This is a genomic window from Mycolicibacterium stellerae (assembly GCF_003719305.1).
Classification (GTDB): Bacteria; Actinomycetota; Actinomycetes; order Mycobacteriales; family Mycobacteriaceae; genus Mycobacterium; species Mycobacterium stellerae.
The window spans coordinates 1-45,148 of sequence record NZ_RARC01000043.1 but is presented as its reverse complement, the minus strand read 5'-3'; the positions used below and the strand labels follow the sequence as shown (position 1 = coordinate 45,148).

General features: G+C 65.6%; 37 protein-coding genes and 2 pseudogenes. 23 read left to right on the top strand and 16 right to left on the bottom strand.

Translation table 11 applies throughout. The annotated features are described in order from the left end of the window. Positions 1-119: 119 nt before the first annotated feature. The 7 genes and pseudogenes from D6M19_RS31710 (at position 120) to D6M19_RS31680 (ending at position 11,978) form a co-directional block, all read left to right on the top strand. Positions 120-1,937: a beta-ketoacyl reductase gene (locus tag D6M19_RS31710; RefSeq protein ID WP_327389837.1), complete on the top strand. Its 1,818-nt coding sequence runs from the start codon at positions 120-122 to the stop codon at positions 1,935-1,937. Beyond that, positions 1,934-6,355 carry a type I polyketide synthase gene (locus D6M19_RS31705; protein ID WP_123029267.1) on the top strand — a complete coding sequence of 1,474 codons (4,422 nt, stop codon included), beginning with the start codon at positions 1,934-1,936 and terminating at the stop codon, positions 6,353-6,355. Before D6M19_RS31710 ends, D6M19_RS31705 begins: the two co-directional genes overlap by 4 nt. A 61-nt stretch (positions 6,356-6,416) precedes the next feature. Continuing rightward, positions 6,417-7,367 (top strand): annotated as a pseudogene (locus D6M19_RS31700) (ATP-binding cassette domain-containing protein); the annotation flags it as partial. 752 nt (positions 7,368-8,119) lie between these two features. Then, entirely contained in the window at positions 8,120-8,974 is an 855-nt protein-coding gene (locus D6M19_RS31695; RefSeq protein ID WP_123029266.1) for an ABC transporter permease, read from the top strand. Further along, positions 8,971-9,828: an ABC transporter permease gene (locus tag D6M19_RS31690; protein ID WP_123029265.1), complete on the top strand. Its 858-nt coding sequence runs from the start codon at positions 8,971-8,973 to the stop codon at positions 9,826-9,828. The genes D6M19_RS31695 and D6M19_RS31690 overlap by 4 nt, the downstream gene beginning before the upstream one ends. A gap of 42 nt (positions 9,829-9,870) precedes the next feature. After that, positions 9,871-11,124, top strand: a complete 1,254-nt coding sequence (locus D6M19_RS31685) for a phthiocerol/phthiodiolone dimycocerosyl transferase family protein (RefSeq protein WP_123029264.1) — start codon at positions 9,871-9,873, stop codon at positions 11,122-11,124. Positions 11,125-11,138: 14 nt separating this feature from the next. Then, entirely contained in the window at positions 11,139-11,978 is an 840-nt protein-coding gene (locus tag D6M19_RS31680) for a class I SAM-dependent methyltransferase (protein WP_164478791.1), read from the top strand. Positions 11,979-11,990: 12 nt separating this feature from the next. Here D6M19_RS31680 and D6M19_RS31675 read toward each other — a convergent pair whose 3' ends face one another. Further along, positions 11,991-13,469 carry a flavin-containing monooxygenase gene (locus tag D6M19_RS31675; protein ID WP_123029270.1) on the bottom strand — a complete coding sequence of 493 codons (1,479 nt, stop codon included), beginning with the start codon at positions 13,467-13,469 and terminating at the stop codon, positions 11,991-11,993. A gap of 651 nt (positions 13,470-14,120) precedes the next feature. On the opposite strand from D6M19_RS31675, the gene D6M19_RS31670 reads away from it, so the two are divergent. Together D6M19_RS31670 and D6M19_RS31665 are read left to right on the top strand one after the other, a co-directional pair. Further along, positions 14,121-15,773: a PE-PPE domain-containing protein gene (locus tag D6M19_RS31670; RefSeq protein WP_234835146.1), complete on the top strand. Its 1,653-nt coding sequence runs from the start codon at positions 14,121-14,123 to the stop codon at positions 15,771-15,773. A 119-nt stretch (positions 15,774-15,892) separates the two neighbouring features. Next, a complete protein-coding gene (locus D6M19_RS31665) occupies positions 15,893-16,252 on the top strand; it encodes a DoxX family protein (RefSeq protein WP_123029261.1) in 360 nt (119 codons plus the stop codon). Between the two features lie 4 nt (positions 16,253-16,256). On the opposite strand, the gene D6M19_RS31660 is transcribed toward D6M19_RS31665, so the two are convergent. After that, on the bottom strand, positions 16,257-16,691 hold the full coding sequence (locus D6M19_RS31660) for an SRPBCC family protein (RefSeq protein ID WP_123029260.1): 435 nt from the start codon (positions 16,689-16,691) through the stop codon (positions 16,257-16,259). Positions 16,692-16,697: 6 nt separating this feature from the next. Between D6M19_RS31660 and D6M19_RS31655 the strand changes: the two genes are divergently transcribed. Then, complete coding sequence (locus D6M19_RS31655; RefSeq protein WP_234835145.1) at positions 16,698-17,252, top strand: DUF2505 domain-containing protein; 555 nt, start codon at positions 16,698-16,700, stop codon at positions 17,250-17,252. Positions 17,253-17,270: 18 nt separating this feature from the next. On the opposite strand, the gene D6M19_RS31650 is transcribed toward D6M19_RS31655, so the two are convergent. Further along, positions 17,271-19,082: a CocE/NonD family hydrolase gene (locus D6M19_RS31650; RefSeq protein ID WP_123029269.1), complete on the bottom strand. Its 1,812-nt coding sequence runs from the start codon at positions 19,080-19,082 to the stop codon at positions 17,271-17,273. Positions 19,083-19,231: 149 nt separating this feature from the next. Between D6M19_RS31650 and D6M19_RS31645 the strand changes: the two genes are divergently transcribed. Then, complete coding sequence (locus D6M19_RS31645) at positions 19,232-20,038, top strand: SDR family NAD(P)-dependent oxidoreductase (protein ID WP_123029268.1); 807 nt, start codon at positions 19,232-19,234, stop codon at positions 20,036-20,038. A 37-nt stretch (positions 20,039-20,075) separates the two neighbouring features. After that, complete coding sequence (locus D6M19_RS31640) at positions 20,076-20,501, top strand: Rv1352/Rv1906c domain-containing protein (protein ID WP_123029258.1); 426 nt, start codon at positions 20,076-20,078, stop codon at positions 20,499-20,501. A 17-nt stretch (positions 20,502-20,518) separates the two neighbouring features. Here D6M19_RS31640 and D6M19_RS31635 read toward each other — a convergent pair whose 3' ends face one another. From D6M19_RS31635 to D6M19_RS31595, 9 genes are all read right to left on the bottom strand, one after another. Beyond that, complete coding sequence (locus tag D6M19_RS31635) at positions 20,519-22,771, bottom strand: hypothetical protein (protein ID WP_123029257.1); 2,253 nt, start codon at positions 22,769-22,771, stop codon at positions 20,519-20,521. Positions 22,772-22,859: 88 nt separating this feature from the next. After that, the gene (locus tag D6M19_RS31630; protein ID WP_123029256.1) at positions 22,860-25,088 is read right to left on the bottom strand and encodes a malate synthase G; all 2,229 of its coding nucleotides are present in this window, start codon (positions 25,086-25,088) and stop codon (positions 22,860-22,862) included. Between the two features lie 73 nt (positions 25,089-25,161). Next, the gene (locus tag D6M19_RS31625; protein ID WP_123029255.1) at positions 25,162-26,055 is read right to left on the bottom strand and encodes a 3-methyladenine DNA glycosylase; all 894 of its coding nucleotides are present in this window, start codon (positions 26,053-26,055) and stop codon (positions 25,162-25,164) included. Next, entirely contained in the window at positions 26,048-27,103 is a 1,056-nt protein-coding gene (locus D6M19_RS31620; RefSeq protein WP_123029254.1) for a hemolysin family protein, read from the bottom strand. Before D6M19_RS31620 ends, D6M19_RS31625 begins: the two co-directional genes overlap by 8 nt. Then, positions 27,103-28,476, bottom strand: coding sequence for a hemolysin family protein (locus D6M19_RS31615; RefSeq protein WP_123029253.1), 1,374 nt, complete (start codon positions 28,474-28,476; stop codon positions 27,103-27,105). The genes D6M19_RS31620 and D6M19_RS31615 overlap by 1 nt, the downstream gene beginning before the upstream one ends. 216 nt (positions 28,477-28,692) lie before the next feature. Next, positions 28,693-30,129, bottom strand: coding sequence for a GuaB1 family IMP dehydrogenase-related protein (locus D6M19_RS31610; protein WP_123029252.1), 1,437 nt, complete (start codon positions 30,127-30,129; stop codon positions 28,693-28,695). Positions 30,130-30,222: 93 nt separating this feature from the next. After that, entirely contained in the window at positions 30,223-31,689 is a 1,467-nt protein-coding gene (gene gndA / locus D6M19_RS31605; protein ID WP_123029251.1) for an NADP-dependent phosphogluconate dehydrogenase, read from the bottom strand. Between the two features lie 65 nt (positions 31,690-31,754). Further along, complete coding sequence (locus tag D6M19_RS31600; protein WP_123029250.1) at positions 31,755-32,699, bottom strand: M56 family metallopeptidase; 945 nt, start codon at positions 32,697-32,699, stop codon at positions 31,755-31,757. A 14-nt stretch (positions 32,700-32,713) separates the two neighbouring features. After that, positions 32,714-33,160, bottom strand: coding sequence for a BlaI/MecI/CopY family transcriptional regulator (locus tag D6M19_RS31595; RefSeq protein ID WP_123029249.1), 447 nt, complete (start codon positions 33,158-33,160; stop codon positions 32,714-32,716). A 218-nt stretch (positions 33,161-33,378) separates the two neighbouring features. Here D6M19_RS31595 and D6M19_RS31590 point away from each other — a divergent pair, with 218 nt between their 5' ends. Next, positions 33,379-34,158: an iron reductase gene (locus tag D6M19_RS31590; protein ID WP_123029248.1), complete on the top strand. Its 780-nt coding sequence runs from the start codon at positions 33,379-33,381 to the stop codon at positions 34,156-34,158. Between the two features lie 147 nt (positions 34,159-34,305). Here D6M19_RS31590 and D6M19_RS31585 read toward each other — a convergent pair whose 3' ends face one another. Continuing rightward, the gene (locus D6M19_RS31585; RefSeq protein WP_123029247.1) at positions 34,306-34,683 is read right to left on the bottom strand and encodes a rhodanese-like domain-containing protein; all 378 of its coding nucleotides are present in this window, start codon (positions 34,681-34,683) and stop codon (positions 34,306-34,308) included. Between the two features lie 76 nt (positions 34,684-34,759). Here D6M19_RS31585 and D6M19_RS31580 point away from each other — a divergent pair, with 76 nt between their 5' ends. Genes D6M19_RS31580 through D6M19_RS31550 form a run of 7 tightly spaced genes read left to right on the top strand, consistent with a single transcriptional unit; the run spans position 34,760 to position 39,535 of the window. Continuing rightward, complete coding sequence (locus D6M19_RS31580) at positions 34,760-35,152, top strand: PaaI family thioesterase (protein ID WP_123029246.1); 393 nt, start codon at positions 34,760-34,762, stop codon at positions 35,150-35,152. Between the two features lie 49 nt (positions 35,153-35,201). Continuing rightward, positions 35,202-35,504 (top strand): urease subunit gamma, encoded by a 303-nt coding sequence (locus tag D6M19_RS31575; protein WP_123029245.1) that lies wholly within the window; start codon positions 35,202-35,204, stop codon positions 35,502-35,504. Next, positions 35,501-35,851: an urease subunit beta gene (locus D6M19_RS31570; RefSeq protein ID WP_123029244.1), complete on the top strand. Its 351-nt coding sequence runs from the start codon at positions 35,501-35,503 to the stop codon at positions 35,849-35,851. Before D6M19_RS31575 ends, D6M19_RS31570 begins: the two co-directional genes overlap by 4 nt. Beyond that, positions 35,848-37,569, top strand: coding sequence for an urease subunit alpha (locus D6M19_RS31565; protein ID WP_123029243.1), 1,722 nt, complete (start codon positions 35,848-35,850; stop codon positions 37,567-37,569). The genes D6M19_RS31570 and D6M19_RS31565 overlap by 4 nt, the downstream gene beginning before the upstream one ends. Beyond that, on the top strand, positions 37,569-38,204 hold the full coding sequence (locus D6M19_RS31560; RefSeq protein ID WP_123029242.1) for an urease accessory protein UreF: 636 nt from the start codon (positions 37,569-37,571) through the stop codon (positions 38,202-38,204). The genes D6M19_RS31565 and D6M19_RS31560 overlap by 1 nt, the downstream gene beginning before the upstream one ends. Before the next feature lie 17 nt (positions 38,205-38,221). Next, the gene (gene ureG, locus D6M19_RS31555; RefSeq protein WP_123029241.1) at positions 38,222-38,899 is read left to right on the top strand and encodes an urease accessory protein UreG; all 678 of its coding nucleotides are present in this window, start codon (positions 38,222-38,224) and stop codon (positions 38,897-38,899) included. After that, positions 38,900-39,535, top strand: coding sequence for an urease accessory protein UreD (locus D6M19_RS31550; protein WP_123029240.1), 636 nt, complete (start codon positions 38,900-38,902; stop codon positions 39,533-39,535). Here the strand turns inward: D6M19_RS31550 and D6M19_RS31545 are convergent, their stop codons facing one another. From D6M19_RS31545 to D6M19_RS31535, 3 genes are all read right to left on the bottom strand, one after another. After that, positions 39,536-40,906, bottom strand: a complete 1,371-nt coding sequence (locus D6M19_RS31545) for a type II NADH:quinone oxidoreductase Ndh (RefSeq protein WP_123029239.1) — start codon at positions 40,904-40,906, stop codon at positions 39,536-39,538. A gap of 108 nt (positions 40,907-41,014) precedes the next feature. Continuing rightward, the gene (locus D6M19_RS31540; protein ID WP_123029238.1) at positions 41,015-41,947 is read right to left on the bottom strand and encodes an LLM class F420-dependent oxidoreductase; all 933 of its coding nucleotides are present in this window, start codon (positions 41,945-41,947) and stop codon (positions 41,015-41,017) included. Positions 41,948-42,014: 67 nt separating this feature from the next. Further along, positions 42,015-42,689, bottom strand: coding sequence for an SDR family oxidoreductase (locus tag D6M19_RS31535; protein ID WP_206428687.1), 675 nt, complete (start codon positions 42,687-42,689; stop codon positions 42,015-42,017). A 187-nt stretch (positions 42,690-42,876) separates the two neighbouring features. Here D6M19_RS31535 and D6M19_RS31530 point away from each other — a divergent pair, with 187 nt between their 5' ends. From D6M19_RS31530 to D6M19_RS31520, 3 genes and pseudogenes are all read left to right on the top strand, one after another. Then, positions 42,877-43,686 carry an ABC transporter permease gene (locus D6M19_RS31530; RefSeq protein ID WP_123029236.1) on the top strand — a complete coding sequence of 270 codons (810 nt, stop codon included), beginning with the start codon at positions 42,877-42,879 and terminating at the stop codon, positions 43,684-43,686. Next, positions 43,683-44,768 (top strand): sulfate/molybdate ABC transporter ATP-binding protein, encoded by a 1,086-nt coding sequence (locus D6M19_RS35365; protein WP_123029235.1) that lies wholly within the window; start codon positions 43,683-43,685, stop codon positions 44,766-44,768. Before D6M19_RS31530 ends, D6M19_RS35365 begins: the two co-directional genes overlap by 4 nt. 184 nt (positions 44,769-44,952) lie before the next feature. After that, a pseudogene (locus D6M19_RS31520) lies at positions 44,953-45,148 on the top strand (alanine and proline-rich secreted protein Apa); the annotation flags it as partial.

The window sequence follows — 45,148 nt, the reverse complement described above, 5'->3', positions numbered from 1 at the left end:
TCGTCGGCAGCGTCAGATGTGTATAGGGGACAGCGGCCCCCGTGCTCCCCGGCGCTCCCTGGCACCACACCAGCCACTGGATCACTATCGACCCGGATAAGTCGAAACGCGCTGGAGGAGTGAAGAATACGGTCTTAGCGGCTGATCGTTTGATCCCGGACGGATGGGACTACGAGCTGACGTGGCCGAAACAACAGCTGTCGCCCGCGGACAGCACCGTGCACGGTTCATGGCTTGTGATCGCCGACTCCGACCTCGGCACGGAGGTCAGGCGCGCGGTGGGCGGGGACTCCCGTGTCACCGTGGTGGCTACCGGTGACGATGAAGCGCTCATCGCCGCGATCGCCGATGTCGACAAGGTGATCTACGCGCCTGCGGTTCCGCCCGACTCGATGGATGCCCGGGAGGGCCACCGGCTGTTCAATGCAGCGAGGCGGCTCTCGACCGCGCTAGCGACGACAGCGAATCAGCCGAAGCTGTTCCTGCTCACCCGAAATGCGCAACCGCTCTCCGAGGGCGACAGGGCCAATCCCGCGCACGCCGTGCTGTGGGGCCTTGGTCGCACGCTCGCGTTGGAACACGCCGAAATCTGGGGCGGCGTCATCGACGTCGACGAATCGGTCCCAACACACCGGGCGGCACGCTATGTGCTCGCCGAGGCCGCGAACTCTGACGGCGAGGACCAGGTGGTGTATCGCGCAGGTGCGCGGCATGTGCCGCGGCTTGTCAAGCGCGTCGCGCCGGTGACGGCGCCGGCCGAGATCGATAGAGAAACTTGTCATCTTGTCGTCGGCGCGACCGGCAACATCGGCCCCCACCTGATCGAGCAGCTCGCCGACATGGGTGCCGCGACGATAGTCGCCCTCTCGCGGCAGCCGGGTGACCGCCTCGATGAACTGGCCCGGAAGCTGTCGGCCAAGGGGACGAGCCTGATCACCGTGGCAGGCGATGCGGCCGACGAGCGCTCGATTGCGCCACTGTTCGCGCGGTTCGGCACGGACCTTCCTCCGCTGGGAGGCATTTACCTTGCCGCGTTCGGCGGCGGCCCGGTAACGCTGGCCGACATGACCGACGATGACGTCAATGTGATGTTCCGGCCCAAGATCGACGCGCTCTCCGTCGTGCATCGCCTGTCCGTCAAGCAACCGGTGCGCCAGTTCGTGCTGTTCTCGTCGATCTCGGGCCTGTTGGGGTCGCGGTGGCTGGCCCACTACGCCGCGACAACCACATTCCTCGATACGTTCGCCTATGCGCGGCGCGCCGCAGGGCTTGCGGCTTCCACTGTCAACTGGGGGTTCTGGAAGTCGTTGGCCGACAACCAGTCCGAAGAGTATCGACAGACGACCATCGATTCCGGGCTCAACCCGATGGACGACGGCGTCGCCATCAGGGCGCTCTCTGCCGTGATGGCTCCCGAGGCGCCGATCCGCTTCGTCGTGGTGGAAGCTGACTGGCCGCATCTGGCGACCGCGTACCGTACGCGGGCTTCGCTTCGGATGATCGATGGGTTGGCGACCATCGACGACGAGCGGGCGGCCGATGGTGACGACTGGGCAGGTCTGCAAGGGGTCGCAGATCTTGATCCTGCTGAGGCCGGGCACATCATCACAAATCGGCTGGTCTCGCGCCTGGCCGCGATCCTGGGCTACACGGACCCGTCGGCGCTCAATCCGGCACAGCCGCTGATCGAGCTCGGATTGGATTCGCTGATGGCGGTGCGCATCAGGAACGCCACACAGCACGACTTCGGCATCGAACCACCGGTTGCCCTGCTCCTGCAGGGTGCCTCACTGAACGACATCACCGGAAATGTCATGACTCAGCTCGGATTCGCCCGGCAGGACAGCACCGTAGATGCCGTTCGCGAGAAGGCTAATCAGCGTGCCGCCGCACGCCAAGGCGCATCGATGCGGCGACAGAGGGGAATACGTACATGAGCGACAACAGTTCGCCGGAGTCCTTGCCGGCCAACGCCATTGCCGTGGTTGGGATGGCGGCCAGACTGCCAGGGGCCAACACGCCGTCGGCTTTCTGGGACAACCTTCGCCGAGGCGAAGAATCGATAGTCACGCTGTCGGAGGCACAGCTCGCGTCCGCCGGGGTGACTGCGGAGTCGCTCGCCAACCCACTGTACGTACGGCGTGCGCCGCTGATCGACGGCCTGGATGAATTCGACGCGGAGTTCTTCGGTATGCCGCCGCAGACCGCAAAGATGATGGACCCGCAACACCGGCTGTTCCTGCAGACAGCTTGGCACGCGTTCGAGGACGCGGGCTACGACCCGGCCAAGTTCGACGGCTCGATCGGCGTATACGCGACCAGTGGGTCCAGCATGTACCTGGTGCACAACCTGCTCTCGCATCACGATCCGAACGAGATCCTGGCGCAGGGCGCGACCTTCGACCTGATCAACATGTCGCTGTACAACGACAAGGACTATTTGGCCACCCGGGTATCGCATCTGTTCAACCTGCGTGGGCCGAGCATGACGGTCCAAACAGCGTGCTCATCCTCGCTCGTCGCGGTTCATTCTGCGTGCCAGAGTCTGCTCAGCGGCGAGTGTGACATGGTCCTCGCAGGCGGTGTGTCGCTACGTATCCCGCATCGGGTCGGCTATTGGCATGAACCCGGCTCGATGGTCTCCCCGCTCGGGCGCTGCCGACCGTTCGACGCCGAGGCCGACGGCACTGTCTTCGGAAGTGGCGTCGCCGCGGTTGTGCTCAAGCCCTTGCAGGCGGCACTGGAAGACGGTGATCGCGTGCACGCTGTGATCAGGGGATCTGCGATCAACAACGACGGGTCGAAGAAGATGACCTACGCCGCACCCAACGGCGACGCGCAAGCTGATGTCATCGCCGAGGCGCATGCCGTCGCAGACGTCGATTCATCGACTATCAGCTATGTCGAAACGCACGGAACCGGAACGCCGCTGGGCGATCCCATCGAGATCGAAGGGCTGCGAAGGGCTTTCGGTGTCTCCGATACGGATCGACAGGGGCCATGCGCCGTAGGCTCGGTCAAGTCCAATATCGGCCACTTGGCTGAGGTGTCCGGAATTGCGGGCTTGATCAAGACGATTCTGTGCCTGCAGAATCGGGCGATCCCCGCGTCGCTGCATTACGCCAACCCCAACCCCGCACTGAATCTCGAGCAGGGCCCCTTCGTCATCCAGAGTGAGTACCGCGATTGGAAGTGGGACGGCCCGCTGCGCGCAGGCGTGAGCTCGTTCGGCGTCGGCGGCACAAACGTGCACCTCGTCGTGGAGGAGGCGCCCGGCACTGCGTCGGCTCAGACCCATTCGGGCCCACAGGTTCTCCGTTTCTCGGCGAAATCCGTCGACGGGCTCGAGGACTTCCGCAGCACCCTGGGTGCCGAATTGGGTCGCGACGAGCCGCGAGACCTCTCCGATGTCGCCTTCACCCTGGCCGCGCGGCGCGACGAGAAGTTCAGACTCGCGGCGGTGGTGCATGACCAGCAGGACGCCGCTGCCGTTCTGCAGGCGGCGGAGAGTGACAACATCTTCATCGCCGAGGCGGTCGAGGGCGCCGAATCCGCCACCGACAGAGTCGTTTTTCTGTTCCCCGGGCAAGGGGCACAGCATGTCGAGATGGCGCGCGGGCTCTACGAGTCCGAACCGGTGTTCACCCAGAACTTCGAGGCTTGTGCGGACGGGTTTCTTGCGGAGCTCGGATTCGATCTCCGCAATGAGTTGTTCGACGCCGCCGGCTCGGACTTGGAGCGCACCGACAGGGCCCAGCCGGCCCTGTTCGCGGTGGAGTACGCCCTCGGGCAGCTCATTCGCTCCTACGGGGTCGAGCCCTCGGCGTTGGCCGGACACAGCATCGGTGAATATGTGGCGGCCACCATGGCCGGTGTGTTCGACCTGCCGACGGCGATCAGGGTCGTCGCGACGCGTGCGCGCCTGATGCACGGATCCGCCGCGGGAGCGATGGTCGCGGTGCCGTTGAGCCCGGACGCGGTCGCCGAACATCTGTCGCCGGGCCTCGACATCGCCACGGTGAATGATCCGGGCAGCAGCGTGGTCGCGGGATCACCGCAGGACATCCTCAAGTTCCAGAACCAGCTGAAGCGGCAGGGGATTGTCGCCCGCCGGGTCAGGACCGCCCACGCCTTCCATTCATATCTGATGGATCCGGTGGTTCCCGAGTTCGCCGACTTCTTGTCACAGGTCGAGCTGAACGCACCGCATACGCCGCTTCTTTCAAACGTCACCGGTTCCTGGATGACCGACGACGAAGCCAGGGACCCCGCGATGTGGGCACGCCAGATCCGGGCGACCGTGAAATTCGCCGACGAGCTCGATGTCATGCTCGCCAACCCGTCCCGCGTCCTCGTCGAGGTCGGTCCTGGCGGCACCTTGACCGGGTCTGCGATCCGTCATCCGCAGTGGTCGGCTCGCCATCGCGCGGTCCGTCTCATGCGTCACCAGGTCCAGAACCGAAGTGACCGTGACGTATTCCTACTGGCCCTCGGCCAACTCTGGTCCGCTGGTGTCGAGGTCGATTGGTCACGGCTGTCTTCGGGTCAGCCGCGGCGTGTGTCGTTGCCCGGTTATCCCTTCGCCCGGCAGAAGCATTGGGTCGAGCCGAGGACGACATCGGGCTGGGTCGCCGAGCCGGCGCACAACGGGGCCGAGCACGTCTCGACCGGAGCCGCCGCGGCGTCGAGCACCGGCAAGAACGGCCAGGCGGAGATCGAGGCCACGCTGCAACGCATCTGCGCCGAATGCCTCGGGGTGCCTTCGGTCGGGTTGACGGACAACTTCTTCGACATCGGCGGCGATTCACTGCTTGCGATCGGTGTCGCGATGAGCGCGACGAACCAAGGGCTCGAGTTGACGCCGCAGGATCTCTACGACCACCCGAACGTGTCGAGTCTGGCGTCGTCGCTCGTGGCCCGGTATGCCACGGGCGGCCTGGCGATCCTGCCGACCGGTGCTGACGTGAGTCACCCCGTGCCTCCGAGCATGGTCCAGTTCTTCGAGAACGGGATACGCGAACCCGACCGTTGGCGGGTCCCGCTGTTGCTGGCCATCGGTCCCACCGTCGGTGTCGGCGATGTCGAGGCGGTGCTGACCGCGGTGACCAACCATCACGACGCGTTGCGGCTGCGAATCGTCGAACGTGCTGGAGCGTGGGAGCAACGTGTCGGCGCACCGGAGGAATCCGTCGAGGTGTCTCAGCAGACGCTGGCGCCCGGAATCGCACCCGGTAGCGCGCAGGAGCGCGAGGCGGTGCTCGAGATGATCGCCGACGACGTCCGCGGCGGGGAGCTGTCTCGACCGTTGAGGGCGACCTACATCTCGGACTCTCGAGGCGAGCCGCGGTATCTCGCGATCACCGTCCTGGAACTGGTGGCCGACGGCCCATCGCGCGAGATCCTGCTCACCGATCTGCTGACCGCGTTCACGCAGCAGCTCGCAGGTCAGGACATCGTGCTGACACCGGCGGGCACGACGTGGGAGGAGTGGTCGAAGCGTTGCACCACGCTCACCAGTCATCCGGCCGTGCTCGAGAGTCGTGAGTACTGGCTGGACACCACCGCGGGCCCGAGGCTGCGCGTCGCGGACGACGATGCCGACGAACCACCAAGCACCGATGATCTCGTGCGACTGCCATCGAGTCTGACTTCCGAGGAAGCCGACGAAATCGACCGGGTACGACGGATGTTCCAGTTCACGATCGAGGAAGTGCTGCTCGCGGCGCTGGCCAGAACACTCGCGCACACGGTAGGCGAAGGCGTTGCCGCCATCGATCTGGCCGGGGACGGCAGGTCGGTTCTCAAGCCGGATGTCGATCCGCGTCGCACCGTCGGCGGCTTCTCGACGATCTACCCGGTGGGGCTCGAGTGCGTCAGCCGCGAGCACGCCGATGCCGTCCAGGTGCTGGACGGCGTGCATGCGACCCTGACCGCCGTTCCGCATCATGGAATCGGACATGGATTGCTGCGGTACCTGCACGCGCCGACCGCCCGATCACTGGGCCGCAACGCTCCAGCCGAGATCTACTTGTCCAATCAAGGCATGATTCCCGACTTGCCGTCGACCGGCGGACCCGTCGAGGTTGACGTCGACACCGCGATGTCGGTGCGCGACAAGGTCCCTGGTCTTGGGCATCCGATCGAGGTGCGGGTCTATCGTTCCTCGGGAGGCCTGCACGTCGACTGGTGGTATGACACCCGACGGGTGCAGCGGGCCAAGGTGGAAGCGCTCACGGAGCGGTTCGGTGTCGCAATCATGGAAGTGGTCCGGGAAGCGATGGTCACCCGACGCGCAGAGGACGAATCTTCCTCGGCGTCTGTGGAACTCGGTCTCGTCGATCTGTCTGCGGAGTGAACTCATGACGACTGTGCACGATGCGACAACGCAAGAGATAACCAGGACAGAGGGAACGGGATTGACCAGCTCAGAGAAGAGCGTCGTCGTCAAGGGGCTCGGCAAGTCGTTCGGTGAAGTGCATGCGGTGCGCGGCATCAGCTTCGAGGTCGGGCGCGGCGAGGTTGTCGCGCTGCTCGGGCCAAACGGTGCAGGCAAGACAACCACTGTGGACATGCTGTCGACGCTCACCAAGCCGAGCCGAGGTACCGCCAGCATCGCCGGGCATGACGTGGTCTCGGACCCGGCCGCGGTTCGCCGCTCGATCATGCTGACCGGCCAACAGGTGGCTCTCGATGACGTGCTGACGGGTCGCGAGAACCTGCACTTGTTCGGGCGGTTGCAGGGGCTCCACAAGGCGGCCGCGCGCTCGCGGGCGGAGGACCTTCTGAACGAGTTCGATCTGCAGTACGCGGCGAACCGTCGGGTTGGAACGTACTCGGGCGGTATGCGCCGACGGATCGACATTGCGTGCGGCCTGATGGTTCGTCCCGAGGTGGTGTTCCTCGACGAGCCGACCACCGGTCTTGACCCGCGCAGCAGACAGGTCATCTGGGATCTGGTGGCCAGCTTCAAAAAGCTCGGCATTTCGACGCTGCTCACCACGCAGTATCTCGAGGAAGCGGACGCCCTCAGCGACCGGATCATCGTCATCGACCACGGAGAGATCGTCGCCGAAGGAACCGCCGACGCGCTCAAGGAACGTACCGGCGGAAGCTATTGCGAAATTGTCCCGCAGGATCTCAACGATCTGCCCGCCGTGGTGGCGGCGCTCGGTCCGCTGATGCCGGAAAAGAACCGGGCAGCAGCCCTGGCATCTGAATCCGACCGGATCGCGATGCCGGCACCACGCGGGCCGAACACTCTGGTAGAGGCATTGGCGTTGCTCAACGCGGCCGGTATCGAACTGCGGGACATCGCGCTGCGTCGGCCTTCGCTCGACGATGTGTTCCTGGCTTTGACTTCGGACAACACCGGTACCCCGGCGCCCAACGGGTCCGGCCTGAGCGGATCGGACTCCAACGGGTCCGCCGTCAACGGTCCGAGGCACGCCGCCGACGATCAACTGCCGGACATTCCGCCCGACACAGACGACGGATCGGCGGGCGGTGGAGCCAAATCGTGGGTCTCGGCACACTCCAAGAGCCTGATGGTGCTGGCGGCGTGCGTGATCGCGGTGGTCGCCGTGAGCCTGGTCGTACTGGACAGGAGCTCGACCCCGGCAACGGAGAAGCCGGTGGTACCGGCCCAGGTCGCGCCCCCGCAGGCACCACCCGCGCCGAACGCCCCGGTGGCCAGTCCGCAGGCACCACCCGCCCCGTCAGCGGCGCCGCCTGCGGCGGCGACGGCTGCACCCGCCACGGTGCCGCCGGTCGCCGTTGCGCCTTCAACGCGTGCGCCGCGAGGCGCGAGCGCTCCGGCCCAGACCGCCCTGCCGACCACGCGGGCGCCGATCACCTCCGCTGCCGCAGCGGTGTCGCCTCCGCCGGTCGTGGTCACATCGCCCGCTATAGCGGTCATGCCGTCGCCGGAACTCGCTAACTCACCGGCGGCAGTCGTCGCGGTTCCACACGGGCAGGTCGCGAATCCACCCGGGCCGCCGATACAGGCACTTCCGGTACAGGTTATGCCGGAACAGGCTGCGCCGGAACAGGTCTTGCCGCCACCGCCACCTCCGCCCGATCCGCTTCAAGCCGCCCTGAGCCCGCTTCTTGGTGGTTTGCCATGAGCACGGATGTGCTGACAGCTGAATTGGATTCCGCCACACCCAGATCCGCTCTGACCGCGGCTCGGCCGAAGGTTTCGACATTCGGTCAGTGGTGGGTGCTGACAACTCGACTCATCACACCCAGCCTCCGTAACGGAGATGTTCTGACCACGATCGTGGCCGTGGTGGTGTTCGCCGCCGGTTGGTACATCCCGTTGAACAACATGCTCGGCAAGACGTCGGGCATGAGCAGCTACGCGCAGTTCCTGATGCCGCTGATCGCACTTCAGGGGATCTCGTTCGCCGCGATCACCGGAGCGCTTCGCGCCGCAACCGACTCGGTGAAGGGCATCAACCGGCGGTTCGACTCTATGCCGATCGGCCCATTGACACCGCTGGTGGCCCGCATGTCGGCGGGAGCCTACCGATGCGCTCTCGGCATCGCGGTCGCGCTCATCACCGGCCATGTCCTGGGGTTCCGATTCTTTGCCGGATGGGTCAACGCGATCGGATTTTGTGTGCTGCTGCTCCTGATCGGCATGGTGCTGTCGTTCATGTCCGATCTGCTCGGAAGTCGTTCAAAGAACCCAGAGGCCACCACTCAGTGGTTGATGCTTCCGCAGCTCATCTTCGGCCTGTTGTCGGTCGGTATTCAGCCCGTCCAGATGTTTCCGGACTGGATCGAGCCGGTCGTTCGCAACCAGCCGATATCACAGTTCATCTACGCCCTCCGCGCGCTGGCCGGTGACTCGACGCCCACCGCTGGAGCTGTCACGTGGTCGATGATCGGCCCATCCGTGTTCTGGCTGATCGGCGCGACAGTTGTCATGGTGCCGTTATCGCTGCTCCTTCTTCTGAGGCGGCAGTCATGACTGTTACCGACCAGATTGTGGAGCCACGCTCCGCGGTGGACGAAGACGCGTTCGCGGTTCCCGACCGTCGATTCAAGGAGAACTCGCTGCGACTGCTCGGCCCACACGTGTGGGTACAGACACAGCGGTTGTTGATCGGGCTCATCCGGGACCCGATGACGTTCGTATTCGGGCTCGCGCTGCCGATCTTCTTCCTCGTCGTCATGAATATCGTTCTGGGCGACGCGATTCGGGCGCTGACGGGTCACAGCGCGCTGTACGGAAGTGTGCCGCTGGTGACCCTGATCGGTGCCATGAACGGGGCTTCGGTCGGCATTTTGGGCATCGTGACCGAACACACCAACGGCCTGCTCGCTCGCCTGTGGGTGGTGCCGGTGCACCGGGCTTCTGGCCTCATTGCACGCATCATCTCCGATGCCGTCAGAGTCATGCTGAACTCGTTTGTCCTGCTGTGTGTCGGGCTACTGTTGGGTCTTCGGCTCGAGCAAGGTCTGTTGGCCGGGCTCCTATGGCTGTGCGTTCCTGCCTTGTTCGGAATGGCTTTCGCCACAATGGCTCTGACGATCGCCGTCTACTGGCCCAACCCGACGCTGGTCGAGGCGATCACTCTGGTGTCGGCCGTCCTGTTGTTCTTCTGCACGGGCTTCGTGCCGCTGGATCAGTACCCGAAGTGGATTCAACCGGTCGTCGAACACCAGCCGTTGTCATATGCCACCGAGGCGATGCGCGGACTGACCCTTGGCGGCCCGGTGCTGGAGCCGCTGACCGGGACCCTGGTCTGGTCGGCGGGCATCTTCATCGTCTGTGCGATTCCCATGGTGATCGGCTACCGAAAAGCGAGCATGCGTGGCTGAGAACCTGCTGGCCGAGCGGCCACAGAACAACGAGGGGACCTGATCGTGTTTCCGACTTCGGTCATTCGGAAGCTGGCCAAGAGCGAGGACTTCTTCGCCGAGACGCACACATTCACCTCCGTCACATTGGATTTGGTTGGCCCCTTCGACCTGGACGCCATGTCGATGGCGTTCGACGTTCTATTAGAGGTGTATCCGGTCTACTCCGGACACATCGAGCAGGGCGCCGACGGCCGGTTCCAGATCGTCGCCGCCGACGCCGACCTCATGCACCCGGGCATCTGGCTCGTCGAAGAGGGTGAGGAGCTCTCGCCGGTATATCAGCTGGACCAGACAGAGGCCCTGATCAATTTGTTGGTGCGGACCGGCGGCAACCACAACGAGCTCACGCTCTACGTGCATCACAGCCTGTCGGACGGAACCCACATCGCCGGGCTCGCGCTCGAGCTGTTCACCAGATACACCGCTCTGGTCACCACCGGCGACACGGGACCGGTGACCCCGCAGCCGGCACCGGAGCCGATCGAGGTGCTGCTCGAGCAGCGGGGGATCCAAAAGGGGCAGCGGTCGGGACTCGACCGGTTCATCCCGGCGATGTTCGCCCACGAACTGCCGCCGCGGCGCGCGACGTCGAGTGCGACCGATTACGACCACCCGCTCCCGGTGCCCACCGCACGGGCGCGGTTGGGCAAGGAGGAAACGGCAGCGCTGACGAAATTCGGTCGCAAGAACCGGCTCTTCGTCAACAACCTGGTTTCAGCTGCGATCCTGCTCGCCGAGTGGCGCATCCGCGAGACGCCGCACATCCCGATCCCGTACGTGTACAACGTCAACCTGCGGCCACTGCTCGACCCGCCGGTGACGGCGACGGGTTGCACGCTCGCACTGGGCGTCGCCACCTACCTCGCCCAGATCACCCCGGAGACCGATCTCGTCGAACTGGCTCGAGACATCGCGAGCACGTTGCAGGCCGATCTGTCCGAAGGTGTGGTCCAGCAATCCCTCCTTCATTTCAATCTGCAGTACGAAGGCAACGTGCCCGGCCTGGCCGATGTCGTGCTGTCCACCAACATTGGCAATATCGCCTCCGCGATGCCTATGCCACCCGATCTGGAAATCGTCGGGCTGAGATCACAGTTTTACCGCGCTTCCTCCGCAGTCATCGACGTATACGGCTTCGGAGTAGTTGGCGGGGAACTGATTCTCGAGCATCACGTCGATGCCGCCGAACCCGGAAAACCACTGGAGTTGGTGCTCGCACTGCTCCGTGCAGCGTCGCTCGAATACCAACACTGAGGAGAATTGAAATGATGTCTACGAGCTCGGACAAAGTGCACGTCGACTTGACGGGGCCGCCGCAGACCATGCTCGATATGGTGTACGCCCGCGCATTGGATGCGGATTCGGCGCAGCCGATCCTGGGCGACACGTACGCGAAACAGTTGATGGCTCAAGTGGATTACGACACCAGCAAGAGCCCCATCGCCAAACAGCGACGCCGGCAGGTGACGTCGATCGCCGTCCGTGGCGCCCAGTTCGACATCTGGACACGTCAGTTCCTGGCCAACCATGACCGACCTGTCGTTCTCCAGATCGGCGCAGGCCTGGACAGCCGGGTCTTTCGGGTCGATCCGGGGCCGGATGTCGACTGGTATGACATCGACTTTCCGGACGTGATCGCGCTTCGCGAGCGGTTCTACCCGACCCGTGAGCATTACCATCTGGTCGCGTCGTCGGCGACGGACTTGTCCTGGCTGGATTCGATCCCCGCCGACCGGCCCGCATTGCTGATCGCCGAAGGCGTCAGCATGTATCTCGTCGAGAGCGACGGGGTCGGATTGCTGCGCCGTGTCGTCGAACGCTTTCCAGCGGGGGAGTTTCAGCTCGACTTCTGGAGTCGGTTCGGATCGAAAGCCATGCGCAAGAACAACACCGTCGTGCGCTGGTCGGGTTCCGAACTCGGCTGGGCCGTCGACGAACCCGACGACATTCTCAGCGCTGTTCCGGGGACTCGCCTGATCAGAGCGATCTCGGTGTTCGAGGCCGAGACGGTGCAGCGACTCAGCAAGGGCTACCGGCGGTTCGCGAGGATGGCGTCGCGCACTCCGGTGTTACGCAAAATCGTGCAGTTCCACCGCTACGCATTCTGATCGCGGGTGTAATCAGCCGATCGCGTAGTCGTCCAGCGCGAATCGATCTGCGTCGCGAACCGTATCTCGCCTCGACTTGGGACGCACGATCGTGGCGTCTCCGCGGAAGTGGTAGGACCGTGATGATGCACAGTTTCCCCGGAAATACACCATGTCGCCGAGTCGCTCCGAGAGTTCGTTGAAGTAGCGTGCGTTGGCTTGCTCGGTGACCTCGAACGTGCCCGCGTTGCGACAGCGCATCTCGCCGAAGAGCCGCCTCATGTGCCGCATCTCGCATTCCATCATCGTGAAGTAGGAAGCACCGGTGAAGCCGTATGGACTCGACAGGTTGAGGTAGTTCGGGAAGTAGGGGATCGACACACCCTCATAGGTCTGGAAGTGGTTATCCCGCCACCACTTACCCAGATTGCGGCCGTCGCGTCCAACCACCTCAATGGCGGGGAAATTGGCCTCCCACAGATCGAAACCCGTTGCCAGGACCAACGTGTCGATGACGACCTTGCGACCGTCGGCCGTGACGACGCCGTCGGGATCGATGCGCTCGATGCCCGATGTCTCGAGGTGAACATGGGGACGGTCGAGCGTTCGGTAGTAATCGTTGTTGAAGGTCGTCCTCTTGCACCCGAATTCATAGTCGGGCGTCAGCCTTCGACGGAGGTCCTTGTCGCGAATCGACATGAACATGTGCGCCTTGGACAGTTGGGCGGCACCGGCATTGACGAAGCTGGTCTTGCGGTAGTTCAGCACGGCGGTGGATATTCCGAACTCGGACAGCACGTCGGTGACGAATCGCAGGATGCGTTGCAGAACAGGCAACCGGGCGAACAACCGCTGCACGGCCCGGGGAATCGGGAAGTCGACCTTCGGCACCACCCAGATCGCGGTCCGTTGATACACCGTCAGCTCCGAAACCTTCTTGGCCAGCTCGGGAATCAACTGCACGGCCGTCACACCCGTGCCGATCACTGCGACCCGGCTGCCGTCGAGGCGGTGATCGTGATCCCAGTTGGCGGTGTGGATCATCTTGCCGCCGAAGTTTTCCACCCCGGGGATGTCGGGAATCTTTGGTTGGGACAGGTACCCGGTGGCGGTGACGAGGAATCGGGCGCTCAGTGTTTCCCCGCCGGCGAGGGCGACGCGCCACACCTGCGCGTCTTCGTCCCAACGTGCGCCTTCGACGGTGGTCGAGAACCTCATAAACCGGCGTAGATCATATTTGTCGGCCACGTGATCGGCGTAGCGCTTGAGCTCCTCGCCGGGCGCGTGCAGCCGAGACCAGTACGGGTTCGGTTCGAACCAGTACGAGTAGGTGGTCGACGGAATGTCGACGGCCAGCCCGGGGTAGTGGTTGACGTACCAGGTGCCGCCCAGGTCGTCCTCGCGATCGACGATCACGAAGTTGTCGTATCCGGCACGTTTCAGCTCGATCGCAGCGCCCATACCCCCGAACCCGGCGCCAACGATCACAGCATCGAGTAGCTCCGAAGTCACAGTGACACCGTACCCAAGCAGAGGACCCGAAGCCGGGTAAAACGTCATGCCGAGAGGCGCGTCGAACGACGATTATCACGAACAACATTCATGCGATATTTCCCGCGACGAATCCGATCGCAGTGTTTTGCTGTGGGGCCGCCGCCCGGCCAGCATCGGCGGCCGGATCCAGCCTCGCCTTTCTGCCGAATAGCAAAGACAGAGAGCATTCGCTGGAGCGCGCCTGCGGCCGCCGCAGCGAGCCCACGCTGTTGTGCGGCCGCACCGAGCGGGGCCCGCGATAATTGACGGTGTGATCTCGGTCTCAAAGCTGAGGCGCAGCGGTCCACTCGGCGAGATAGTGCAGGAGAGACACGATCTTTGAGTTCACGTTGGCGACCGCCACGATGCTGGTTACAACCTCGCCGTATTGTTCGGGGCCCGGCGCCCCGCCCTCCGGTTAGGGGCCGATCCGCAGGCGGTCGCCGATGCAAACCGGCTTCGCTGGGACACAAATCCAGCAGATCAGCGAAATAACAGCGCGGACACGTTTTGGCCGCTATGCTTCAGCCAGCTTTGGGGAACTGCGTTAGCCCTCGAGACCACAGGGGTGGAGGAATTTTAATGTCTGAGCAGTCGAAAATATCCTGGAACAAAAGGACGACGCCAGTTGTGACGGCCGCATTGGCGTTGGAGGTGGTGGGCCTTTTCGGCTTCGCCTATCTCACCGACAGCCACGTTCCCGGCATCAGCCCGCTGGCGGCCACGAGCATCTTCATCGACGGCACGAAGGACATCCTGCCGACGGATGATTCGCAGGCGCCTGACCGGATGAGGAACGCGCTCGGCGGCGCTTACGACCAGTGCGGTGCCGGTTCCACTGGCCCATGTGCCAACAACAAGTACATCGATTACTCCCGGGACTTCGGCATCCTGACCGGCGGCGCCGGCTACAACGAGTCCAAGCTCGAAGCGACCAATATGACAATCGCCGCCATCAGGGAAGCGCAGGCCGATCCCACCTACACGCCGGGCGACGGGATTTATGTCGTCGGCTATTCGCAGGGCGCCAATGCCTCGTCGGATGTCATCAAGGCGGCTGAAGAACTCAACTCCGACGCCGATCCGACCAACGATCTCGACCTGAGCGACGTCACGTTCGTCATGCTGGGCAACGGGGCACGCAACGACGGCGGCCTGTGGGCACGGCTTCCCGCGGGCGTCTACGTCCCGTTCCTCGGGTTGAGTTTCGGCGCGTCGACGAACCCGGTCACCCCGAGCGACGATCCGAACGCTCCCAACGTCATCCTGATCACCAAGCAGTACGACGGCGCCGGGGACGTCCCGAGGTACATGCTGTTGAACCCGGTCGCCGACCTCAACGCGGCCATGGGCTTCTTCTACGTGCACAACGGCTACTACCAAGACGTCGATGTGGATCTTGATAACGACGGTGATGTTGACGAGGCAGATGTTGTCCTCGCAGAGGCTGACGACGAGCACTACATCGTCACCAAAAATGGCAACGTGACCGACATTGTCATCATAAACCAGCCGGGCGATCTGCCAATCACGCAGCCGCTCAAGGCTCTTGGCGTGCCAGACGACGTCATATTGGCCATTGATCCCATCTTGCGGTGGATGATCGAAGCCGGCTATGACCGCGTTCCCGACGGTGGGACCTATCCGTCCGAGCCCGTGCACATCGGATTGTTCCCCAAACCGGGCAAGATCTTCAAAGACCTGCTCGCGCTCGACGACGTCTGGGATCAGACCGAGGAAAATGTAGAGGATCTGGCCGACGCCAACACGCTTCAGCTCGCGTCGGACCCGGGTGTCGGCAACTCCCTGATGGCCGCCAAGCAGGTTGATCCAGCACCGGCGGAGGCACCGGAGCCGCCCAAGCCGCCGGTCAAGCCGCAGTCCCAGTGGCCGACATTCGTCCCACAGCAATGGGTTCCGCAGGTGACGAAGTGGCAGGCACCTCCTGCGCCTCCAGTGGAGGAACTCCCGCCCACGGTGGAAGAGGTCCCACCGACCCCGACCGCCGACCAGTTGCTCATCGACCCGGATTCGTTGGGCAACACGGCGGCCTCGCCGTCCTCCGGCTCGACGGGTACGGCGACTCCTGGCGCGGGCCTGCAGAAGATCGCGGGGGCGGTGAAACAGGTTTACGACGCCACGTTGGGTCGCCTGATTCCGAAGCCCGCTACCACCACGGCGCCGACGACCACGCCGGACCCGGTTACCACGAGTACCGATCCCGATCCTGATCCAGGGACGGGTACTGAACCAGGCACCGACCCCGACACGTCTACCGGGTAAAACACCGCTCACGTTGGCGCCCGTCAGGCCCCACCAAACTAGGGTGGACCTGGCGGGCGCGACATTGTGCGGGCAGGACATACCAGCTGCGCGACAAGCTTGTTGAGAGAGGAAGCCATATGCAGATCGCCGTCATCGTCGTCTCGATCGGGCTCGCAATATTCATGGCGGTCGCCGGATTCCTCAACGTCTTCTTCGTCGGGGACGCCCGGGAAAACCAAGTGCACCTGCGCATCTCGGTGGGGCTGACTCGGTTCATCGGCTGGTGTCAATGGGCCTCGGTCGTCGGGCTGATCGCCGGGCTGTGGTGGCGGCCGATCGGCATCGCGGCCACGATCGGCCTGCTGCTACTGCTGGTCGGTGCCGTGTTGGCGCACCGCCGCGTCGACGACCCCCCCAAAGAGATGTTGCTGGCCATCGCGTGTTTTGTGGCCTCCGCATTCGTCCTCTACGGCCACATCTCGTTGCTGACGGCCTGAGCGGCTATCCCGCCTTCGGCCCGGCTTCGGCCACCTCTGCAATGCGCGCCGTCGAATCGTTGAAACCCTTCGCCAGACTTTTTCCGATCAACAGCGCGGCGACGCCGGCCAGCGGCCCGCTCATCACCGCGCGCTCAGTCAACTTCGTCCCGCCGTCGACGACTTCGATTTCGTGTTCGTAAGTCATCGTCACCCCCGGGAATTTCGAGACACCCACCCAACCCCGCGGGGGATCGACGCTCGTCACCGTGTGTGTCGTGGTCGGGCCTCCTTTGGCCTTCGCGGTGATATTCGCACCGACCACGAACTCCCCGTCGATGCTGGCCTTTTGGATGACGCCGCCAGGCCACTCAGACGGGCTGGTCCACGCCCACCAGACCGCCGATGGATCTGCACTGCTGATGGATGACCCTTGAAAGGACCGTCGCCGCGTCGCCATACCGCAATGATGACAGAACATCATCGCGCGCCGGCAGACGGTAGCCTGCCCACTATGTCCCGTTCGCTCGACCTGACGGTCGAATCCCCGGCCAGTGTCGAGCAGGTCCTGGCGGCGTTCGGCAGCCAGGCCTATTGGAATGCGCGGCTCGCCGAGTTCGGCGGCGGCACCGCCACATTGGACGACTTGAGTGTCGATGATTCCGGCGCCGTGGCGGTTGCCCTCAGACTCGGCCTGGTGCGCGATCGACTACCAAAAATCGTGACTCAACTTCACAACGGTGATCTCGAAATGCTGCGCAATGAGACTTGGCGCTGGGTTGATGGTGGGCACGTGCGCGGCGACATCGGCGTGACCGTATCCGGAGCGCCGGTCTCGGCGATCGGGCAGGCGTTGCTGTCGCCCGCCGGAGCCGGTTCGCGGTTGAGCTACAACGCCACGATCAAGGTCAAGATCCCGTTGGTCGGCGGCAAGATCGAAAGCTTCATGTGCGGGCAGACGGTCGACGAGATCACCAAACTCCAGGACTTCACGAATGGGTGGGTCGCCGAAAACGGCTGACAGGCAACAAAGTCGAGGCTAACGCCCGACGACGGGCAGATCGATGCGCGAATCGTGCACGCGGCCGCGGTGTACGTGAATGGTAGGCGGTCCGCCAGGAATGATGGCGAAGTGGCTGGCGTCGGCTCCCGCGATGGCGACACGGATGCGGTGGCCGCTGTCGAACAGATAGGACGTCGGCAGCAGGTCGAACGTCAACTCCGCGACCTCGCCCGGCACGAGCGCCTGTGCGTGACTGCGCTTGAAGGTGCGGTATGGGACCGGCTGGCGATACGGGGGAGTGGTGTCACTGAGCCGGCGATGGATGGCACGCAACTGTCCTTCGGTGACATAAGCGACGCGGCCGTCCTCGTCCACATCCTCGAGATATACGAAGAACGTTCCGTCGTCGGCGGTCGAACTCACGAACAGCGTCACGATCGGATGCCCGGTGACCTCGAGGGGATGGTCGAGCGCCGCCGACGTGTAGGTCAACAGTTTCTCGTCCTCGCTGCTCCGCTCGGGGTAGACGACGGCTTCACCAACCGCCGCCTGGGTGCGCCAGCGCGAATGCTCGCCACACCCTGTCGTGTGATCCACGACGTATTCGTCAACATCGCTATCGGAAATGGGCGGCTCAACGCTCAACTCGCCGCCTGCAGCGAGGTGGTAGGTCGACGTCGTGGCGGGCGGCGGCCAACTGTCCGCGGTTTTCCAGCGACCCTCGACCATGGTGAAGTAGTGCACCAGCGGCTCCGAATCGATACCTGTATCACGTTGCCTCAGATGGCAATCGAAGAAGCGCAGCAGTTCGCCTTCGTGGTCGAAGCGAGTCTTTGACGGATCTCGGAACGGTTCGATGTGCCATTTACCGCCGTGGTTCCACGGCCCAAGGATCAACCGGCTGCCCGGTGTGGCGATCGTCAGGAACCGCTTTATCGCCGAATGCCCATAGGCACCGTCGAACCAGCCGGCGTAGCTGTAGATGGCTGCGCCAGATGATTGGATATCGTGCCAATAGTTGTGCGGGCTGACGAGTCCCAGGCTGCCCGAGTCGTCTATCGGCGTACCTACCGGCTCGAGGCGAGCGCCGACCTGGTTGTGGTACGGGTCCGAGGGAGCCACATCGTCGCGGAAGGTCAACGTCATCGCCTGTTGATGGACGTCGTAGTTGTCACGGTGGGCCGCAACCGCACCCGCGCGCAGAGACCGGTCGTGATCGCCATCGACGGGCTGTACGCCGGTCACCAGAAGCTTGAGCCACCGGCCGGCAACTTCGTATGGCGCGTTGCGGTCAAGCGCGTCGTTATAGCGACCCCACGTTCTTGTGAACCACTCTGCATGGATCCCTCCTGGAAACGCGATGTCGGGGTAGGCATCGAACAGCGCGAACCGCGGCGCGATGGCGCGTACGGCCGGATGCCGGTTCAGCAAAAGGAATTCGGCAGCCGCTCCTCCGTACGAGCTCCCCAACGCGCCGACTTTTCCGTCAGACCACGGCTGGCGCACGATCCAGTCGACGATTTCTGCGCCATCGCGAATTTCGTCTGGAGACCATTCGGAGACCCGGGATCCATATGACGCACCCGTTCCGCGCACGTCGACGTCCACCCACGCGTAACCGCTTGCGACAAAGCGCTTTCGGCAGCGAGCGGTGGACTGTATGTGGTGTAGTGCCTGACCTCCCGTCACTGCCCGAAGCGGCTGGCGCAACTCCATCGCCCGGAAGTATCGCGTCTGGCAGACGATTGCCGGCACGCGCGCGTCGTTCGGAAGGTTCTTGGCCAGACAGAGGGTTATCGCAATGCGCACACCATCGCGCATTGTCAAATAGCAAGAGGTGTAACGCATGCCGCGGTACGCCTGCCGCGGCGGTTGCGCGCCGTACCAGGCAGCATCCGAGCCGCTGTTCGCCATGATCCTCCGTTGGTATGTTTGCTGCAGCATAGGTGAGTGCGGTTCAGCGGTGTAGGTCCGCCGCACCCGGTATGGTCCACCGTATGCGTGATGTAGCGGGTGCTGTCGCCCTGGTCACCGGGGGAGGAAACGGAATCGGCGCGGCGATGGTGAAGCTGCTCCGCGACAAGGGCGCAAAGGTGTGTGCCGTCGACATCGACGAGGAGGCGGCACAGCGCAGCGGCGCCGATCTCGCCATTGGCGCCGACGTCGCTGACCGTGAGGCGATGGCGGCCGCCGTGGACAGGACTGTCGCCGAGTTCGGCAAGCTCGACCTCGTCTTCGCAATCGCCGGAATCACCCACCCACCTGCGACGCTGCGCGTGTTGAAGCCCGGTGAAGCCCAACGCGTGATCGACGTGAACTTGACCGGCACGCTCAACACGGTCCAGCCGGCAATCGAACCGCTGATCGCGACCAGAGGCCACATCGTCGTTGTGTCGTCGATGGGGTGGCCTGCCAATACCGACTACGGCATTCTGCTGCCCGCCGTCGGCGGCGTCGCATATTCGACCAGCAAGACCGCCGTCGAGATGCTCGGCCGCGGCCTGCGGATGGAACTCGCCCAATACGGCGTCGGCGTGACAATCGGCTACTTCGGACCGATCGACACGGCCATGGTGCACCTGACGCCCAATCCCGCGACCAAGGCCAAGTGGAAGCTGATCATCAGCCCTGAAAAGGCCGCAGCCGGGTTGCTGCGCGCCACCGAACGCGGCAAGGTTCGGGTGATCATCCCGGCCCGCTGGAACTTCCTCAACGCCATCCGTCCGCTCGGCGTTCACATGGACAACCTGCTGCTGAGAAGCAAAAAGCAGCGTGCTTTCGTTCGCAGTTACGACTCGGACTGACAGCAGTCGGCCCGATGCACCGACGTATGCTTGACGGGTGTCACGAATCGTTATCGCCGCGGCGCTGATCGTGGCGGGTTGTTGCGCGCCGGCCGGTGTCGCGCACGCAGATCCGGCACCGCCGCCTCCGCCGCCGGGACCGAAGACGAGCTTCGGTGACGGCACCTATGCGGTGGGAACCGACATCACGCCCGGTGTGTACCAGTCCGCCGGCCCCGTCGGCGACGGTGCGTGCTACTGGAAACGGGTCAACGGCGACGGCATCGTCGCCAATGCCATGACCAAGAAGCCGCAGACCGTTCAGATCGAGGCGGGCGATACGGCCTTCACGAGCAGCGAGTGCCAGGACTGGCAGAAGACCGACGCCGCGCCGCCGCCGAAGCCGAATCCCATCGACGTGCTCGGCCAGCTCGGCAGTCTGCTAGGTGCCGGCGCCGCGCCAGCCGCGCCGAGCGGGGGCTGACGACAGCCCGGCGTCCGCTAACCGAGAAAGGTGGCGACCGCCGACGTGAGATCGGGGGACGCCGACGTCGACAGGTTCTGGTAGGTGCCGCCGCTGATCTGGGCGACACCCTCCCACGCCGCGCGGTCGGGATCGCCGCCGAAGTCGATCACGTTGATCGCGATCGGCTTTGCGGGGTCGAAGGTGCGGCGCACATAGTCCTGCAGCCCGCTGGCGTCGAGGCTCTGGTCGGTGTGCGGACCGGCGGTGATCACGAGGATCGAATTGCTCTGTCCAGGACGGAACTTCGCCAACGCGTCGTCGTAGATCATTCGCAGAGTGGTGAAGGACACCGCACCGCCTGCAGAGGCGGTCTGCCCGTCAAGTGCCGCGGCCAGGGCCGCTGCGCGCGGCTTGCCGTCCACGGGGTCGGACAGCGGACCCGTCGCCACCTCTGACCGCCCCTCGACACCGTCGAACGTCCACAGCCCGACCGCCGCCGTTTGGGGCATCGTCTGCACTTGCGCGTCGAGGGCGGCCACCACATTGGCCAGCCGGCTCTTGCCACCCTCCTGTGCGCTCATCGACTGGTCGAGCATGATCGTCACGGCCGCGTTGCCCGCCGGCGCGGTCAGCGCGTTGGCCAGGGTGGCCCGCATAGAGCTGTCGCCGACCGACAGGGGAGCCGACACCGGCGCGAAGTTCGTGATGTCACTCTTCGGCGGCTGGCCGCCGTCGGTGCGAAATCCGAGCTTGGCGAGCTCGGAGAGTTGTTCGGGCTTGCGCAGGAAGCGGGAGAACTCGCTGGCTGCGGTGACCTGTTCCTGGGACAGCCACGTGCCCTTGAGCAGAACCGTCGGATAGTCGGCGATCGCGGTCGGACCGGGCGGAAGCCACGAGGCCACCACGTTCTTCGCGTCGGACAGAGACGTACCGCGCTGATAGAGCTGCTGCTCGGTGGTGACGACGGCGTGCACAGGGGCGGCAGCCGGGTCGCTCGCGTTGAGCAGTGCGTCCATCGCGGTCGTCGCCTTGTTGTCGGCGAGCTTGGGTGCGCCCGACATCAGGGTGTTCACCGCACCGGTGCCCGCACTCGGTGGCGATCCGGCGGGCGCCGAAGCTGCCGCGACGGCCTCTGCCGCGAGATAGGACGCGTCGCTGTCGCCGTTGAGTGGCAGGGCGAGGCGCAAGGATCCCCAGCCTGGCAGGTTCATGCCGTTCAAAGAGTTGGGGTTGCTCTGAAGACCGGGAAGCGTGCCCCAATTCTGCTGCGCGAGAGCACCTTTGAGCGGGGGTTGGATCGCCAGCAGCACCGGCGAGCTGACCAGCGAGCGACTGTCGTCGACGGTTTCCTCGCCGGCCACCGCCTCGAGGCGGGCCTGCGAGATCGAACTACCGGGAATCCACAGGGCCGGACGTTCGCCCAGCTCCGCCGGCCAGGTGCCGACGAAGCCGTTGATCACCTGGTCGGATTCGGCAGGTTTGACGTCCAATGCAACGCAGCTGTCGCCGACGGGGTTGGCGGTTTCGTTGAATTTCTTTGCCAGCGTGGCTATCTCGCTCGAGATGGCCGGGTCGGCGACGACGGCGACGGCCTTCTGACCGTCGACGCACCTCGCGGAGGCGATGCTGGACCTGTTGGAAAGCGCATCTCCGAAGAAGCGCCACAGGATGACGGCCGCCACCACCACGACGACCGCGACCAGCGCGCCGATGACACCCCAGCTGACGCCGCGGCGACCAGGTTGGATCGCACGGTGGCTGCCGGTCCATTCGCCGCCTTCCCAGTCGCCTGAGTGCTGCGCGCGGGGTGGAGGTTTCGGTGCAGGTGAACGTGCGGCGTACGACGGCGATTCGGCGGCCGGCCGACGGAACTGGGGTTCGGCGGGCTCGGGATCTCGATAACCGGTCCGCAGGTAGTCCGGCAGGTCGGAATACTCGGCCTCGGGGTAATCGGACTCGGGATACTCGGACTCGTACTCGTCGTCGTAGTCCGACTCGTACTCGGTCTCGAACTCGGACTTTCCGTACTCCGGCTCGCCGTGACCCGGTTCCTGGTACCCGGTGTCGTCATAGCGCTGCCGGTAGCCCGACTCTGCAGAATCCGGGTAGTCGCGCTGGCCATAGCGCGGGTAGTCGGGCTCCGCAGGGGCCGTCGGATAGCCCGGTTGGTCATACGGCTCGTCGTAGGGCGGAACCAGCGGCTGCTCGAACGACTCGGTCGCATCGGCTGCGCCAGCGGGGGTGCCGTCGGAGGACTCCTCGGGGTCGGGAATGCTGTGCCTACCCACTCCTGCGCCCGCGTCCTCTCCGTTCGTCGATCATTGCTGGCACGTCACTGCCTCGCCGAAGTCTATCCATGCCATCGAAACCTGCCGGTCAGCCGGCGTTGCTGGGATTCGCTGCTTTGAACTCGCGCCTGCGCCGGTGCAGGATCGGCTCGGTGTAGCCGTTGGGCTGCTGCGCCCCGGACAGGATCAACTCCTGGGCGGCCTGGAAGGCGATGCTGGCGTCCGGGTCGGGGGCCATCGGCCGGAACTCCGGATCGGACTCGTTCTGTTTGTCCACCACCGCTGCCATCCGTCGCAGGCTGGCCTTCACGTCGTCGTCGGTGATGACGCCGTGCCGGAGCCAGTTGGCCAGCAGCTGACTGGAGATGCGCAGCGTTGCGCGGTCCTCCATCAGGGCGACGTCGTGGATGTCGGGCACCTTGGAGCAGCCGACCCCTGCGTCGATCCAGCGGACGACGTAGCCAAGGATCGACTGGCAGTTGTTGTCGACCTCCTCGCGGATCTCCTCGGGCGCCCAGGCCAGCTCCTTGGCCAACGGAATGGCCAGCAGCTCGTCGACGGTGGTGCGGGTCTTGCCCTGGAGCTCCTTCTGCACCTCGAACACATCGACCTCGTGATAGTGCATGGCGTGCAGCGTGGCCGCGGTCGGCGACGGCACCCACGCAGTGGTGGCGCCCGCCTTCGGCTGCCCGATCTTCTGCTCGACCATGTCGGCCATCAGCTCGGTCATCGCCCACATGCCCTTGCCAATCTGGGCTTTACCGGTGAAGCCCGCGGCCAGACCAGCGTCGACGTTGGCGTCCTCGTAGGCCTTGATCCACGTGGTGCCCTTCATCGCGCCCTTGCGGATCATCGGACCCGCTTCCATCGACGTGTGGATCTCGTCGCCGGTGCGGTCGAGGAATCCGGTGTTGATGAACACCACCCGGTCGGCGGCGGCCTTGATGCACGCCTTCAAGTTGAGGGTGGTGCGGCGTTCCTCGTCCATGATGCCGACCTTGATGGTGGCGGGCGGCAGGCCGAGCACGTCCTCGACGCTGGCGAACAGCTCGGCGGTGAAGGCGACCTCGTCGGGACCGTGCATCTTCGGCTTGACGATGTAGATCGAGCCGGCGCGGCTGTTGACCAGCGGGCCGTTGCCGTCGCCCGCCCTCAGGCCGTGCATGGCGATCAGGCTGGTGAAGATCGCGTCCTGGATGCCCTCGTACACCTCGTTACCGTCGGCGTCGACGATCGCGTCGTTGGTCATCAGATGTCCGACGTTGCGGACGAAGAGCAGGCTGCGGCCAGGCAGCGTGAAGTGCTCGCCGCCTTCCAGAGCCGATCCGTCGGCGCCATCGGGCCGCGCGGTCTTGTAGGTGCGGTCCTGGTTGAGGACCCGGCTGAACGTCTTGCCGTCCTTGGTGACGTCCTCGGACAGGTCGCCCCTGTTCAGCCCGAGCCAGTTGCGGTAGCCGAGCACCTTGTCGTCGGCGTCGACGGCGGCCACCGAATCCTCGAAGTCCTGGATGGTGGTGATGGCCGACTCGAGCACAACATCCTTGATTCCGGCGTTGTCGGTCGAGCCGACGGGGGACTGCGGGTCGATGAGGATCTCGATGTGCAGGCCGTTGTTGACCAGAAGCACAGACCATTCGGGAGAGCCGAGCTCGCCGGTGTAGCCGATGAACTTGTCCGGATCGGCCAGGCCGACGGATCGGTCGGCGGTAGCCACCTGCAGGCGGCCGTCGTCGACGCTCAGTCCGGTGGCGTCGACCCATGAACCGGACTCCAGCGGCACCGCCTGATCGAGGAATCCGCGGGCGTAGGCGATGACCTTGTCGCCGCGCACCTTGTTATAACCCGAGGTCTTCTCGGCGCCGTCGTCCTCTGGGATGACGTCGGTGCCGTAGAGCGCGTCATACAGCGAGCCCCAGCGGGCGTTGGCGGCGTTGAGGGCGAACCGCGCATTGAGTATCGGCACCACCAGCTGCGGGCCCGCGGTGGTGGTGATCTCGTCGTCGACCCCGGAGGTGGTGATCGTGAAGTCTTCTGGCTCCGGCTGCAGGTATCCGATTTCGGTCAGGAACTGCTTGTAGGCCTGCGGGTCGAGCGGCTCGAGGACGCGGTGGCGGTGCCATTTGTCGATCTGGGCCTGCAGTTCGTCCCGCCGCCCCAGCAGATCCTGGTTCTTCGGGGTCAAATCGGCGACGACCTTGTCGACTCCCGACCAGAAGGTGTCGGGGTCGATGTCGGTGCCCGGCAGCGCCTCGTCGTTGACGAAGTCATACAGCGTCTGGGCGACGCGCAGGTTTCCTACCGTCACACGATCGGTCATCTCGTTCCTCCCTCGGCTGCATGGCGCCGCATGGCGCACTGCCGTCGATCCAGTTTACCCGCGAGTAGCAGGGCTAATTCCCGGCGGCGGTCAGCGCTGCGGCCAGCAATTGGTCACATCGGTCGGCGATCGCGGTCCGCAACGGCGCCGCCCGCGCGGCGACCTCCTGCTGCTCACGGACGTAGAGCGCCCGACCGGCCGGGGTTTCGACGGCGATCGGCTCGAAACCGTAGCCGGTGAGGTCGTACGGGCTGGCTCGCATGTCGAGCGCGCGGGCGTCGGCGGCCAGCTCGAGGCAGCCGATCAGCAACTCGGACTCGACGAGGGGACCCAACTTGTAGCACCACTTGTACAGGTCCATGTTGGCGTGCACGCAGCCCGGCTGCTCCCAACCCGACTGCTCGGCGCGTGAAGGGGTGCCCGCGTTCATCGCGGCCGCTGGTTCAGTGAAGAACCGGAACGCGTCGAAGTGGGTGCAGCGCAACGGTATCGACTCCACAACCGCGTCGGTTGCGTCCTTTCCGAGCCGCAGCGGCACCCGTTCGTGCCGCACGGCCGGCGCCCGGTACACCATCGCCCACTCGTGCATTCCGAAGCAATTCATCCTGGGGGAGCGGCTTGCCGTGGCGCGCAACAGATTCGCGACGAATCCCACGGTGTCGACGCGGGACCTCAGATGCTCGAAGGCCACCGTCACGCCCGCCGGATGGGGACCGTATCCGGTGCGGTTCAGATAGGCCCGCGCGGCCCTGCTGTCCGGTCCGCCGAGCACAACGCCGAAGCCGGGATGCCAGACGTGAAGTTGGCGCGGCCGCAGGCTGTAATAGCGAAACAGGAAGTCCCACACCGGATGTGGCTCGCCGATCTGCGCCCGCTCGCGGTGCGGCGCGAGGAACTCCTCGACGCGGCTGCGATGCGCCCGCTCTCGCGTCGTCCAGTCGTCCTCGGCGAGCAGCCAGTCAGCCACCGTGGGTCCGATGTCGCATCGTGCCGACCAGGTCCTCGACGAGATCCTCGAGTGCCACCATCGCAGTCACGCTGCCGTCTTCGGCGGTGACCAGGGCGAGGTGACTGTTGCTGCGGCGCAGCCGCGACAACGCGTCGGGCAGCGGCAACGACGCGGGCACCTGGGGCAGCGGCCTGACCACCCCGAGGTCGACGACGGCGTCGGTGTCGTTCACCAGCTTCAAGATGTCCTTGATGTGGACGTAACCGATGAACCGCCCGTCACCGCCGGTGACAGGGAATCGGGAGTAGCCGCTGTCCTCCAGGGCCTGTTGGATCGCCCGGACGGTGGGGCCGCTGTCGGCGGCGGCCGCGGACACCGCGTGGACCTCGCTCAGCGGGATGGCCACATCGGCGACGACCCGGGTGCGAATCTGCAGGGCGCGCGACAACCTGTTGTGTTCCTCGGTGTCGAGCAGTCCCTCGGACAACGACTCGGCGATCATCTCCGAGAGCTCGACCGACGAAACCGTGTTCTCCAGTTCGGGTTTGGCCTTGATGCCCACGGTGCGAAGCACCATGTGCGCGCACCAGTCGTACACCGCGATAACGGGCCGCGCCAGACGAACCCACGCCAGATACGGCGGGACGAGCAGCATCGCCGCCGACTCCGGGCCTGCGATGGCAATGTTCTTGGGCACCATCTCGCCGAGCAGCACATGCAGCACCACGACGATCGTGATCGCGATGACGAACGACACCGTGTGCAGAAGGGCGTCGGGGACGCCGAGCAGGTCGAACGGCTTCTCGAGCAGGTGCGCCACCGCGGGCTCACCGACCCGGCCGAGCAGAATCGAGCAGATCGTGATGCCGAGCTGCGCTCCCGCCAGCATCACCGACAGGTTCTGGCCGGCTCGGATCACCGCGACCGCGCGGCGCTTGCCCTGTTCGGCGAGTGCTTCGAGGCGATCGCGGCGCGCCGAGATCAGCGCGAACTCCGCACCGACGAAGAACGCGTTCGCCGCGAGCAGCGCAACGGTGAGAAGCACCCCGAGGATGTCGCCGCCCATCAGCGCTCACCGCCTCGGTCGTCGGAGTCGCCGCGGCGGCCCTGCTTGGTCAGCTCGAGCAGATCGATGCGCCTGCCGTCCATCCGCACGACCGTCGCCAGCCAGCGCACCGGATCGTCCATCGGCCCGTCGGTGTCGAATGCTGTCAGCTCGACGGCCTCGCCTGGCTTGGGAATGTGGCCGAGCTCCTGCATCACCAGGCCGCCGATCGTCTCGTATTCGCCTTCGGGAGCGCGGAATCCGGCGTTCTCGGCCACCTCATCGATGCGCAGCAGCCCCGAAACTCGCCAGCTGTCGCGGCTCATTCGCAGCACATCGGGTGTCACGTCGTCGTGCTCATCGCGGACGTCGCCGACGATCTCCTCGATCAGGTCTTCCATGGTGACCATCCCTGCGGTGCCGCCGTATTCGTCGGCCACCAGCACGGTTTGCAGCCCGCTGGCCCGCACCTGCGCCATCACGTCGTCGCCGTCGAGCGTCGAGGGCACCACGGGCACCTCGGTGGCCAGGCCGGCCAGCGCGGTGCGCGGTCGATCGCCGGGCGCCACCTCGAAGACCTGTTTGACGTGCACGAGCCCGATCGTCTCGTCCAGGTCGCCCTCCACGATCGGGAAGCGGGAGTAGCCGGTCTCCATCGCCATCACGACAAGATCGGCGACGTTCTGGTCGGCCTGCAGGACCTCGATCTTGGACCGCGGTGTCATCAGCTCCTCGGCGGTTCGCGACCCGAACTGCAGCGAACGGTCCACCAGGGCGGCCGTCACCGGGTCGAGTGCGCCACGGCGCGCGGAGTTGCGGACCAGCGAACCGAGCTCCTGCGGTGAGCGCGCCGAGCGCAATTCCTCGGCGGGCTCGATGCCGAGCCTGCGCAGGATCCAGTTGGCGGTCCCGTTCGTCAGTTTGATCACCGGGGTGAAGAACATCGAGAACAACACTTGGGGCCCGGCCACCACGCGCGCGGTCTCCAACGGCCGTGCCACCGCAAGGTACTGCGCAACCAGCTCGCCGAAGACCATCGACACCGAGGTGGCGATCAGCAGCGAGAGCGCAAGGGCCAGGCCACCCGCGACGCCCTCACTCAGCGACAAGCCCGCGAAGGCGGGCGTCAGCAGCCGTGCGATCAGCGGCTCGGCGAGGTAGCCGGTGATGAGCGTGGTCACCGATATGCCGACCTGCGCACCGGACAATTGGAATGACAACGTCCTGTGGGCGCGCTGGACCAGCTGGTCACGCCGGCCACCGGTGCGGGCGTTGGCGTCGACCGTGCTGCGCTCCAGGGCCGTCAAAGAGAACTCGGCCGCCACGAAAACCGCCGTCCCCAGCGTGAGGACGATGAAGGCCAACAGGGCCAGCAGTGTGTAAGCGACGCTCATCGCGTCCTCGTCAGACCCTCGCCGGACCGAATGTCCGGCCGACTAGAGGAGGGTTCGGCGTCGGGCTCGGCTCCGGTCACATTTCCCGGCATCGGCGGGGCCTGCCCCTCGTCCCGGAAGCTCGAGGCCTCAACGGGTGCCTGCGGCACGAATTACCTTTCTGTGGGTGGCCAAAATGAATGCCTTATGTTAGCCGGTCGGACCGGATCGGCTGAGTTACCAACCCGTCGGTAGCGGGTGGCCCTCGGCGAAGCCCGCCGCCGACTGAACGCCCAGCACGGCCTTCTCGTGCAACTCGGCGATGGTGTTGGCCCCGACGTATGTGCACGTGCTCCGCACACCCGAGGTGACGTGGTCGAGCAGATCCTCCACACCACCGCGCGATGGGTCAAGACCCATCCGCGACGTGGAGATCCCTTCCTCGAACAGCGCCTTGCGGGCACGGTCGAACGGGCTGTCGCCCGCCGTTCGCGCGGCCACCGCCCGCTTGGATGCCATGCCGTAGCTCTCCTTGTACGGCTGGTCCTCGCGATCGCGCATCAGGTCGCCAGGCGACTCGTAGGTGCCTGCGAACCACGACCCGATCATCACGTTGGACGCACCCGCGGCGAGCGCCAGCGCGACATCGCGCGGATGACGCACACCACCGTCGGCCCAGACGTGGCCGCCGAGTTGCCTTGCCGCCGCGGCACATTCGACGACAGCGGAGAACTGCGGACGGCCGACGCCGGTCATCATCCTCGTGGTGCACATGGCACCAGGACCGACACCGACCTTGACGATGGATGCCCCCGCGTTGATCAGGTCCCTTGTGCCCTCCGCCGACACCACGTTGCCTGCCGCCAGCGGCAGGCCCAGGTCGAGCGAGGACACCGCGTCGATCGCGTCCAGCATCTTGGCCTGATGCCCGTGCGCGGTGTCGACCACGAGCAGGTCGGCGCCCGCCTCGGCCAGCGCACGCGCCTTGGCTCCGACATCGCCGTTGATGCCGATCGCCGCCGCGATCCGCAACCGGCCACGGGAGTCGATGGCAGGGGTGTAGATCCCGGCCCGGATCGCGCCGGTGCGGGTCAGCACGCCTGCCAGGATGCCGTCGGCATCGGTCATCACCGCGACGTCGACCGGGGCGTGTTCGAGCAGGTCGAAGACCTTTCGCGGGTCGGTGCCAACGGGTGCCGTGACGAAATCGGTGATCGAGACGTCGCGCACCCTTGCGAAACGGTCGACGCCGAAGCAGTTGGCCTCGGTGACCAGACCGATCGGTCGGCCTTCTGACACCACCACCGCGGCGCCGTGGGCACGTTTGTGGATCAGCGCGGTGGCGTCGGACACCGAATCGTCGGGCAGAAGCGTCACAGGTGTGTCCACGACGAGGTCGCGGGTCTTGACGAAGTCGACCGTTTCCTTGACCGCTGAGATCGGAAGGTCCTGCGGCAGAACCACGAGTCCGCCGCGTCGGGCCACCGTCTCGGCCATCCGCCTGCCTGCGACCGCCGTCATGTTGGCCACCACGACGGGGATGGTGGTGCCCGAACCGTCGGAGGTCGACAGGTCGACGTCGAACCGCGACGCCACATCCGACCGACCGGGAACGATGAATACGTCGTCGTAGGTCAGGTCATAAGGCGGCGAGTGCCGGTCCAGAAATCTCATCGCTGACCAGTCTAGATACTCGCCGAAACTGCGGAGAGATCGCGTGTCAGAGCGCTATGGCGATCTGCCCGCAGTCTCGACGGTTGGGTGCGCTCAGGCGGGCACTTCAGTGTGGTCCCCGCTCCAGAGGGTGTGGAACTTCTTGCTCGGGTCGTCGTCGATGCGACCGTAGGTGTGTGCACCGAAGAAGTCGCGAAGGCCCTGTGTCAACGCGGCGGGCAGCCGCTCGGTGCGCAGGGCGTCGTAGTACGACAGCGCCGAGCTGAAGCCCGGGATCGGGATGCCGAGCTGGGTCGCGGTGACCACCACGCGGCGCCAGCTGTCGATCGCGGACTCGATCGCACTGCGGAAGTACGGGGCCACGATCAGCGTCGGCAGATCCGGGTTCTCGTCGAACGCCTCCTTGATCCGGTTGAGGAACTTCGCCCGGATGATGCAGCCGCCACGCCAGATGGTCGCGAGGTCGCCGGGTGTGATGCCCCAGTCGTATTCAGCGCTGCCCGCTTGAATCTGGTTGAAGCCCTGGGCATAGGCGATGATCTTCGACGCGTACAGCGCCTTGCTCACATCCTCGGTGAATTGCGCTGCGTCAGTTGGCTTTTCGCCGAGATCGCCCGATGCAAGGCCGGTGGTGGCCTTGCGTTGTGCGACGGACCCGGACAGCGCTCGGGCGAACACCGCCTCGGCGATGCCGGTAACTGGCACCCCAAGGTCGAGTGCCGATTTGACGGTCCAGCGGCCGGTGCCCTTCTGTTCGGCCTCATCGAGGATGACGTCGACCAGCGGCTTACCCGTCTTGGCGTCGGTCTGGCGCAGCACCTCTGCGGTGATCTCGATGAGGAAGCTGTCGAGGTCGCCCTTGTTCCATTCGGCGAAGACATCGGCGATCTCGCCTGCGGACTTGCCGAGGCCGTCACGCAGAAGCTGGTAGGCCTCGCCGATGAGCTGCATATCGGAGTACTCGATGCCGTTGTGCACCATCTTCACGAAATGGCCTGCGCCGTCGGGGCCGATATGGGTGCAGCAGGGCACGCCGTCGACGTGCGCGGAGATCTCCTCGAGCAGCGGGCCGAGCGACTTGTAGGACTCCGCAGGTCCGCCCGGCATGATCGACGGGCCGTTCAGCGCACCCTCCTCGCCGCCGGAAATACCTGCGCCGACGAAGTGCAGGCCGCGGTCGCGCATCGCCTTCTCCCGACGAATCGTGTCGGTGTACAACGCGTTTCCGCCGTCGATGATGATGTCGCCCTCTTCCATCGCGTCGGCGAGCTCGTTGATGACGGCGTCGGTCGGGTCACCAGCCTTGACCATGATCAATACCCGACGGGGCTTTTCGAGCGCATCGAGGAATTCCGGGATCGTCTCGCTGCGCACGAACTTGCCCTCCGAGCCGTGCTCTTCGAGCAGGGCGTCGGTCTTGGCGATCGACCTGTTGTGCAGGGCGACGGTGTATCCGTGATGGGCGAAGTTTCGAGCGATGTTGGATCCCATCACGGCAAGGCCGGTGACGCCGATCTGAGCGGTGCCAGTGGTAGCGGAGGACTGAGCTGATTCAGACAACTAATGCAGCCTTTCGTTGTTTTGTTGTGGCACAGGTAGTTTCGGTGAAAATAAGAAGGCACAGCCTATGCGATGAACAGTCGGTGTAGCTCGGTGAGCCACGGCACCGCCAGCGCAACGGTTGGCACGACGAGCACGGCAGCCGCCGCCAAGTATGCAGTCATGGCGAGCACGATGCTATTGCCGCGACCGCCCAGACGCCGCACCCGCAGCACCGTGGAAGGCCCGCCCGCGGCCATCGCGCCCGCAGGGGTCCGGCCTGCCGCGCAGGCGACAAGGGCGCGGGCCAGGGGAGCGGGACCCGTGGCCCGCAATGCGGCGTCGTCGGCGAGCAGCTCGATGAGAAGCCGAACCGCATCCAGTGCGCTGGCGCTTCGGACAAAGCGAGGGAACGCGGCGTGCACCGCGGTGAACATCTCGAGCACCAGATCGTGCCTGGCCCGCAGATGGGCACGCTCGTGGGACAGGATGGCCGCTATCTCCTTGTCCGCCAAGGTCGTCAGCGTGCCCTCGCTGACGACGACGCGACTACGCACACCGGGCAGGCAGTAGGCCAACGGTTCGGCCACGTCGAGGACTCGGAGCCCGTCCCCGGCACGCGGGTGGTGCCCCCACTTCTGCGATTTGCCCACCAGGTCGACCACCATGCGGTGGTGTGCCCGGCGCCGCCGCGTCGCGATCGCCACCTCAACAACGGCGACCACGAGCCTGGCGCCGACGAGCATCGTGAGGGCGAAGACCAACACGTAGGCGATCCACAGCGGCCAGCCGAGCACCTCGATCTCGCTCGTGATGGTCGCCGTCGGCCGGCCGTCCGGGCCGGGCACGAACAGCCGGCTCGCTATCGCGATCCCCGCGCTGAACGCCGACAGTACTGCGGCCAACGCGATGGACTGCCACAACACGATCGAGGCCCGTGGCGCCCGCATCGGCCACACCGCGCGGGCAAGCAAGGCCGGAACGGGTCCGACCAGCAGCAGCGCGACGAACGTGAAGGCCAGGGCTGACACCCTGCCAGTCTCCCCTAGGGAGAGCCCGGACCGCCACCGGATGGGGGCATTTCGTCACCGTCTGTTTTGTTGCTCGCGTGCGCAGCGTTCGTCTCCAACTCGGCAAGTGCGCGTCGCAGCGCGGCCGCCTCGTCGGCGCCGACCCGCTCGACGAAGTGCACGAGCGCGGCCTCCCTGCCACCGGAATCGGCGGCCTGGTGGAGTGCGTCGACCATCAGGCCGGCAACCAGTTCGTCACGGCCGTGCGTCGGCGCGTACCGGTGGGCACGGTCGTCGCGGTGCTGAACCACGAGGTTCTTTTTGGCCAGCCGCTGAAGCACGGTCATGATCGTGGTGTACGCCAGGTCGCGCTCAGCTGCCAACGCCTCGTGTACCTGGCGCACGGTTTGAGGTTCGCGCGATGCCCACAGGTGGTCCATCACCGCGCGTTCGAGGTCACCTAGACGCGTCAACTTGGCCATGTTCTGTTCATCTCCAAAAGGGCGATTCATCAAGGGTACTACGGCGTTACTACCGTGCGTCGTATGCGAACCGCAGGTGCGGTGGTCCAGCCTCCGCGCGCTGCGTCGGCACCGCTCATCGCCCCCTCTGGGACATCGCTGTGAGTCCAGTCACAGCAGGCAGCCGCACACTTCGTCATGACTATAGTAAGGCTACCCTAACTTACTTCGGAGGTGTCATGACGGTCTTGGTCGACGACCCGCTCATCGCGGGCATGGCAATCACGCGAACGCTGCCACTGCATGAGTCAAGCCGCCGGTTGCGCGAGCTGTATCCCGAATGCCCCCGCGTGTACGGCGTCGCGGTGATGTCCGATCTGACCCGGCGGCGGTGGTGGCCGCTTCACGAGGCGCTCACGACGGATCGACTCAGGGAGATGTTCCAGATCGGCGCGCTCGAGATGGACAGCCCAGTGGCCGCCGCCCAGCAGCTTGCCGCAACCGTGGCGCATGTCGTCATCGGCAGGGTGATTCCGCTCCTCGTGCTCGAAGGACGGGCGTGGGACAGCGGCCTGGAGAACCTCTGGGTGCACGCCGATTCCGAGGGTGCGATCGACTGGGTCGGCGTGGTCGATCCGACGCTGCGGGCGCTGCCCGACGATCCGTTCTTCGGCGACCGCACAGACGTAGGCGCGGCGCGCTTCGCCCGCGACGGAATGGTCCGGCTGCCCAGCGAGGCGGCGTTGACGACCTGGGTCGCCCACCGCAGCCACCGTGCGCTCAATCCGTTGTTCGCCACGATCGTCGACGTCAGCGGAGGGGCGATTTCGATGTCGTCGATGTGGAACATCGTCGGCGCAGCGGTGGTTGGCGCCGCCACGCACATCCCCCTGCTGGCCAGGTCAAGCGAACTGGTCAGCATGCGTCGCGGGCAGGCGGTACTCGACGCGCTGGTCGGGTTCGGGCTTCCGGTCCGCGGCGGGCAGCGACCCCGCGAGGGGAAGGGCTTGCTTAATTAGGGCAGGCTTGCCTATCCTAGGCTAGTAGTTGGACCGGCCGGAGTCCTGAGGGCTGCAGAGACCCACGGTCCACTCCAGGGCGGGTCCCGTGCCGTTGGTGCGGGGCCCGCCCACTATCTTTTCTTCCCCGGCTCGCCCCAGGCTCCTTCAGCCCTTCTCGACGGCGCCGCCGCTCTCCGCCCAGTCGCCGAACCCGCCGAGGTTGTATACCTCGTCGTAGCCCATCTCCTTGAGCGCCTGCCCGGACAGTGCCGCCCGGCCGCCGGACGCGCAGTACAGGACGACGGCTTTGTCCTTCGCGAAGTTCTTGTCGTAGTAGGGGGTATCGGCGTCGGCGCGGAACTCCACCATCCCGCGTGGGATGTGGACGGCACCTGCGATCTTGCCGCTCTTTTCGACCTCGGCGGCGTCCCGGACGTCGACGACGAGGGCACCGGCCTCGATCTTGCGCTTGGCGTCGTCGACAGAAATACGCGGCACGACCGCGTTGGCCGCTGCTACCAAATCCTTCACACTTTTACCCATGTCCCGACGGTATCGCGAGGCCCGCTGCGCGCGTGGGGACTTCACCGTGTAGACACTCCTTGTGTCATCTGTGCCAATGCAGGATCTCGGTAAGGGGTTCGACAGCGAGCTGGGCCTCAAATTCCTCGAGATCACTCCGGACGGCGGACGTGCCGAACTGGAGATTCACGACAAGCTGCTTCAGCCGTGGGGGATCGTGCACGGCGGTGTGTACTGCTCCATCATCGAGAGCCTGGCGAGCGTGTCGGGTGCTGTCTGGTTCGCCGAAACGGGTGCCGACGGCACGGTCGTCGGTGTCAACAACAACACCGACTTCCTGCGCGCGATCTCCTCCGGCACTGTGACAGCGGTGTCGACGCCGATTCATCGCGGTCGGCGCCAACAGCTCTGGTTGATCGAGATCACCGACGACAAGGGCCGCATGGTGGCACGCGGACAGGTGCGGCTGCAGAACATCTCGCAGGAATAGCGCGCACCGAGCGCTGCGGACTCGCGCCACCCGTGGCAGCATCCCCGCTATGCGTCTCACCCCGCACGAGCAGGACCGACTGCTGATCTCGTATGCGGCCGAGCTTGCCCGGCGCCGTCAAGCGCGCGGACTTCGGCTGAATCACCCCGAGGCCGTCGCCCTGCTGACCGACCACCTGCTCGAGGGTGCCCGCGACGGGCGCACCGTCGCCGAGCTCATGGTCAGCGGCCGCGAGGTGCTCGGCCGCGACGAGGTGATGGAGGGCGTCCCCGAGATGCTGCACGACGTGCAGGTGGAGGCGACGTTCCCCGACGGCACCAAACTCGTCACCGTCCACGATCCGATCTCATGAACAGCGAGGAGCCGAAGGCGGATCACGCATCCTGGGCACCGGGACAAATCATCTACGGCGACGGCGATATCGCCATCAACGAAGGCGCGCAGCGACTCACCATGGACGTCGTCAACACCGGTGACCGCCCTGTGCAGGTCGGCAGCCACGTGCATCTACCGCAGGCAAACGCGGCACTCGACTTCGATCGGGCTGCCGCTCACGGCCACCGCCTCGATATCCCGGCCGGCACCGCCGTTCGCTTCGAACCCGGTGTCGCCCAGCATATTTCGCTGGTTCCGCTCAATGGCACGCGCGAGGTGCACGGCCTGAGCCTCAATCCGCCCGGCAAATTGGACGCCTCATGACCGAACTGTCGAGGGCCCGCTACGCCGCCCTTTTCGGGCCAACCACCGGCGACCGGATCCGGCTGGCCGACACCGACCTGTTCGTCGAGATCACCGAAGACCGCAGCGGGGGTCCGGGCCTGGCGGGCGACGAGGCGGTGTTCGGCGGCGGCAAGGTGCTGCGCGAATCGATGGGGCAAGGCCGTGCGACCAGGGCCGACGGCGCGCCGGACACCGTCATCACCGGCGTGGTGATCATCGACTACTGGGGGATCATCAAGGCCGACATCGGTATTCGCGACGGTCGCATCATCGCCATCGGCAAGGCTGGCAACCCGGACACCATGAGCGGCGTTCATCCCGATCTGGTTGTCGGACCGTCGACCGAGATCATCGCGGGTAACGGCAGGATCGTGACGGCCGGCGCCATCGACTGCCACGTGCACCTCATCTGCCCGCAGATCATGGAAGAGGCCCTCGGGGGCGGCATCACCACCATCATCGCGGGCGGAACGGGTCCCGCGGAGGGCAGCAAGGCGACCACCGTGACCCCCGGTGCGTGGCACCTGGCGCGGATCCTCGAGTCGTTGGACACGTGGCCGTTGAACATCGCGCTTCTCGGCAAGGGCAACACGGTCAGCACCGAGGCGATGTGGGAACAACTGCGCGCCGGCGCGGCGGGGTTCAAGCTTCACGAGGACTGGGGCACCACGCCCGCGGCGATCGACGCCTGCCTCAGGGTTGCCGAGGCGTCCGGCGTTCAGGTGAACATCCACACCGACACCCTCAACGAGATGGGTTTTGTGGAGAACACGCTCAACGCGATCGGCGGCAGATCCATCCACGCCTACCACACCGAGGGCGCAGGCGGCGGGCACGCGCCGGACATCATCACGGTTGCGGCCGAGTCCTATGTGCTGCCGAGTTCGACGAACCCGACCCGGCCGCACACCGTCAACACGCTCGACGAACACCTGGACATGCTGATGGTGTGCCATCACCTGAACCCAAGCGTCCCAGAGGATCTCGCCTTCGCCGAGAGTCGCATCCGACCGTCGACGATCGCCGCGGAGGATCTACTGCACGACATCGGCGCCATCTCGATGATCGGTAGCGATGCCCAAGCGATGGGCCGCATCGGCGAGGTGGTGTTGCGGACCTGGCAGACGGCACACGTGATGAAGCGCCGCCGCGGCGCACTGGAAGGCGACGGCGACGCGGATAACAATCGTGCCCGCCGCTACGTTGCGAAATACACCATCTGCCCGGCGGTCGCGCATGGGTTGGATTCGGAAATCGGCTCCGTCGAGGTCGGCAAGCTCGCCGACCTGGTGCTGTGGGAGCCCGCCTTCTTCGGGGTCCGACCGCATGCGGTCATCAAGGGCGGCATGATCGCGTGGGCGGCGATGGGCGATGCGAATGCATCCATTCCGACGCCGCAGCCGGTATTGCCGCGGCCGATGTTCGGGGCGGCGCCTGCCGCGGCTGCGGCCACGTCGGTGCACTTCGTGTCGCCGCAGGCGATCGACGACAAGCTGGCTGACCGGCTCGCCGTCAATCGTCGCCTTGTGCCGGTCTCCGATGTTCGCAAGATCGGCAAGGCCGACATGCCGCTCAACGATGCTCTGCCGCGGATCGAGGTCGAGCCGGACACGTTCACGGTCCGCATCGACGGCGAGGTCTGGCAGGAACAGCCCGCGGCCGAACTGCCCATGGCACAACGATATTTCCTGTTCTGATGACGAGCCTGGCGACGCTGCTGGCACTGGCCGACTCCCGGCTACCGACCGGCGGGCATGTGCATTCGGGCGGCGTCGAGGAAGCGGTGACCAGCGGCCTGGTCGTTGACCTCCCGACATTGCGGGCGTTCCTGACTCGCCGAATCGCTACCCAGGGGTTGGTGACGGCGTCGGTTGCCGCAGCAGTGCACACCGGATCGCTTTCGGTCGCCGCCGCCGATCGCGAAACCGACGCCCGCACACCGGCTCCGGCCGCCCGTCAGGCATCCCGCGCGCAGGGGCGCGGCCTGACAAGGCTGGCGCGCCGGGTCTGGGTCGACGGCAACTGGGACGCACTGGGCGCCACACCGCACCTCGCGGTGGCGGCCGGTGTCGTCGGCGCGGCGAGTGGCATGACCCAGCAGCACACGGCACTGTCCGTCGTGTACACCACGATGACCGGCTCGGCGACCGCCGCACAGCGCCTGCTGGCGTTGGATCCCGGCGACGTCGCGGCGCTGACGTTCGAGCTGTCCGGGATGTGCGATCAAACCGCCGATCTGGCATGCAAAGAGCTCGCCGACCTGTCCGACCCGCTGCTCGACGTGCTGGCCCAGCGCCACAGCGAACGCGAGCGTCCACTGTTCGTCTCCTGAAAGGCCGATTGACCGCCATGCCACCGCATTTCATCGACGGCGAGCCGCATCGCCATCACGACCGGCCGAAGCGGCCGCGGACGGCGGGGGAGCCGCTGCGGATCGGCATCGGCGGCCCCGTCGGCTCAGGCAAGACCGCCCTGGTTGCCGCGCTGTGTCGCGAGCTGCGCGACGAACTGTCGCTGGCGGTGTTGACCAACGACATCTACACCACCGAGGACGCCGACTTCCTGCGCAGGCACGCGGTGCTGCCCGACAACCGAATCTCCGCGGTGCAGACGGGAGGCTGTCCGCACACCGCGATCCGCGACGACATCACGGCCAACCTCGACGCCATCGAGGATCTCATCGCCGCTCATGACCTCGACCTCATCCTGGTGGAGTCGGGCGGCGACAACCTGACCGCGACGTTCTCGTCGGGTCTGATCGACGTGCAGATCTTCGTCGTCGACGTCGCAGGCGGCGACAAGGTGCCCCGCAAGGGTGGGCCCGGTGTCACCTACTCCGACCTGCTGGTGGTCAACAAGACCGATCTGGCGCCGATGGTCGGCGCCGATCTCGACGTGATGCGCCGCGACGCCGCGACCGCGCGCGGTGACCTGCCGACGGTGCTGATCTCGCTGCGCGACGACCCGTCGGCAGGACCTGTCAAAACGTGGGTGCGCGAGCAGCTGCGGGTCACGCAGGCCGTGTAGATGCATTCCGACGTCCTGATCGTCGCGCGGGCAGGCAGGCAGCCGTGGATCGAATGCGCTGGCGCGGTCGCCGCGCGCGCCACCGAGCCGAACACCGTGCACTTGGTTTCCACGGCGGCCACACCGCTCGGCGGCGACACCATCGCATTGCGGGTGATCGTCGAACACGGCGCAACACTGCGGGTGCGCAGCGCCGCGGCGACGGTCACGCTGCCCGGTCGCGCCACCGCAGAGTCGTCCGCGCACTGGCACCTCGAGGTAGCCGGCGACCTGGACGTGGACCCGCAACCCACCGTGGTCGCTGGTGGTTCCCGGCATGTGACGTCGACTCGGCTATCGGTCGACGAGTCTGGGCGCGTCAGACTGCGCGAACGAGTCCAGATCGGCAGAACCGATGAACGGCAAGGCTTTTGGTCGAGCTCGCTCCATGCAGACGTCGGCGGCGAACCGCTGTTGCGGCACCGGATCGAGCTCGGCGAGCATTCGTCGACCCACGACCTGCTGGCCGCGCCGCTGGCGTCGGTGAGCGAACTGCGCTACCCCGACATCGCGGCCGACGCGTTGGGCACCGTGCTGCAACTCGCCGACGGCGGAAGCCTCGCGACGTGGCAGGGCGAGCGGCTGGTAGCTAGCTAGCTAGCTTGCCGCTTTCTCGCCTTCGACAGCCGCGGCGATCTCCTCGAGTTCCTCGATTCGGGTGCGGGCATAGGCCTGCTGCTCGGTGATGTAGAGATTTCCACGAGCGCGGCCGAGGAACGTCACCGTCCACGACAGCAGCGTGGCGATCTTGCGCCGGAACCCGACCAGATACACCAGGTGCAGGACCAGCCACGCCAGCCAGGCGATGAAGCCACCGAACTCGAGAGGGCCGATCTGGGCCACCGCGGAGAACCGCGACACCGTCGCCATCGACCCCTTGTCGAAGTATTCGAACGGCTCGCGTTCGAGAGGATCGGCGCCCTTCAGTTCGGACTTGATCGCGGTGGCGACGTACTTTCCACCTTGGATGGCGCCCTGTGCCATCCCGGGCACACCTTCCACGGCGGCCATGTCGCCGACGACGAACACGTTGGGGTAACCGGGGACGCTGAGATCGGGCAGCACCTTCACCCGTCCTGCCCGATCCACCTCACCGGTTGTCTGGTCTGCGATCTGCTTGCCCAGCGGGCTGGCCGACACACCCGCCGACCACACCTTGGTTGCGCATTCGATCCGGCGGGTGGTGCCGTCGGAATCCTTGACCGTGATGCCGTTGCGGTCGACGTCGGTGACCATCGCGTTGAGCTGGATCTCGACGCCCATCTTCTCGAGCCGGGCCTGCGCCTTCTTGCCGAGCTTCTCGCCCATGGGGGGCAGCACGGCGGGCGCAGCGTCGAGCAGGATCACCCTGGCCTTGGTCGAATCGATGTGCCGGAACGCGCCCTTGAGGGTGTAATCGGAAAGCTCGGAGATCTGGCCTGCCATCTCCACACCGGTCGGACCGGCCCCGACGACGACGAAGGTCAGCAGCTTCTCGCGCCGACTCGGGTCACTGGACCGCTCGGCCTGCTCGAACGCACCGAGGATGCGGCCGCGCAGCTCCAGCGCGTCGTCAATGGACTTCATGCCTGGGGCGAACTCGGCAAAATGGTCGTTGCCGAAGTAGGACTGCCCGGCACCCGCGGCCACGATCAACGTGTCGTACGGGGTGACATACGTGTGGCCGAGCAGTTTCGACCGGACAGATTTCTTCGCCAGGTCGACGTGGGTGGCTTCGCCAAGCAGCACCTGGGCATTCTTCTGCTTGCGCAGGATCATCCGGGTGGGTGGCGCAATCTCTCCCGACGAGATGATGCCGGTCGCCACCTGGTAAAGCAGCGGCTGGAACAGGTGGTGGGTCGTCTTGGCAATGATCTTGATGTCGACATCGGCGCGCTTGAGGGCCTTGGCGGCAGTCAGCCCGCCGAATCCCGACCCAATGATGACCACTTTGTGCCGGTCAGACGGGGTAGCTCCCGGGTGGCTCATGAGCTCCTGCTCCTCGACGATTCTCACGTTCGGTACAGCGTCTACCGTAGCCGCCCCCATCCCGTCGAGAGCAGGCATACGCGTGAGATTTGCCACGTAAAGGCATGTTTAACCGTCGAGTACGGCCTGCAGAGCCTTGCCAAGCGCGGTGATCTGACCCTCCTGATAGCCGATCACCTGGGTGGGGATGTACACGATCGCACCTGTGATGCCCGCATCGAACACCTTGGTCTTGATCTGCTCGGCGACGTGCTCCGCGGACGACCCCGCCACAGCGTTCTGCTCAAAGCCTGCGGGGATCGCATCGGCCGTCACGCCGTCTCCGAAGACCACACCGATCAGCATGCTGGTCTCTAGCGTCGCAGGATCGCGGTCGATTTTCTCGCAGTTCTGTTTGATGACGTCGACCTTGCGGGCCAGCTCGTCGAAGCCGGCGATAACGTTGAGATGGTCGAAGTGCCGGGTCGCCAGCGGAATGGTCTTCTTCTCGCCGCTCCCACCGATCAGCAGCGGAATGTGTTCGCGGAAGCGCGGATTGGCCATCGCCTCCAGAGTGCGGTAGTACTTGCCGGCAAACGTTGGGCGTTCACCCTTGATCATCGGCAGGATGATCTGAAGCGCTTCGTCCAGCTTGTTGAAGCGGTCGGTGAACGTCCCGAACTCGTAGCCCAGCTGGTCGTGTTCGAGTTCGAACCAGCCGGTGCCGATGCCGAGAATGGCGCGCCCTTGACTCATGACGTCCAGCGTGGTGACGGCTTTCGCGAGATGAGTGGGGTTGCGGTAGGTGTTGCCCGTGACCAGCGTGCCGAGCTGGAGGGTGGACGTCGCGGTCGCCAATCCACCCAGCGCGGTGTATGCCTCGAGCATGGGCTGATCGGGGGTTCCGATTCCGGGCAGCTGATAAAAATGGTCCATCACGAATAGCGAGTCGAAGCCCGACGTATCGGCTTCCTGAGCTTGCGCGATGACGGTGGGGTAGAGCTCGGCCACATCTGTGCCGTAGGAGAAGTTGTTGATTTGAAGTCCGAGTTTTATGGTCACGCCTTCACGTAACCACAACTAAGCGGGGCGGTCACCCCGCTTTAGCTTCGGGCGAACGCGGGAATATTCAGCCGATCTGAGCGAGCGCGCCACTGCTGACGTGCATCGTCTGCCCGGTGATGTGGCGAGCCGCTGGCGTGCTCAGGAACAGCGCCAGCCGGGCGATCTCCGCGGCCACCGGGGCCGAGCTGCCGAGCCCGGCATAGCCCTCCTGTGCGCTGCGGCCGGACGCGACGACGTTGACCGTGATGCCGCGCGTGCCGAAATGGGTCGCCTGACCCTCGGCCCAGTTCGATACGGCCGCCTTGATCGCGGCGTCGGCGCTGCCCTCACGCGGGTTCTCGGGGACGACGCTGATGATCGAACCGCCCGAACGCAGATGATCGCCGAGCAGCTGGATGGTCAGCACCGTCGACAGCATCGTGGCGTCCAAGGCGTTTCGCCAGGCGGCGGCGTGATCGGCCAGCGTGTAGGTGCGCGGGTCGCCCGCGTCCCAGATCGGGGCGGGCACGTTGACGATGGTGTCCAGATGGTGCGGGAACAGGCTGCGGGCCTCTTCCAGGCTCGCCGGATCGGTGTTGTCGCACACGATCGCGTCGACGTCGAGTTCTTTGGCCGCCACCTCCAGGTCATCGCGGCGAGCGCCGGTGATAACCACTTGGTGTCCCGCGTCGCGGTAGTTTTCCGCGATCACGCGTCCCAGATCCGTATCACCGCCGGTGACCAGCACCTCCATCGCCAAGACCTCCCTGTCAGCGCAGGACCTCTGCCGCCGTGGCAGCGATCCGCCGACGATGTTACTGGACAGTAGCTATTCGGCGAAACCCGACGCGCTGATCCGTTCCGCGCCGATTCCGACCTGCGATCGTTCGGTGACCTAGGGTTTGCACCGTGAGTTATTTCTCCCCGCTCACCTGCGGCTCCAGGCCTTGACTACCGCGTCTGCGCTGCCGCGCTGGATCTACCTGCCCGCCGCAGTCGGGGCGCTGTTCGTGGTGCTCCCACTCATCGCCGTCGTGGCGAAGGTGGACTGGCCGCAGTTCTTGAGCCTGATCTCGAGCGAGTCCTCCCGCGCCGCACTGGTATTGAGCCTCAAGACGGCGGCCGCGAGCACGCTGCTGTGCGTGCTGTTCGGCGTTCCGATGGCGCTCGTGCTGGCCCGTAACGACGGGCGGGCGATACAGGTGATCCGTCCGCTGCTGCTGCTACCGCTGGTGCTTCCGCCGGTGGTGGGGGGTATCGCGCTGCTGTACGCGTTCGGCCGGCTGGGGTTGATCGGCCAGTACCTCGACGCGGCAGGCATTCGGATCGCGTTCACCACCACGGCGGTGGTACTGGCGCAGACCTTCGTCTCGCTGCCGTTTCTCGTCATCGCACTGGAAGGCGCGGCCCGCACGTCCGGCCGCGACTACGACGTGGTGGCGGCCACGCTCGGCGCCAGGCCGACCACGGTGTGGTGGCGGGTTTCGCTGCCTCTTCTGGCGCCGGGCCTGGTCTCCGGCGCGGTGTTGGCGTTCGCCCGCTCGTTGGGTGAGTTCGGCGCCACGTTGACGTTCGCGGGCTCCCGCGAGGGCGTCACCCGGACACTCCCCTTGGAGATCTACCTGCAACGTGAAACCGACGCCGACGCCGCCGTCGCCCTCTCGGTGCTGTTGGTCGTGGTCGCCGCCGTCGTCGTGCTCGTGCTCGGCGCGCGCACACTGCGCGCGGGTTCCGCGATGGCAGGGAGGGTCCAGTGACCGATGTTCACGTGCGCGCGATCGCGGCCCAGCGTGGCTTCGATATCGAATTGACCGTCGCCGCAGGCGAAGTGCTTGCCGTGCTCGGACCAAACGGTGCAGGAAAATCGACCGCGCTGCATGTGATCGCCGGCCTGATGCGCCCGGACTCGGGACAGGTGCGACTGGGTGACCGTGTGCTCACCGATACCGCAGCAGGAGTGTTCGTCCCGACCCACGCTCGGCGGGTCGGCCTACTGCTGCAGGACGCATTGTTGTTCCCTCACCTCGATGTCGCTGCCAACGTGGCCTTCGCGCCACGCAGCGGCCACGGGAAGAGACCGCGTCGGGCGGCTCGCGAGATCGCCGTGTCCTGGCTGGACCAGGTCGACGCCGTCGAGCTGGCCGACCGAATGCCGCGGCAGTTGTCCGGCGGCCAGGCCCAGCGCGTCGCCCTTGCGCGAGCGTTGGCGGCGGATCCCGCCGTTCTGCTGCTCGACGAACCGCTCGCCGGTCTCGATGTGTCCACCGCGACCGCGATGCGAAAGCTGCTGCGTCACACATTGACCCGCAACGGGCGATCCGCCGTCTTGGTCACCCACGATGTCCTCGACGTGTTGACCCTGGCCGACCGGGTGCTCATCGTGGAGGCTGGCCGGGTCGTCGAAACCGGTTCGACGGCTGCGATATTGGCTGCACCCCGAAGTCGTTTCGGAGCGCGGTTCGCAGGCGTGAACCTCGTCAGCGGCATCGCAGGTCCGAACGGCGTGCTCACCACGGAGTGGGGGACCGCCTGGCACGGCAACCCCACATCGGGCATGGTGGTGGGACAGGCGGCGGTGGCGGTGTTCCCGCCTTCGGCCGTCGCGGTCTACCGCGACAAGCCGCACGGCAGCCCGAGAAACACCGTCGAAGTGGTGGTGGCCGAACTCGGCAGCAGCGGATCGGCACTTCGCGTGCGTGCCGACGAGCAACCCGACGGCGCGCCCGGCCTGGCCGCCGACATCACCGCCGAGTCCGCCGCCGAGCTTGGGGTGACGCCGGGGGAGCGCGTTCACTTCTCGGTGAAGGCGCAGGAAGTCACCATTCACCAGATTCCGTAACGGTGGCCACGGATGGCCCGATCAAATGGTCAAGCCTCGCGCACGCGCGCGAGGGCCTTGTCGTGCCAGCAATTTTCGCCAACGGCGCTAGCTCACGTTATAAGCCTGTCAGCAATCTCACAGATAGACACTTTGAGACCGCCCCACACTTGCGTCACGGCAGCAACACTGTAGTTTCGTCAGCATGCATGACCCGGACGCGATCCCTGAACACCGCAAGCGCCGCGTGAATCGGCTGGCGATGGCCACGTTGGCCGGTGCCACGGTGGTGGCTCTGACGATTCCGTCGGTGGCTCACGCCGATCCCGAGCCATCGCCCGAGCCCGCCCCGCCGCCCCCCGCGGGCAATACCTTCCTACAGGCCCTGTCTCTCATACACA

What these genes read in the sequence shown, in the direction of transcription:
- D6M19_RS31705 (WP_123029267.1), top strand. Translation starts at nt 1,934, where the DNA reads ATGAGCGACAACAGTTCGCCGGAGTCCTTGCCGGCCAACGCCATTGCC.
- D6M19_RS31695 (WP_123029266.1), top strand. Translation starts at nt 8,120, where the DNA reads ATGAGCACGGATGTGCTGACAGCTGAATTGGATTCCGCCACACCCAGA.
- D6M19_RS31690 (WP_123029265.1), top strand. Translation starts at nt 8,971, where the DNA reads ATGACTGTTACCGACCAGATTGTGGAGCCACGCTCCGCGGTGGACGAA.
- D6M19_RS31680 (WP_164478791.1), top strand. Translation starts at nt 11,139, where the DNA reads ATGTCTACGAGCTCGGACAAAGTGCACGTCGACTTGACGGGGCCGCCG.
- D6M19_RS31665 (WP_123029261.1), top strand. Translation starts at nt 15,893, where the DNA reads ATGCAGATCGCCGTCATCGTCGTCTCGATCGGGCTCGCAATATTCATG.
- D6M19_RS31660 (WP_123029260.1), bottom strand. Translation starts at nt 16,691, where the DNA reads ATGGCGACGCGGCGACGGTCCTTTCAAGGGTCATCCATCAGCAGTGCA.
- D6M19_RS31655 (WP_234835145.1), top strand. Translation starts at nt 16,698, where the DNA reads ATGATGACAGAACATCATCGCGCGCCGGCAGACGGTAGCCTGCCCACT.
- D6M19_RS31650 (WP_123029269.1), bottom strand. Translation starts at nt 19,082, where the DNA reads ATGCGTTACACCTCTTGCTATTTGACAATGCGCGATGGTGTGCGCATT.
- D6M19_RS31645 (WP_123029268.1), top strand. Translation starts at nt 19,232, where the DNA reads ATGCGTGATGTAGCGGGTGCTGTCGCCCTGGTCACCGGGGGAGGAAAC.
- D6M19_RS31630 (WP_123029256.1), bottom strand. Translation starts at nt 25,088, where the DNA reads ATGACCGATCGTGTGACGGTAGGAAACCTGCGCGTCGCCCAGACGCTG.
- D6M19_RS31620 (WP_123029254.1), bottom strand. Translation starts at nt 27,103, where the DNA reads ATGGGCGGCGACATCCTCGGGGTGCTTCTCACCGTTGCGCTGCTCGCG.
- D6M19_RS31615 (WP_123029253.1), bottom strand. Translation starts at nt 28,476, where the DNA reads ATGAGCGTCGCTTACACACTGCTGGCCCTGTTGGCCTTCATCGTCCTC.
- D6M19_RS31610 (WP_123029252.1), bottom strand. Translation starts at nt 30,129, where the DNA reads ATGAGATTTCTGGACCGGCACTCGCCGCCTTATGACCTGACCTACGAC.
- D6M19_RS31595 (WP_123029249.1), bottom strand. Translation starts at nt 33,160, where the DNA reads ATGGCCAAGTTGACGCGTCTAGGTGACCTCGAACGCGCGGTGATGGAC.
- D6M19_RS31590 (WP_123029248.1), top strand. Translation starts at nt 33,379, where the DNA reads ATGACGGTCTTGGTCGACGACCCGCTCATCGCGGGCATGGCAATCACG.
- D6M19_RS31585 (WP_123029247.1), bottom strand. Translation starts at nt 34,683, where the DNA reads ATGGGTAAAAGTGTGAAGGATTTGGTAGCAGCGGCCAACGCGGTCGTG.
- D6M19_RS31580 (WP_123029246.1), top strand. Translation starts at nt 34,760, where the DNA reads ATGCAGGATCTCGGTAAGGGGTTCGACAGCGAGCTGGGCCTCAAATTC.
- D6M19_RS31575 (WP_123029245.1), top strand. Translation starts at nt 35,202, where the DNA reads ATGCGTCTCACCCCGCACGAGCAGGACCGACTGCTGATCTCGTATGCG.
- D6M19_RS31570 (WP_123029244.1), top strand. Translation starts at nt 35,501, where the DNA reads ATGAACAGCGAGGAGCCGAAGGCGGATCACGCATCCTGGGCACCGGGA.
- D6M19_RS31565 (WP_123029243.1), top strand. Translation starts at nt 35,848, where the DNA reads ATGACCGAACTGTCGAGGGCCCGCTACGCCGCCCTTTTCGGGCCAACC.
- D6M19_RS31560 (WP_123029242.1), top strand. Translation starts at nt 37,569, where the DNA reads ATGACGAGCCTGGCGACGCTGCTGGCACTGGCCGACTCCCGGCTACCG.
- ureG (WP_123029241.1), top strand. Translation starts at nt 38,222, where the DNA reads ATGCCACCGCATTTCATCGACGGCGAGCCGCATCGCCATCACGACCGG.
- D6M19_RS31550 (WP_123029240.1), top strand. Translation starts at nt 38,900, where the DNA reads ATGCATTCCGACGTCCTGATCGTCGCGCGGGCAGGCAGGCAGCCGTGG.
- D6M19_RS31545 (WP_123029239.1), bottom strand. Translation starts at nt 40,906, where the DNA reads ATGAGCCACCCGGGAGCTACCCCGTCTGACCGGCACAAAGTGGTCATC.